The sequence below is a fragment of the Butyrivibrio sp. NC2007 genome, assembly GCF_000421405.1.
GTDB lineage: Bacteria > Bacillota > Clostridia > Lachnospirales > Lachnospiraceae > Butyrivibrio.
Genome location: NZ_ATWY01000018.1, coordinates 1 through 56,942, shown reverse-complemented (window position 1 = coordinate 56,942; position 56,942 = coordinate 1). Strand labels below are relative to the sequence as shown.

Sequence of the window (56,942 nt, the reverse complement as noted above, 5' to 3'; positions counted from 1 at the left end):
TGAGATCTCTGAGAAGATCAAAGACGCTCAGGCAGTCGTACTTGTAGATCACCGCGGACTTACTGTTGCGCAGGACACAGAACTTCGTAAGAAGCTTCGTGAAGAAGGCGTAACATACAAGGTGTACAAGAACACAATGATGAACTTCGCTTTCCAGGGAACTGATTTCGAGCAGCTCAAGGATCTTCTTAACGGACCTTCAGCAATGGCTGTATCTGAGTCAGATCCTGCAGCACCTGCTCGTGTACTCTATGAGTTTGCTAAGAAGGCAAAGGCTCTTGAGATTAAGGGTGGTGTAATCGAAGGAAGGTTCTACGATGCAGCAGCTATGTCTGAGATCGCAGCAATCCCTTCAAAGGAAGTTCTTCTTTCAAGATTGCTTGGTTCTATGCAGTCACCTATCGCAAACTTCGCTCGCGTTATCAATCAGATCGCAGAGAAAGGTGGCGAGGCAGCTCCTGCAGAGGAAGCAGCACCTGCTCCTGCAGAAGAGGCAGCTCCTGCTGAGACAGCAGAGGCACCTGCAGCAGAGGCTCCAGCAGCTGAAGCAGCAGAAGCACCTGCAGCAGAGTAATATACTCGTTGCAGTAAACTGAAATTATTTATTGAAAATTACAAATTATATGGAGGAAAATATAATGGCAAAGTTAACAACAGCAGAATTTATCGATGCTATCAAAGAGCTTACAGTTCTCGAGCTTAACGATCTTGTAAAGGCTTGCGAGGAAGAGTTTGGCGTATCTGCAGCAGCAGGCGTTGTAGTTGCAGCAGCAGGAGCTGGCGCAGCAGCAGCTGGTGAGGAGAAGACAGAGTTCAACGTAGAGCTTACAGAGGTTGGTCCTAACAAGGTTAAGGTTATCAAGGTTGTTCGTGAGCTTACAGGTCTTGGACTTAAGGAAGCAAAGGATCTCGTTGATGGAGCTCCTAAGATGGTTAAGGAGAACGCTTCTAAGGCAGAGGCTGATGACATCAAGGCTAAGCTTGAGGCTGAGGGTGCAAAGGTTACTCTTAAGTAATTTAAGCTATATTCTAAGATGTATCAGGGACGGATTTTTAATCCGTCCCTTTTTTGTTGCAAAAAGTTCTTGACATCATATTCTGCTAGACGTATAATGGACAATGCACTATTGTGGTGAAGTGGGTCTTTTTGCGCATTTTTTTAGTGCGCTTATTAAGGTGACTCATTTAATCACTTAAAATATTAAAGAACGGGGTGAATGTCAATGGAAAAAAACAGATTACATCCTACCGGCTCTGGTAAAAACTTACGAATGAGTTTCCAGCGCCAGAAGGAAGTCCTGGAGATGCCTAACCTGATCGAAGTTCAGAAGAACTCTTATCAGTGGTTCCTCGACGAAGGCTTAAAGGAAGTCTTCGACGATATTTCTCCTATTGAGGACTACAGTGGGAAGCTCAGTCTGGAATTTGTCGATTTTAAGCTTTGCGAGGATGAAATCGATAAGAACAAGAACACTATCGAGAAGTGTAAAGAGCGAGACGCTACATTCGCAGCTCCATTGAAGGTTAAAGTTCGTCTTCACAACAAGGAGAAGGACGAGATCACAGAGCATGAGATTTTCATGGGTGACCTGCCTCTCATGACAGCTACCGGAACTTTCGTTATCAACGGTGCTGAGCGTGTTATTGTCAGCCAGCTCGTACGTTCACCCGGTATCTATTACGATATTACATACGATAAGATCGGAAAAGAGCTCATGGCTTGCACAGTTATTCCTAACAGAGGTGCATGGCTTGAGTATGAGACCGATCCTAACGATGTCTTCTACGCAAGAGTAGACAGAACAAGAAAGGTTCCTGTAACCGTTCTTATCAGAGCACTTGGAATTGGTACAAACGAGGAGATTCTTGAACTCTTTGGCGATGAGCCCAAGATCCAGGGAAGTTTCTCCAAGGATTCTTCAACCGATTACCAGAGTGGTCTTCTTGAGCTGTACAGAAAAATCCGTCCCGGCGAGCCTCTTTCAGTAGAGAGCGCTGAGAGCCTTATCACAGCAATGTTCTTCGACCCTAGAAGATATGACCTTGCTAAGGTAGGAAGATATAAATTCAATAAGAAGCTTCACTTCAAGAACCGTATCAACGGACATGTTCTCGCTGAGGACGTTGTTGATGAGACAACAGGCGAGATGATCGCTGCTGCAGGCACAAAGGTTGACCGTGCCCTTGCAACTGAGATCCAGGATGCGGCTATTCCTTATGTAATCCTTCAGGAAGAGGAGAGAAACGTTAAGGTTCTTTCTAATATGATGGTAGACATCACACACTTTATCGAGTGTGATCCTGAGCAGCTCGGAATTACTGAGAACGTTTACTATCCTGTTCTTAAGGAAATCCTTGAGGAGTACACAGTTAAGAACGATCCTGAGGGCCTTGCTGAGACCATCAAGAAGCGTGTACACGAGCTTATTCCTAAGCACATCACTAAGGAAGATATCATTGCTTCCATTAACTATAATATTCATCTTGAGTACGGAATCGGTAACGATGATGACATCGACCACCTGGGCAACAGACGTATCCGCTGCGTAGGTGAGCTTTTACAGAATCAGTATCGTATCGGTCTTTCAAGACTTGAGAGAGTTGTTCGTGAGAGAATGACAACACATGACACTGAGGAGATCTCACCTCAGACTCTTATCAACATCAAGCCTGTACAGGCTGCTGTAAAAGAGTTCTTTGGTTCATCACAGCTGTCTCAGTTCATGGATCAGAACAACCCTCTTGGTGAGCTGACTCACAAGAGACGTCTTTCAGCTTTGGGACCTGGCGGTCTTTCAAGAGACAGAGCCGGATTCGAGGTTCGAGACGTTCACTATACACACTATGGACGTATGTGCCCTATCGAGACACCTGAAGGTCCTAACATCGGTCTTATCAACTCACTTGCAAGCTATGCAAGAGTTAATGACTACGGATTTGTTGAGGCACCTTATCGTAAGGTAGATATGTCAGATCCTGAGAATCCAAGAGTAACAGATGAGGTTGAGTACCTTACTGCTGACGAAGAGGATAACTACCATGTAGCTCAGGCGAACACTCCTCTTGATGAGGAAGGACACTTCAAGAAGAAGACTGTATCAGGAAGATATAAGGATGAGACTTCTGAGTATCCTAAGACAATGTTCGAGTACATGGACGTATCACCTCGTATGGTATTCTCAGTTGCTACAGCACTTATCCCGTTCCTTGAGAACGACGATGCTAACCGTGCGCTGATGGGATCAAACATGCAGCGTCAGGCAGTACCTCTTTTAACAACAGAGGCTCCTGCGGTTGGAACAGGTATGGAGAGAAAGGCAGCAGTTGACTCAGGCGTTTGCGTTGTTGCAAGAAAGGCCGGAACTGTTGATTTCGTAGACAGTAAGCTCATCCAGATGACCTACGATGACGGTGAGAAGGAAGAGTTCCACCTCATTAAGTTCCAGAGATCAAACCAGAGTAACTGCTACAACCAGAGACCTATCGTCTTCAAGGGCGACCATGTTGAGGCAGGTCAGGTTATCGCTGATGGTCCTTCAACATCACAGGGAGAACTTGGTCTTGGTAAGAACCCTCTCATCGGATTCATGACTTGGGAAGGTTACAACTACGAGGATGCTGTTCTTCTTTCAGAGAGACTTGTAAGAGACGATGTATTTACATCTGTACATATTGAAGAGTACGAGGCAGAGGCCCGTGAGACTAAGCTCGGACCTGAAGAGATCACACGTGACGTTCCCGGTGTAGGTGATGATGCCCTTAAGGATCTTGATGATCGTGGTATCATTCGTATCGGTGCTGAGGTTCGTGCCGGTGATATCCTTGTTGGTAAGGTTACTCCTAAGGGAGAGACAGAGCTTACAGCTGAGGAGAGACTCCTTCGTGCTATCTTCGGTGAGAAGGCAAGAGAAGTAAGGGATACATCCCTTAAGGTTCCTCACGGTGAGTACGGTATCGTAGTTGATGCCAAGGTATTCACAAGAGAGAACGGTGATGAGCTTTCACCCGGTGTAAACCAGGCAGTCAGAATTTATATCGCACAGAAGAGAAAGATCTCTGTAGGTGATAAGATGGCTGGTCGTCACGGTAACAAGGGTGTCGTTTCAAGAGTTCTTCCTATAGAGGATATGCCATATCTTCCTAACGGCAGACCACTTGATATCGTGCTTAATCCTCTGGGCGTTCCTTCCCGTATGAATATCGGACAGGTCCTGGAGATTCACCTTTCACTTGCTGCCAAGGCACTTGGATTTAACATCGCAACACCTATTTTCGACGGTGCAAACGAGATAGATATTCAGGATACTCTTGAGCTTGCTAACGATTACGTTAACAGCACATGGGAAGAGTTCGAAGCTAAATACAAAGATCTTGTAGATCCTGAGATCATGCAGTATCTGTCAGATAACAGAGATCACAGAGAGCTTTGGAAGGGCGTTCCGATCAGATCAGACGGAAAGGTACAGCTTCGCGACGGTAGAACCGGACAGAAGTTTGACAGCCCTACAACAATCGGACACATGCATTACCTTAAGCTCCACCACCTCGTTGACGATAAGATCCACGCTCGTTCAACAGGTCCTTACTCACTGGTAACACAGCAGCCTCTGGGTGGAAAAGCTCAGTTCGGTGGACAGCGTTTCGGAGAGATGGAAGTTTGGGCACTTGAGGCTTACGGTGCAGCTTATACACTTCAGGAAATCCTTACAGTTAAGTCTGACGATGTTATCGGTCGTGTTAAGACTTACGAAGCAATCATCAAGGGAGACAACATCCCTGAGCCAGGCGTGCCTGAGTCATTCAAGGTTCTTTTGAAAGAGCTCCAGTCACTTGGTCTGGATATCAAGGTTCTTCGCGAGGACAATACTGAGGTAGAGATCATGGAGAGCGTTGATTACACAGATTCTGATTACCGCTACGAGATTGAAGGCGATACATCAGGACGCGATTACAAGCAGGAGTCATTTGAAGCTAACGGCTTTACAAAACAGAGTTTCAACGATGAAGGCGAACTCGAAGATGAGCAGGTAGATGATTTTGATTCTGATGAGTCATTTGAGGACGCTGAAGAGTCTTTTGACGAGTAATTGATTAACCGATAATTAACGACTACTTACAGAAAAGAGGTTAACGAATGTCTGATTCAACTATGAATAAAGCAATAAATGAAGCTTCAAGTGGTAGACCATCACAGCAGCAGACTTATCAGCCTATGACCTTTGATTCAATCAAGATTGGCCTTGCATCTCCTGAGAAGATCAGGAGCTGGGCCCACAAGGTTGATGAGGAGAACAGAGGTGAGGTAACAAAGCCTGAGACCATCAACTACAGAACACTTAAGCCTGAGAAGGACGGTCTGTTCTGCGAAAGAATCTTTGGACCAACCAAGGATTGGGAGTGCCACTGCGGTAAGTATAAAAAGATTAGATATAAGGGCGTTGTCTGCGACAGATGTGGTGTTGAGATCACAAAGAGCAGCGTACGTCGTGAGAGAATGGGATACATCGAGCTCGCAGCTCCTGTATCACACATTTGGTACTTCAAGGGAATTCCCAGCAGAATGGGACTTATCCTTGACCTTTCACCCCGTGTACTTGAGAAGGTTCTTTACTTCGCTTCCTATATAGTACTTGATCCAGGTGATACAACACTGGAGTACAAGCAGGTTCTCTCAGAGAAAGAGTTCCAGGATGCAAGAGAAGAGTTCGGCAGCAAGTTCCGTGCAGGAATGGGTGCTGAGTCAATTAAGGAACTTCTTCAGGCTATCGACCTTGAGGCTGAGTACAAAGAGCTCAAGGAAGGCCTTGATACATCAAGCGGACAGAAGAGAGCAAGAATCATCAAGAGACTGGAAGTTGTAGAAGCTTTCAGAGAGTCAGGTAATGACCCTGCATGGATGATCATGGATTGCATTCCTGTAATCCCACCGGATCTTCGTCCTATGGTACAGCTTGACGGTGGACGTTTTGCTACATCAGATCTTAACGATCTTTACAGAAGAATTATCAACAGAAATAACCGACTTAAGAGACTTCTTGATCTCGGTGCTCCTGACATCATCGTTCGTAACGAGAAGAGAATGCTTCAGGAAGCTGTTGATGCACTTATCGATAACGGTAGAAGAGGAAGACCTGTTACCGGACCCGGAAACAGAGCTCTTAAGTCTCTTTCAGACATGCTCAAAGGTAAGAGCGGACGTTTCCGTCAGAACCTTCTTGGTAAGCGTGTTGACTATTCAGGACGTTCCGTTATCGTTGTAGGACCTGAACTTAAGATTTATCAGTGTGGTCTTCCTAAGGAAATGGCTATCGAGCTGTTCAAGCCTTTCGTTATGAAGGAGCTTGTATCCAGAGGAATTTCACAGAATATCAAGAATGCAAAGAAGCTTGTAGAGCGTCTTGATGAGCAGGTTTGGGATGTTCTTGAGGATGTTATCAAAGAGCACCCTGTAATGCTTAACCGTGCTCCCACACTTCACAGACTTGGTATTCAGGCCTTTGAGCCAATTCTTGTAGAAGGTAAGGCTATTAAGCTTCATCCTCTTGCATGTACACCTTTCAACGCCGACTTCGACGGTGACCAGATGGCTGTTCACCTTCCATTGTCAGTAGAGGCTCAGGCTGAGTGCAGATTCCTTATGCTCTCACCTAACAACTTACTTAAGCCTTCAGACGGTGGCCCAGTAAACGTACCTACACAGGATATGGTACTTGGTATTTACTACCTTACACAGGAGAGACCCGGAGCCCTTGGTGAGGGTAAGTGCTTCAAGAGTGTTGACGAAGCTATCCTTGCTTACGAAAACGGATATATCACACTTCAGACTAAGATCAAGATCAGAATGGAGAAGGTTAACGCCGAAGGCGAGACTGTATCCGGTCTTGTAGAGTCTACACTTGGAAGATTCCTGTTCAATGAGATCATTCCTCAGGATCTTGGATACGTAGACAGAAGTGTACCTGAGAACTACCTTAAGCTTGAAGTTGACTTCATGGTTGGTAAGAAACAGCTTAAGCAGATTGTTACCAAGATGATCAATACTCACGGAACATTTGCTACTGCTGAGGTTCTTGATAACATCAAGGCTACAGGTTACCACTACTCAACACGTGCTGCCATGACAGTTTCTATCGCTGATATGACAGTGCCTGAGCAGAAGCAGCAGCTTCTTGATGAAGCACAGGCTACAGTTGATGCTATCGCAGCTAACTACCGCAGAGGTCTTATTACAGACGAGGAGCGTTACAGCGAAGTTGTTAATACATGGATGGACACAGATAAGAAGCTCACAGAGGAGCTGCTTGCAGGTCTTGATAAGTACAACAACATCTACATGATGGCTGACTCCGGTGCCCGTGGTAGTAACCAGCAGATCAAGCAGCTGGCAGGTATGCGTGGACTTATGGCTGATACAACAGGACGTACAATCGAACTTCCTATCAAGTCAAACTTCCGTGAAGGACTTGACGTTCTGGAGTACTTCATGTCAGCTCACGGTGCTCGTAAGGGACTTTCTGATACAGCTCTTCGTACAGCCGATTCAGGATACCTTACACGTCGAATGGTTGACGTATCACAGGAACTTATCATTCGTGAGGTTGATTGCTGTGAAGGCAAGGAAGTAATTCCCGGCATGACAGTTAAGGCCTTCGTTGATGGAAAAGAAACAATCGAGCCACTTGAGGACAGAATCACAGGAAGATATGCATGTGAGACCATCAAGGACAAGGACGGAAACGTAATTGTTAAGAAGAATCACATGATCACTCCTTCTCGTGCAGCTAAGATCCTTTCAGTTGGCGTTAACAGTAAGGGCGGCCCGGTAGAGGCAGTTAAGATCAGAACAATCCTTACATGCCGTTCACACAACGGTATCTGTGCTAAGTGCTACGGCGCTAACATGGCAACAGGTGAGGCTGTTCAGGTCGGTGAGGCAGTAGGTATCATCGCTGCTCAGTCAATCGGTGAGCCCGGTACACAGCTTACAATGAGAACCTTCCACACCGGTGGTGTTGCCGGTGGTGATATCACACAGGGTCTTCCCCGTGTAGAGGAGCTTTTCGAGGCAAGAAAACCTAAGGGACTTGCTATTATCTCAGAGCTTGACGGACATGTTGAGATCAGAGATACAAAGAAGAAGCGTGAGGTTGTCGTAACTAACGACGAGACAGGTGAGTCAAAGGCTTACCTCATCCCTTACGGATCACGTATCAAGGTTCTTGATGATACAAACATCGAGGCCGGTGATGAACTCACAGAAGGTTCAGTAAATCCTCATGATCTTCTCAAGATCAAGGGAATCCGTGCAGTACAGGATTATCTCCTCAGAGAAGTTCAGAGAGTATATCGTCTTCAGGGTGTTGATATCTGCGACAAGCACATCGAGGTTATTGTTCGTCAGATGCTCAAGAAGGTAAGAATCGATGAGAGCGGAGATACAGATTTCCTTCCCGGAACTCTTGTAGATGTTCTTGATTTCGAGGACAGCAACGAGGCTCTTATCTCAGAAGGCAAAAAGCCTGCTGAAGGAAAACAGGTAATCCTCGGAATTACCAAGGCAGCTCTTGCTACCAACTCATTCCTCTCAGCTGCTTCCTTCCAGGAGACAACCAAGGTTCTTACAGATGCAGCTATCAAGGGTAAGGTTGATCCACTTATCGGACTTAAAGAGAACGTTATCATCGGTAAGCTGATTCCTGCCGGAACCGGAATGAAGAGATACAGAAGCACAGCACTTAATACTGATGCAAACTTCAAGGATCCCGAGAAGCTCATTCTCAAGAAGAGAAGAAGAGATTTCGATGATGACAGACTTGAAGGCGCTAAGGTTGTTGATGATGCTGATGATATGGATGATTCCGATATCGAGGAGTAATCCGAGGTTGTCATAAAAATTTTAGTTGACAACAAAAATAAAGAAATATATAATTCATAATTGCGTGTATTGACAAAGGGGTAATTATGCCCCTTTGTCTTATGCATATATCAAAATAGGAGGTAAAAAGAATGCCAACATTTAACCAGTTAGTTAGAAAGGGTCGTCAGACATCTGTTAAGAAGTCTACTGCTCCTGCTCTTCAGAAGGGCTTCAACTCTCTTCACAAGAAGGCAACAGCAACAGCTTCTCCTCAGAAGCGTGGTGTCTGCACAGCTGTTAAGACAGCTACACCTAAGAAGCCTAACTCTGCTCTGAGAAAAATCGCCAGAGTACGTCTTTCTAACGGTATCGAGGTTACAAGCTACATTCCTGGTGAGGGACACAACCTTCAGGAGCACAGCGTTGTTCTCATCCGTGGCGGAAGAGTAAAGGATCTGCCTGGTACAAGGTATCACATCATCAGAGGTACTCTTGATACAGCAGGCGTAGCCGACAGAAAACAGGCTCGTTCTAAGTATGGCGCTAAGAGACCTAAAGCAGCCAAGAAGTAATTTAACAACAGATCTAATTTTTTAAAGTGTTGGTGTTCTATTCTATATAAAGAAGTAAGATACCGCACGTACACTAAATTAGTGAGTACCGATGATTGTAGTAAGCAGTGATTTATTACTATCATTGCAATTCTAAAGGAGGGAAGAACCGTGCCGCGTAAAGGACATATTGTAAAACGTGACGTATTAGCGGATCCTTTATACGATAACAAGGTTGTAACCAAGCTTGTCAACACAGTTATGCTTGATGGCAAGAAGGGCGTTGCCCAGAAGATCGTATACGGAGCATTCGCACAGGTAGAGGAGAAGGCTGGAAAGCCTGCTCTTGAAGTATTCGAGGGAGCCATGAACAACATCATGCCTGCTCTCGAGGTAAAAGCTAGACGTATTGGTGGTGCTACATACCAGGTTCCTATCGAGGTTAGACCAGATAGACGTCAGGCTCTTGCTCTTCGTTGGCTTGTTAATTTCTCACGTGCTAGAGGCGAGAAGACAATGGTTGACAGACTCGCTTCAGAGATTATGGATGCATACAACAATACTGGTGCAGCTGTAAAGAGAAAAGAAGACATGCACAAGATGGCAGAAGCAAACAAGGCATTCTCACACTACAGATTCTAATCTTTATCTGAATGTGAGTTGACTATGGTTTAATTATTATAGGAGGAAATACCTTTGGCTGATAGACAATACCCATTGGAGAGAACTAGGAACATCGGTATCATGGCTCATATTGATGCTGGTAAGACTACTCTTACAGAGCGTATTCTTTACTATACCGGTGTTAACTACAAGATTGGTGAGACCTACGAAGGTACTGCTACCATGGACTGGATGGAACAGGAGCAGGAGCGTGGTATCACAATCACATCTGCAGCTACAACTTGCCACTGGACACTTCAGGAGAACGGTAAGGCTAAGCCAGGTGCTTTAGAGCATCGTATCAATATCATTGATACTCCTGGTCACGTAGACTTCACTGTTGAGGTTGAGCGTTCACTTCGTGTACTTGATGGTGCAGTTGGAGTATTTAGTGCTAAGGAAGGCGTTGAGCCTCAGTCTGAGAACGTATGGAGACAGGCTGATGGATTTAATGTTCCTCGTATGGCATTCATCAACAAGATGGATATCATCGGCGCTAACTATTACGGAGCTGTTGAGCAGATCCGTAACAGACTTAAGAAAAATGCTATTATGATTGAAATCCCTATCGGAGCTGAGGATCAGTTCCAGGGAATTATCGATCTTTTCGAGATGCAGGCTTACATTTACAACGATGATAAGGGCGAGGATGTTACTATTGGTGAGATCCCTGCTGAACTCAAGGATGACGCTGAGCTTTATCACGGCGAACTCGTTGAGAAGATCTGCGATCTTGATGAAGACCTTATGATGCAGTACCTTGAGGGTGAGGAGCCTTCAGTTGCTGATCTTAAGGCAGCACTTCGTAAGGCAACTTGCGAGTGTAAGGCTTTCCCTGTTTGCTGTGGTTCAGCTCACAGAAACAGAGGTATCCAGAAGCTTATTGATGCTGTTATCGAGTTCATGCCTTCACCTCTTGATATCCCTGCTTGTAAGGGTACAGATATGGAAGGTAATGAGATCGAGGTTGAGTCAACAGATGATGGCCCATTCGCAGCTCTTGCATTCAAGATTGTCAGCGATCCTTTCGTAGGAAAGCTTGCATTCTTCCGTGTATACCGTGGAACAGCTAATTCAGGTTCTTACGTACTTAACAGTACTAAGGACAGCAAGGAGCGTCTTGGACGTATCCTTCAGATGCATGCTAACAAGAGATCAGACCTTGATAAGGTATATTCAGGTGATATCGCTGCTGCTGTTGGTCTTAAGAACACAGTAACAGGTGATACTCTCTGTGATGAGAAGAACCCTGTTATCCTTGAGTCAATGGAGTTCCCTGATCCCGTTATCGAGCTTGCTATCGAGCCTAAGACTAAGGCTGGTCAGCAGAAGCTTGATGAGGCTCTTATGAAGCTTGCTGAAGAGGATCCTACATTCAGAGCTCATACAAATCCTGAGACAGGTCAGACAATCATCGCTGGTATGGGTGAGCTTCACCTTGATATCATCGTTGACAGACTTCTTAGAGAGTATAAGGTTGAGGCTAACGTTGGTGCACCTCAGGTTGCTTACAGAGAGGCCCTTACAAAGGCTGTAGACGTTGAGTCTAAGTATGCTAAGCAGTCCGGTGGACGTGGTCAGTACGGACACTGTAAGGTTCGTTTCGAGCCTATGGATGCTAACGGCGATAACCTTTACCAGTTTGATAGCGAAGTTGTTGGTGGTGCTATTCCTAAGGAATTCATCCAGCCAATCAGCGAAGGTATCGAAGAGGCTATGAAGGCCGGAACACTTGGTGGATATCCTGTTGTTGGTGTACATGCTACAGTTTACGACGGATCATACCACGAGGTAGACTCATCTGAGATGGCATTCCACATTGCCGGATCTATGGCATTCAAGGATGCTATGCAGAAGGGAGCACCTGTTCTTCTTGAGCCTATCATGAAGGTTGAGGTTACTATGCCTGAGGAGTACATGGGAGATGTTATCGGTGACGTTAACTCTCGTCGTGGACAGGTTGAAGGTATGGATGATCTTGGCGGCGGAAAGATCGTAAGAGCACATGTGCCTCTTGCTGAGATGTTCGGCTATGCTACAGACCTTCGTTCAAGAACTCAGGGACGTGGTAACTACTCAATGTTCTTCGAGAAGTATGCTCCGGTTCCTAAGAATGTTCAGGATAAAGTTCTTTCAAATAAGGGCAACTGATCATTAAATTAATAGAAAAGTCCCGTGAAATCATAGTTAACGCTTGATTTCACGGCAAACTTTTAATATAATCGATATAGTCGGTTAAATTATGTATGAAAATGTTTATTAACAACATTTCACCTTAAGGAGGATATTTAAAAATGGCAAAAGCTAAGTTTGACAGAAGTAAGCCACACGTAAACATTGGTACAATCGGACACGTTGACCATGGTAAGACAACTCTTACAGCAGCTATCACAACTGTTCTTGCTGACAGAGGATTTTCACCTGCTGTTGCATTTGATCAGATCGATAAGGCTCCAGAAGAGAAAGAGCGTGGAATCACAATTAACTCTGCTCACATCGAGTACGAGACAGCTAACAGACACTACGCTCACGTTGACTGCCCTGGCCACGCTGACTACGTTAAGAACATGATCACAGGTGCAGCTCAGATGGATGGTTCTATCCTCGTTGTTGCTGCTACTGACGGTGTTATGGCACAGACTAAGGAGCACGTTCTTCTTGCTCGTCAGGTTGGTGTTCCTTACATCATCGTATTCATGAACAAGTGCGATATGGTTGACGATCCTGAGCTTCTTGATCTCGTAGAGATGGAGATCAGAGACCTTCTTACAGAGTATGAGTTCCCTGGAGATGACACACCTATCATCCGTGGTTCAGCTCTTAAGGCTCTTGAGGATCCTAAGTCTGAGTGGGGCGACAAGGTTATGGAGCTTATGGATACAGTTGATTCATACATTCCTGAACCTACTCGTGAGACAGATAAGCCTTTCCTTATGCCTGTTGAGGACGTATTCACAATCACAGGACGTGGAACAGTTGCTACAGGTAGAGTAGAGAGAGGTCACCTTAACCTCAACGACGAAATCGAAATCGTTGGTATTAAGGAAGAGACATCTAAGTCTGTATGTACTGGTATCGAGATGTTCAGAAAGACTATGGACTACTGCGAGGCTGGTGACAACGTAGGACTTCTTCTCCGTGGTGTTGACCGTGATGGTATCCAGAGAGGTCAGGTTGTAACAAAGCCTGGCACAGTAACATGCCACACAAAGTTCACTGCTGAGGTTTACGTTCTTACTAAGGACGAGGGTGGCCGTCATACACCTTTCTTCACAAACTACAGACCTCAGTTCTACTTCAGAACAACTGACGTTACAGGTGTCTGCAACCTCCCTGATGGTGTTGAGATGTGCATGCCTGGTGACCACGTAACAATGTCTATCGAGCTTATTCACCCTATCGCTATGGAGCAGGGTCTTAAGTTCGCTATCCGTGAGGGTGGACGTACAGTTGGATCAGGTAAGGTTGCTACAATCGTTGAGTAATTCTTATCAGATTGCATGATCACTGAATTTATAAAGAGCTTCAAGCCTTGTGCTTGGAGCTCTTTTTTGTTTGCGTAAAGGTATCGAAATATTTAGTACCGTTGCCATGAAAGCTATATTTTGATCTAAAAGTGAAAAAGTGACTAAGGAATCTCTTTTTCATGTTCTTAGACACTATTTACCCCTCATTTATCCTAGTTCTTAGAGTTACAAGTGACTATGATGTGTTTATATCATTTTCTTAGTCACTTTTTCCATTGAGAATTGTAAGAAAAAGGACAAAAATGTTGACTAAATCACATCCAAATACCTATTTGAGTCATTTTCAAGAAAAATGCAGGGATAAGGGTGATAATGCAAACCACTTTCTGCATGGATATAATGATAGATGAGATTTTGTAAAACCGTATCTTAATTTCCGAGCTATAATCTTGTTCTAATTATGATATGATTTAAGCATGTGTCTGAGGGAGACATGAGTGAAATTTGTTGGGGGATAACCGTATGCTAAGAATTGAAAAGATAAATGGTAAAAATGTTTGGGATATATTAAAACTATCTGTTAATGATGAGCAGAGAGAATTTGTCGCTGCTAATGATGTCAGTATTATTGAGGCTTATACGACTATCACCAATAATGGTTACGCTTATCCTTTTGGTATTTATGATGACGATACTCCAGTGGGTTTCGTTATGATTGGATATGACAAAGATGACTATTGGGATGATGCACCAGCAATTGCAGACAACAACTATAATCTTTGGCGTCTTATGATAGACAAGAAATATCAGCAAAAGGGTTATGGCAGAAAAGCAATAGAACTTGCTCTTGAATTCATAAAGACATTTCCTTGTGGCAGGGCAGAATATTGCTGGTTATCATATGAACCGGACAATAAAGTGGCAAAAGCTCTTTATGAGTCTTTTGGATTTATAGAGACTGGGGATATGGATGGAGAAGAAATAATTGCTGCTTTGAAATTGTAGAATGCGGAGAGTTTTAGAAAAAACGGTGGTATCGACTAAATGAGAATTGTGCAATAGTCACACATGGTTTCTTCATGTATACCTTGATCAAGGTGATGAAAAAGCAGGGATTTAAGGCAGATAGCGAACATGTTAGTTACAAGAACGGAGAGAAAATTATATTAACACGAGAATAGTAGAAGATTTTGGGGGCAAATCATGACGATAAAATATAGACAAGCGGTCAAAGAAGACGCAGAGCTGTTGGTTAATATATATAATGCTTCATTTTATGATGATTATGTCTTTTATGGGGAGTGCCCTGCTTATGGACAGACAAAAGAACATATGGAACAATCTTTTGAGAATTTTACGAAATACCTCATTTTAGGTGATAATACTCCAATCGGGGCGCTTTCTTTCAAAAACGAAGGAGATGGACGATACTACCTTGGCTGCCTGTGTGTTATACCGGAATATCAAGGAATGGGAATAGGTACAGAGGCATTCAAGTACATGTTATCTGTCTGCTCTGATTGGAAAGAGATAACCTTAGTTACACCTGCTGACAAGCGTCGGAATGTTAAGTTCTACACTGAGAAATGTGGGTTCAGTTTAGGAGAAAAAAGGATGGATGGGAACGTAGAGATTGTAACCTTTTATATGAATCGATGAACCCGTTGGAAGATATGATAATAAGGCAGTAAATGAGCCACTGACTCCGTCCCCGGGGTTCAAAAAATGAGCCCTTGACTCCGCCCCCGGGGATCATTAATCTTGTATAGGGGGATTAATGGTTAAGGAGTGGAGTGTTATGAAAACAAGGATTGTTGGAATAGTTCTTTTGGGCATGCTTACACTATCTGCATGCTCTTCTCAAAATGAGGTAATATCGGAACAGAATATAGAGGATCAGGCAGCGGTAGATACAAGCGAAGAGACTGATGAAGAAACGCAGCAGAAGATGCATGAGAATCAGCTGCTTTATAAGTTTATTGGTCTGGCTGAGGATACATTTCCGGAGAAGATCCAGAGGGCGCTTTACTGGCAGGACAGAGAGTGTAGCGAGACGCTGATGGGAACTGTGATGGTTCCAATCCTGGATGAGAACGGAATGCAGGATATGAACTGGTTTTGCGATGATATATGCGAGTGGATGGAGATATGTCTGTCGGAGATTCCGTATGATGAAGCTCCGTGGCTGTATAAGGAGATTATCATAAGCATGTATCCTTCAAAAGAGTCTTTTGACCCGTCTCCGTATATCAGCGGAGGGTATGACAGAGAGGCTCTGTACGAAGGCTTGTACAGCTTTCTGGATGAGAAGCTGAATGCTACAGATTATCAGGTTATGATACCTGCAGATTATGAGAAGCTTGCATTTGAGGATGACGGCAGCGGAGAAGGGTACGAGGACTATGAAGCGGAGTGCTCCTATACAACCGCGGATGGAATCACATATGGAATGATACCTGTCGACAGGGCAGCAGGAAGCAGTTACTACGTGCTTACAGCCAAGAGAGACAGCGACGGAAAGGTTGTGCTGGTCAATGACGATCCCTACTGCGGAAGCGGCGGAGCAGCGAGCTGGATTGAGTTTATTGATGATACCAATCTTGGATTTTCATGCCTTACCTATAACGGAGGAGATGACGCTCTTCTCTACAGAACGGCGGACGGAGGAAGGTCTTTTACCCAGATAAATTACCCTTCAGCCAAGGTCAAACTGGCAGATGGAAGCATCTATAACCCATTCACAATTCCTGAAAAGGTCTGGAAAGATGGCGAGGATCTCTATATGCTGGTGGGGCAGAGCCAATATTCTGGGGATTATTATAACGAGGAGCTTGAAAAGCACCCATCGGGGCTTTACGTATCTCATGATGATGGGATTAGTTTTGAATATATTGGTGAGCAGTAAAATCAGAGAACACTAATCTACGGAAAATAGAGTATAATTATTCTATGGATGCAAACATAGAATATGCGATTCTATATCTTGAACTGAATCTGTTTTCTCTGATACTGATATGGATCATCCTTCACAAAACGCGGGGACTATCCAAGATGGTGGCTCAGAGAAATTTTGTCATGTCCATCATATCGGAGATGGTTTTCTTCATTTCGGACACCTGGTCTCAAATGGTGCTTAATCATGTTATTCCGGGCGATGGAAGGATTCTTGTTGCCTGTAAGACTGTCTATTTTTTCGCTACATCAAGCATGTGCTTCTTTTGGTTTCTATATTTTGAACTTATCCGTGATACAAGTTTTGCCAAGGATATGAGAAGGGTCAGGCAGTCAGCAATACTCATGTGGCTCATGGGTATTTTGCTCTTGGGCAATCTTTTTGGCAAATATCTGTTTTATTTTGGTGATGACGGAACATATCACAGAGGACCACTGTTTATTCTTACTTATGTATTGTCATATTCATACATTGCCCTGGCATGGATCAGGATCATTCTAAACATCATCAGAAAAGACACTAAGCAGGATAAAAAAGTACTGATCCGGCTACTTCTTTTTCCGGTTGCGCCGGGTGTGGCTGGAATCATACAGTTTATCTATCCCAGATTACCTGTAGCCTGCGTGGCTATGTCTCTGGCGACGCTTGTGCTGTATCTTATATGGGTTGATGAGCTGATTTCACTTGATCCGCTCACCGGTCTCAATAACAGGAAACAGCTTAATCTTTCCTTTGAGCAGCTAAAGAGGGGCAAGGGCGAGCAGGAAAAGATATATCTCCTTTTGGTAGATGCTAATCATTTCAAACACATCAACGACACCTATGGACATCTGCAGGGAGACAACGCTCTTAAACTGATTGCTAAGGCACTGCGCGAAGGCTGCAAGCACTCAGGGCGTCGGGCTATCATTGCAAGGTATGGCGGTGATGAATTTGTTGTTTTGGCCTCTTCAGAAGGTGGTGCGACAAACGAGGAGCTAAAGAACAACATAAATGCAAGGCTTGCGGAACTTGCAGAGGAGGAAAAGCTTCCATTTGACCTGACAATCAGCATAGGTATTGCTGACCTGGATGATGATGATTCGTTAAAAGACCTGATTGAGAAGGCCGACGCTGCTATGTATGATGAGAAAAAGAAAGGATTATGATCATGCGACTTACAGAAAAATTTCTGTAAGTCGTATTTTTTTGCAGACTTTTATGTGCGTGATTCGTTATATTATATGAGGAGAGCGAAATAAAGGAAAAAAAGATGGGGAAAACAGATTCTAAGGAAAAGTTAATAGAGCTGATGAGCACGTACAAGAATCTTGTTTTCTCTGTATGTCTTAAGCTGACCGGTGATTATTTTGCCGCGGAGGATATCACGCAGGAAACCTTTATTTCGGCCTATGAACATATAAATGAGTTCGATGGTTCTTCAGAAAAGGCCTGGCTGTGCAGGATTGCAAGCAACAAGTGCATCGACTACTTAAGGGCAGCTGAGAGACGGGCTGTGGCGACTCCAAATGATGAGCTGCCACAAACTCAAGGGTCAGGACGGGACGGACCATTGGAACAGTTCGTTGCAGCAGACATCATGGAGGCTTTCAGAAACAGCTGCGATGGACTTTCGGAACCATACAGGACGCCGGCTAAGCTCCATTTTGAAGAGGGCCTTACGGCAAAAGAAATCTCGATTCGAATCGGGGTACCACTTAAGACTGTACAGTCGCATATCTACAGAGCGCGAGAAATGCTAAAGAAAACTATAAGGAAGGAGGACCTACTTGCATGAGCGATAAAGATAAGATAATACCCTATCTAAGCGATGATGAGCTGAGCAAACTGATCATGGATGTAGAGGGAAAAGAGCTTGTTCAGGCACCGGCAGGTATCGAGAGAAAAGTTTTATCTTTCGTAGAGCACAAGAAGCGCAGGAAAACAGTAGAGTTCAGTACATACTGCTTGCGTGTCGCATTTGCGGTAGCTGCAGCAATTGCCATTGTCTGCATAGTTCCTTTCATTCCTGAAACAAAGGTGGGCATTCCGTCAAGAGAGGAAGCTGTCTTAACAAGAAATGTAGTATCAAGAGAAGAAGTCCTATCAAGCAGACCTGCCCCTACCAAAGAAGAGGTTTTACAGAAAAACTCTAATACAGGTCATTTGGAAGAAACAGAAGCTTTTATACAGTCGCATATTAAAAACTGGTTTGAGTAAAGTTGGAGGTATATACAATGAAACAGAAAAAGAAGAACAGATTTTTTACATTTTTATTTTCATTCCTGCCCGGAGCAGCAGAGATGTACATGGGATTCATGAAAAACGGCTTTAGCCTGATGCTGTTTTTCCTGTTGCCCTTCGCACTGGTCGTTATTTATGGAGGTCTTGATTTCCTGATGCCAATCTGCGCAGTAATGTGGTTCTATGGATTCTTCCATGCAAGAAATTATGCGGGTATGGATGATATGACCTTTGATGCAATGACAGACAAATATATCTGGGAAGAGTTCTCAGACCTTAACTTCAGTAAGGTTTCAGGTAAGACTGCTAAGAAATGGATCGCAGCAGCTCTCATCGTGATCGGCGCAGCCCTAATCTGGGATTATTTCTCCGGTATACTGTATCGTCTGATCCCTGAAGGATACTGGGATGATATCTATCCTGCACTTAGCAATATTCCTCAGGTGGTAATCTCTATCCTTATGGTTATTGTAGGTATCAGGATGGTAGTAGGTAAGAAAAAAGAGCTGGATACCACATCTGATGCAGATGTAAAGCCTATTGCAGATATTGCTCAGATAGAGGATAAGAGCCTTAATTCAAAGGAGGCGTGATATGGAGATTGTAAGAACCCATAGAGTGGGATCCATAACCACCGGATTTGCGTTTATTGCATTCGGAGTTATGTTTATACTTCACTTGTTCTTAAGCGTAATAAGCTATGATGTGATATTTAAGCTGTGGCCTTTGATTCTTATAGGGCTTGGCGTTGAAGTACTGGCATCAAATCTTAAACCCGAAAGTGTTGTCTATGATAAGGCAGCCATAGTTCTTATGTTTTTCCTGGCGTTCTTTGCAATGTGCATGGCCGGAGCGGATCTGATGTTTCAGCATTTTACATTCAGCCAGATGTTTTAAGTAAATTGGATATAGAGTCAGTGAGTCAGTGGGGACGTTTCTCACTGACTCTTTTTTATTTTTTGAAAATAGTGCTTGACACATAATACTATGTGACATATAGTATTGTGTAACAGGAGGTAATGCGATGGAAAATCAAATGAAGCGAGGACTTTTGGATGTATGTGTTCTGGCTGCCATCAAGAGTGAAGACTCCTACGGATATCAGATAGTCAAGGATATGAGTTCATACGTAGAGATATCGGAGTCAACTCTTTACCCTATACTTCGACGCCTGGAGAATCAGCAGCTCTTAACGGTCAGATCGGCTGAGCATAACGGAAGGCTAAGGAAGTATTACCACATAACGGATGCAGGACTTTCCAGACTTAAGGCATTTGAGGAAGAGTGGAAGGAACTGATGAAGATCTATGAATTTGTGACGAGGGAGGATGCGCATGAATAAGACAGAGTTTGTAAATCAGCTCTCCGCAGGGCTGATGGGGCTTTCACAGGAAGATATCAAGAGATCTGTGGACTTTTATACAGAGATGATCGATGACCGCATAGAAGACGGAATGCCTGAAGAGGAAGCGGTTGCGGCACTTGGAAGTATAGAAGAGATAAGAGGCAAGATCCTTGAAGAGATTCCGATAACAAGGATTGTAAAAGAGAAGATCACACCGAAGAGATCATTCAAAGCATGGGAGATCATTCTGCTGATCTTGGGATCGCCGGTTTGGCTTCCGCTGCTTCTATCATTTATTGTTGTTTGTCTGGTGCTGTATCTGTGCTTCTGGATAATAATTCTTTCTCTTTATGTGATAGATCTTTCGGTATTCGTAAGCGGAATTGCAGGAGTTATCGGAGCTATTATTCAGACAGGAGGCGTACCGGTAATGACATTCTTTATCGGATGCGGAATGGCGCTGATTGGACTTGGGATTTTGCTGTTCTTTGGATTTAATCAGGTGACAAGAGGAATGCTGTTTTTGAGCAAGAAAATGGCGGTTGGTATAAAGAAGATGTTTGTAGGAGGTAAATCTGATGAGAGTTGAGAAGAAGATGGCGATAATTGTAGCATCAATGCTGCTTATTACAGGACTTGTAATGGCTGCTGCATCATTCAGAGCAGCTGCTGGAGATATTAAGGAATCTGTTATACATAATCAGTACGAAGCAGTAACTAAAGACATTACAGAGAATTTTGAGAATATTGATATAGATTTAGGTGATCAGAATCTTGAGTTCAAAAAGTCCGATAACAACAAGTCTTATCTTATCTGTGGCGAGAACGACAATGTCAAGTTCAATGTTTCTGTAAGTGGCAAGACTTTGAAGATTGAAGAAAAATTTGATAGTCGTGTTATGAATCTCGATGGGCTCTTTTCAGTTAACGATTTCACCTCACAGCTTTATCTTCCTGAGGATGAATACCAGAACCTTAAGATCCACATCGGAAGCGGAGACATCAAGATGGAGGATGCATTTACTTTCCGGGATGTTAACGTAGCAATGGGAAGCGGAGATGGATATATCTTCAAGGTTAAGGCAGATGAGATAAATGCAAAGCTTGGCAGCGGACAGCTTTGGCTTGCGGAATCAAGATGTAAATCAGCTAATATCACTGTAGGAAGTGGAGATATTTCCGTAGAAAATCTTGAATGCTCCAGAGACTTTTTTGCAAAATCCAGCAGCGGCAAACTGTTCCTGACAGATGTGATCGCTTCAGCATCCATGGAAGCTTCTACAGGAAGCGGTGATATTTTCTTAAAGAGGTGTGACAGTCTTGGAATGAACTTCAAGACAGGAAGCGGAGATATTACAGGATCTGTTAAGACAGCCAAATCCTTTGATGCTAAGGCCGGCAGCGGTGATGTGAATGTACCGGGTGATGGAAACGGCGGAAATTGTGTGATCAGAACCGGGTCCGGAGATATTGATATAGTAGTTGAAAACTGAAAATGAACCCTGGGGACGGAGTCCCTAGGGTTCATTTATGCTTTCTCAGCCAGTTTGCCCTTAGCAAGTATTGCCAGGTGCTGAGTAGCTCTTGACATTGCAGTGTACAGGCAGTGGTCGCCTATCTCATCGCTTGGATAGTTTTCTTCATCGGCATCTGCCAGGATCACGTGGTCGAACTCCAGTCCCTTGGCAAGAGCAAGTTCAATAAGGAAAGCTCCGCTCTCCGGAAGAGCATCCTGAAGAGTTATTTCAGATGGCGCATCTTTTCCGAGAGCAGAAATGATCTTTTCGATGTTAAGAGGATTTCTGCAGATAACAGCAGTAAGCCCCTTCATCTCTGAATATTCTTTTATAAGCTTTTTAAGCTCTGCATAGTACTCTTTGTCAGTACCAAAGGCCTTGCTAAAGGTCTTTTCCCCGGGACGTTTTACTGAGGATACCAGCATTTTCTTGGCATCCGGGAGAATTGCTGCAAACTTGTCCGTGATCTCGGGCGAGCATCTGTAGCTGGTCATAAGAGGCAGCAGGGCAAAAGACTTATTCTCATTTTTCGCAAATTCTTCAATAGCGTCAAAGGTCAGTGTCCCCCTGCGGATTGACTGGAACTCATCTCCCAGCAGCATGAAGCGCGCATTCGGATAATATTTGAAAAGAACCTGAAGCTGAGCCATGGTGTAGTCCTGAATCTCATCAACCATTACATAGCGCATATTTTTATCGCAGATGCCGGTCAGGAGAATCTTGGTGTAAAGCCACTCGGCAGCAGTTATGTCATCTCTCTTAAGAATCCTCTGGGCTACATGCTTAACATTTACCCAGCTGCAATGCCTGATGTTGCTGAGTGCTCCGCCGAAGTCGTTCTCAATAAGGTTTTCCTCGGCCTTCTCGGATCCCGGAGCGCTCTCTGACTCTTCACCGCTATTATTATCCATGTTGCGAAGAGAGTTCTTGGCTCTCTGCTCAAGCTCATCCGATGCAATCTGAATAAGACGAACTCCCATAGGGAACTGGTTGAAGCGCCTTACAACGGAGAGAATATCGCTCTTTGACAGAACGAGCTTTTCTTTCTGCTTAACATCAAAGAAATCATCTTCCTCAGGCACAAGGCTCAGCAGCCCATCCTTTATCTTCTGGAGGCTGTCTGTATCGGTGTAATCCTGTGAGGTGTCGCCACAAGGCACATGGAGCCTCATCAGGAACTCCTGCCAGGTCACGGTTACGGGATTGCTCTCGCCAAGGTCCGGAAGTACGTTGTCGATATAATCCCTGAATACGGGATTGAGTGTCATGAGGCACACCTGGTCCGGGCGCAGGGTATTTCTCTTTTGGTAAAAGAGATATGCAATACGCTGGAGAAGTACGGAAGTCTTGCCACTTCCTGCGATGCCGTCAACAAGAAGAACCGGAACATCCGGGTATCTGATGATGGTGTTCTGCTCCTTCTGAATGGTAGCGGTTATAGCCTGCATCTTGTCGGATCTGGTCTCTGAAAGAGATGCAAGAAGCATCGGGTCTTCAATTGCAACCTGAGTATCAAAATAGGCATTCAGCTTGTTCTTGGTAAGGTCAAACTGCCTGCGGAGCTTAAGGTCCACAGGAATCTCCCTGTCATCCACGGTGTAGTGGGTGTGACCGTTTTCCTGATTGTAGTAAACTTCCGCGATTGGAGATCTCCAGTCGATTATCATTTGTTGATAGCGATTCTCGGAGATGGAAGCTCTGCCGATGTAGTAGCTCTCAGGTTCTTCTGACGGATCGAACTGAAGGGTGACCTTAGCAAAATAAGGTGACTCCAGAAGTTTGGTTATGGTACGCAGACGCTTTCCCAGAGAATTGACCTCTACATTGTAGGAGTCGATATATCTGTTCCAGACTTCAATCTCGCCCAAAGTCTCAAAGGCTGTCTCGTCATCTGCGTAGTCGAAACGGAGGTTGTCGCGGATATCGTTCTTTTCCTCCATAGCCTTCTCATCCAGGGATACGATCTTGTCTTCTAAGTCTTTTCTCATATCCAGGAGCTTGTTATATGTATTGGTTAAGTGCTCTTGTTCCAATTTGAGTTCTTCTTTATTCATAAATTACCTGCCTTGTAAATTCAAAACAAACCTTAGGTTGTCTTTTCAGTATAACATAGATTGGCAAGACATGGGGGAGTCAGTGGGGACGGTTCAGTGTGAGTCAGTGGGGACGTTTCAGTTTGACTCATTTTGTTTCACAAAATGAGTCAAACTGAAACGTCCCCACTGACTCACACTGAACCGTCCCCATTGACTCCCCCATGTCCAATTTTGGCATTGAACAAAAAACAAGCCAAAATGGGGCATTTAATTTTTGCCTGGATTTTCTAAACTATAGTCAGAAGTAGAAAGGGAGGAAATTATGAGATACGGACACTTTGATGAAGCAAACAATGAGTACGTCATTGAAAGAGTTGACCTTCCCACATCCTGGACTAACTACCTGGGAGTGGAGGATATGTGCGCTGTTGTCAACCATACAGCCGGCGGATATCTCTTTTACAAGTCACCTGAGTACCACAGGATCACAAGGTTTAGAGGCAATGCGATTCCCATGGACAGGCCCGGTGACTACATCTACATAAGAGATAATGAGGACGGCGATTACTTCAGCATCTCCTGGCAGCCGGTTGGTAAGCCACTTGATCAGGCAAAGTACACCACCCGTCACGGCATGAGCGTAACCACCTACGAGTGCGAGTACAAAGGCCTTAAGGCAAGCGAGAAACTCAGTATTCCCATAGGAGACAATGCTCTTATCTGGGATGTTGTAATTACTAATCAGAGCGATAAGGAAAGAGATCTCTCTGTCTTTTCCTATGCAGAATTTTCGTATCATCATGTTCCCATAGATAATCAGAATTTCCAGATGAGCCTTTACTGCGCAGGCAGCGAGTACAAGGAAGGTACCATCCTCTATGACCTCTTTTACGAGGAGGGGTATCAGTACTTTACTTCAAACTTTGAGCCCGACGGCTTTGAGTGCCTAAGGGATGAGTTCATCGGAATCTACAACACTGAGACCAACCCAAAAGCGGTCGAGAGGGGGAGTCTTACCGGTTCATTTGAGAAGGGAGGCAACCATTGTGCTTCTCTTCAAAAGAACTTAAGGCTAAAGCCAGATGAATCGGTAAGGCTGATCTATTTCCTCGGAGAGGGCGGATATGCTGAAGCAGACGCTATCAGGGAAAAGTACAAAGACCCTGCAAAACTCGACGCAGCTTACGAAGGCCTTAAGAACTTCTGGCTGGATAAGCAGAGACGCTTTGCGGTAAAGAGTCCTGAGAAGGGTGTGGATGTCATGATCAACACCTGGACCTTATATCAGGCAGAGATAAATGTAATGTTTTCAAGGTTTGCTTCCTTCATCGAGGTGGGCGGAAGAACAGGTCTTGGCTATCGTGATACAGCTCAGGATGCCATGACAGTAATCGCTTCAAACCCGGAAGGCTGCAAGAAGAGAATAATTGAACTTCTTCGCGCTCTTACAAGCAGCGGATACGGAATCCACCTCTTTGAGCCCCGCTGGTTCCTGCCTGAAGAAGAAAAAGAAAAGAAGAAAAAACCCTTCAAGTCTCCCACCGTTATACCCGAGCCAGAGGGTGCATCCAAGGTCCACGGACTTGCGGATGCATGCTCTGACGACGCACTCTGGCTGGTTCCTTCAATAGTTGAGTACGTCAAGGAGACGGGAGATTTTGAGTTCCTCAGTAAAGAGTACGGATACGCCGACGGCGGAACGGGCAGCGTATACGAGCACATGAAGAAGATAGTTCTTTTCTCCCTTAAGGAAGTTGGCGATAACGGAATCTGTAAAGGACTTCGCGCTGACTGGAACGACTGTCTTAACCTTGGCGGCGGAGAGAGTGCGCTGGTTTCATTCCTTCTCTTTAGGGCGCTCATCTGCCTTGAGGAGACGGCTATATATACAGGTGACCTTGCTTTTGCAAAAGAGCTCTCAGAGAAGATCGAAGGTCTCAAAAAAAGCCTCAATGACACCCTCTGGGATGGCGACTGGTACCTGCGCGGCTTTACGAAGTCCGGAAGAAAGATCGGAACCAAGGATAACAAGGAGGGTCAGATCCATCTTGAATCCAACGCCTGGGCAGTGCTCTCCGGCGCAGCAGATGATGATAAGGCAAAAAGAGCTCTCGACTCAATCCACTATAAGCTGGCAACACCTTACGGAATCATGCTCAACGCACCGGTTTACACGGAGCCCGACGATGAGGTAGGATTTGTCACCAGGGTTTACCCGGGACTTAAGGAGAACGGAAGTATCTTTTCCCATCCAAATCCATGGGTATGGTCAGCTGAGTGCAGAATGGGCAACGGCGAGAGAGCCTTTGAATATTACAAGAGCCTGTGCCCGTATTATCAGAACGACAGCATAGAGAAGAGATGGGCAGAGCCATATTCTTACTGTCAGTTCATTTCCGGCAAGGACCATACAACCTACGGAAGGGCACATCACCCGTTTATGACAGGCAGCGGCGGATGGGCATACTTCGCAATGACACACTATATGCTTGGCATAAGGCCGGGATTTGATGAGCTTGTCGTTGACCCGTGCATACCGAAGAGCTGGGATGGCTTTGAGGTTTCAAGAGTCTTCAGAGGTGCAACATACAACATCAGTGTCATCAATTCCGATCACGTAGAAAAAGGTGTAAAGAAGATCTATATCGATGGCAGAGAGGCGTCAAAGATTCCTGTATTTGGCATCGGCGAAGAGCACGCAGTGGATATAGTAATGGGACTAAAGGGGGAAGAGAGATGATCAAATTCGGAACAGGCGGATGGAGAGCTGTCATAGGTGACGGCTTTACCAAGGAGAATGTTCAGATCCTGGCAAGTGCCATGGCAGCCAAGATGAAAGATGAGAACGTGGCGGATAAGGGAATCGTACTTGGTTACGACAGAAGGTTTTTATCAAAAGAGGCTATGCAGTGGGCAGGAGTCGTGTTCGCAGCAGCAGGAATAAAGGCCAGCCTTATCAATAAGTCAAGCCCGACACCTCTTGTTATGTTCTATGTTATGAAGCATGATCTTCCCTATGGAATGATGATAACAGCCAGCCACAATCCGGCTATTTACAACGGCATCAAGCTCTTTACCGCAGGCGGAAGAGATGCAGATGAAGAGCAGACAAGGCAGGTCGAGGAGTATATCGATAAGGTGACTCTCCCTGTTCTTTCCATGGAATATGAGGATGCCAAGGCAGCAGGCCTTATTGAAGAGTTCTATCCTATCAACGAATACATCGACAACATCCTGGACAGGATCGATGTGGAAGCGGTTAAGAAGGCATCCCTCAGAGTTGCGCTTGACCCTATGTACGGCGTAAGTGAGACAGCAATCAAGACCATACTCCTTACAGCGAGATGCGAGATGGAGACCATTCACGGCCGTCACGATACGCTCTTTGGAGGCAAGCTCCCTGCGCCTAATGAGGCAGCCATGAGCCCTCTAAAGACCTGCGTTATCGACAACAGGTGCGACATAGGAATCGCAACAGACGGAGACGCCGACAGGATCGGTGTTGTTGACGACAAGGGAAGATATCTTTCTCCCAATGATATCCTGGTTCTTCTGTATTACTATCTGGTGAAGTACAGACACGAGAGCGGACCGGTTGTGAGGAACCTCTGCACAACTCACATGCTCGACAGGATCGCAGAGAAGTTCGGGGAAAAGAGCTATGAAGTCCCTGTAGGTTTTAAGCACATCTCGGCCAAGATCACCGAGACTGATGCCCTCATAGGAGGCGAGTCCTCAGGCGGACTTACAGTAAGAGGACATATCAACGGAAAAGACGGCGTATATGCAGCTGCACTTCTTGTTGAGATGCTTGCAGTTACAGGCAAGAAGATATCTGAAATGTACGACGATATTCAGGAAGAATTCGGGCGTTTTTACATGCTTGAAGAGAACTTCTCCTTCAGGGCTGAGAAAAAGCCTGAGTACCAGAAGCTCCTCATGGAGGACAAGGTGGTTCCGACCTTCGAGTGTGAGGTGGAGAGGACTTCCTATCTTGATGGCTGTAAGGTATACTTTAAGAATGGGGGATGGATCTGTGTAAGATTCTCAGGTACAGAACCGCTTCTTAGAATTTTCTGCGAGATGCCGGATAAGGCACTGGCAGAGAAGGCAAGTGACGCTTACAAAAATCTGTTGGGGCTTAGTGACTGATGAAAAGAAAGAATTCTCTTAAATGGCAGATGCTTAGAATGCTGGCACTGGGATGGTTTGTGCCTCTTACTGCCATTGTTGTGGCTTTTCTTGTTGTGGTTTCCGGAAGGATCGACAGGCAGAGCCAGAGACTTATAACAACATCTATGGAAAAGGCGGCGGATATCAGTATCCTCCGCCTTTTGGACTGCATTGATTCATCCAAGGATGCATCATATCTTTCCTATATAGGTGACTACTGGGCAGAGTATCAGGAGAGCGGAGATTCCGGAAAGCTCTACAACCAGGTCACCACTTTTTTGTCTGCGCATTATAAGTATGATCCGAGCTTTGACATAACGGTCCTGATGTTTACCGATGAGCCGGGAACTCTTTACTACACGGGTAATACCACGGGAAGAGGAAGTGTATCCAGGTTCAGGTTCTTTAAGGATGAGGTGCAGGAAAAAGCTCTTTCCATATCAGAAGACCTTGATACCAGGACAGAGTTTTTTGCTATGAACGGACACGTATATATGATCAGAAACCTCATCGGAAGAGGGTTTAAGAGATATGCTGTCCTTGTTATGGAGATCAATCCACAGGAGGTATTCGAGAGTTTAAAGAGCGTCTGGGAGTATCGGGGAATGGAAATCTCTTTTAAGGATGAAGTACTTTACAGCGAGGGAAACTACAGCGCATCATCTGACGTTGTAACCTGCACCAGAAAGAGCGTAGACGGCGAGTTTACCTTTTCCGTATCCTACGACGGAACTGCTGTGGGACTTGAGAAAAGACCTATCAACATAACCTTCATGATACTGATAGTATTTTTGGTTCCGCTGATCCTATTGCTTTTCTACTTCTTTAACAGAAGGATCAACAGGCCGATCATCACTCTTACCGAGGCTTCCAAGAAAATCGCCGAGGGCGAATACGGAGAAGTGGTGGCTCAGCCAAAGGGCCAGAGCGGCGAGATTGCAGACCTTACAAAGAACTTCAACAAGATGAGCATCAAGCTGGGAGAACAGTTCAACAAGATCTTCGTTGAGGAGATCGCACTTAGAGATGCCAACATCCACGCCCTTCAGTCCCAGATAAATCCGCACTTCCTTAATAACACTCTGGAGATCATCAACTGGGAAGCAAGGATGAACGGACAGGAGAAGGTATCAAGCATGATCGAAGCGCTCTCTGTAATGATGAGCGCAACCATGGACAGAAACAGGCAGTCACTGATCGCGCTGTCTGAGGAACTTGAGTATGTAAATGCCTATATCTACATAATTAAGTGCAGATATCAGGACAGGTTCATCTACGAAGAACACATTGATAAAGCTCTTTTACATGTAAAGGTTCCAAGGCTCATCATTCAGCCTGTCATTGAAAATGCAGTAGAGTACAGCTACTCGGAGGACGGCGTAAGGAGAGTCAGGATGGAGATAGAAGGCACCTGCGAGGGCGAGAAGGTGGATATGAAGATCCGCATAATAAACCCGGGTGTTCCAAGTGATGATGATTTCGCCAAGATAAAAGAGCTTTTGACGGACGATATGGACATCAAGCCCCTTGAAGAGCGTTCCACCAGGATCGGTATCCGCAATGTCCACAGGAGACTAAAGATGCTCTACGGCTCTGAAAGTAGGCTATCTATTGAAACAGACGGAAACGGAAACACTATCAGCACTATTTTTGTCAAAAATTGACAATTTCAGCAATCCGAATAAAGCTATAGCACTGCTATCCTATAATCAGAAAAAACGTAACACATGCGCATAAGGGTATGCGCAGAAGGGAGAGAAAGTATGAAACTTAAAAATCTGACAGCAGTGCTCATGACAGCAGTTATGACTATTGGTATGGTCGGCTGCGGAAGCACAGCACCCGAGGCACCGGCAGCAGAGGCTCCTGCAGCAGAAGCTCCTGCAGCAGAAGCACCAGCAGCAGAGGCAGAGGCACCGGCTGAGACTACTGAGCCTTCAGGCCCGGTTGAGATCACTGTAACTACTACCTTTGCAGGTGAGGATTCCAATGCACAGAATTACAAGAATGCTGTTGCAGACTGGGAAGCGGCTACAGGAAACACAGTAAGTGATACTTCAGCAACTTCAGATGAGACCTTCAAGACAAGGATCATCACAGACTTTGAGACAGGTTCAGAGCCTGACGTTCTGTTCTTCTTCAACGGAGCAGATGCAAATGATTTCGTTAATGCAGGCAAGGTTGTTTCAATCGATGACATCAGAGCAGAGTTCCCTGAGTATGCATCAAACATGAACGACGACCTCATCGCAGCATCTCCTGCAGATGGCAAAAAGTACGCAGTTCCTGTAAACGGATACTGGGAAGCAATGTTCGTAAACACAGAAGTTCTTGACGCTGCAGGCGTAGCAATGCCCGGCGCAGACTATACATGGGATCAGTTCCTTGAGGACTGCCAGAAGATCAAGGATGCAGGATATGCTCCTATCGCAGCAGCTCTTGGAAACATTCCTCATTACTGGTGGGAGTTTGCAATCTTCAATCAGCAGACACCTGACAACCATCTTGACATCCCCGGCGCAGCAGATGATACAACAGGCGCTCAGTGGGTAGCAGGACTTGAGGATATCAAGGACCTTTATGAGAAAGGCTTCTTCCCTGATAACACTCTTTCAGCAACAGATGATGAGACTTTCGCTATGTTCACAGACGGCAAGGCAGCATTCCTTCTCGACGGTTCATGGAAGGTTGGCGGTATTGTTGGTTCATGCCAGTCAGATCCTGAGGATCCAAGCACAATCGACGCTGACAAGCTCAGCCACTTTGATGTAACTTACTTCCCCGGAAAGGGCAACAGAAAGACCACAGATATGATCGGCGGACTTTCAATGGGTTACTACATCACAACCAAGGCTTGGGAAGATCCCGACAAGAAGGCAGCAGCAGTCAGCTTTGTTGAGCACATGACAAGTGATGAGGTAGTTCCTTTATTCGCACAGCACACAGCTTCAGCTCTTAAGAATGCTCCAGCTGTTGACGAGACACAGTTCAATGCACTTCAGGTTAAGGCTATGGCTATGATGAGTGGTGTTACATCTCTTACAGGCGCTGTACAGGATCTGTTCAACGGTGACTGCAGAGTATCAACATTCGATGGAATGCCTGACATCGTAGTAGGCAACGTTTCTGCAGCAGATGCAGTTCAGGAAGGTATTGATGTCTACAAAGACACATTAGAGTAATTTAGAACTTTATTTCCTTTGAATCCTGTTTCGGCCGGCAATACAATAAGTATTCGCCGGTCGAAATTATAAGAGGGGTTACTTATGTCTAACATATACAAGAGCAAAAAGTATGTCTTTTTATTTCTTGCGCCTGCGTTTCTGTTCATGATCATCTATCTTTACTATCCGTTTTTTGTAAACATATACGGCAGCTTTCGCGGCATCAAGAATCTCGGAACATTCGGAACAAAATGGAATACACCGTGGTATGAAAACTATGTGAAGCTGGTGACAGATCCGGTTGTCAGAACTTCACTGAAAAATACATTTATCATGATCATCGCCACAATCGTGGGACAGGTGGGAATAGCTCTTTTACTGGCTATTCTTGTTGATAATATCGAGAGAGGAACTCAGTTCTTCAGAACTGTTTATTTCTTCCCCATCGTCATTTCCGCTACCGCACTGGGACTTCTCTTTAACCTTATCTTCCTCTATGACAAAGGTATGCTTAACCAGTTCCTTGAGCTCTTTGGACGGACTGAGCTGATAGACTGGAAGGGCGAGAAGCTGGCCATCATGACCATGATGATCCCTGTTGTCTGGCAATATGTTGGCTTTTATTTTGTAATACTTCAGACCGGACTTAACAACATCTCTCAGGAACTCTATGAGTCGGCTGCCATTGACGGCGCCACAAGATTCCAGAGAGTGTGGTATATATCGCTTCCGCTTCTTAGAAATGTTCTGTGTACATGTCTTACCCTGGGAGTTACCGGAGCCCTGAAGGTATTCGATCTTCCATGGACCATGTTCCCCAAGGGAATGCCACTTAAGGAGACCTTCCTTACCGGTACCTACATGTACTATCAGACCATGGAGGCCAAGAACGTTGACTATGGTGCAACCCTTGCGGTTCTTATCGTTGTGCTGGGAGTAGTGCTCTCAAGACTGACAAGGCTGGTATTTAAAGAAAGCGAGGACTTCTGATATGAAAAGAAATAAAGTCGGGCTCGCATGTCTTTATATCCTTCTTAGCGCGTGGGCTCTAACAACCATATATCCTCTGTTCTGGGTTTTGGAAAACTCCTTTAAGGCCAAGGACAAGATCCTTGCAAAGAGCTTTGCTCTGCCGGTAGGTGACCTGTTTACACTTGCTAACTACAAAAGAGCTTTTGACAGACTTGATATCGGACACGCCTATATGAACAGCATATTCATTTCCGGCTGTGTAACAGTTGGAGTTATGATCCTTGCAGGTCTTGCATCTTTTGCTCTTGTAAGATTTGATTTCAAGTTAAAAAAGCTTATGCATACCCTGGTAATTGCAGCAATGATGTTCCCGGTATTCTCCACCATCATTCCTGTTTACACCATGGAATCAAGCTGGCACATAACCAATACATCAAGCTGGATACTCAACATGGTATCCGTTATACTGCCACAGATTGCAGGTAATATGAGCTTTGCTATAATAGTACTCATGGGATATGTACAGTCTCTGCCTCTGGAACTTGAGGAAGCAGCACACCTTGAAGGCTGCTCTATTCCTCAGATCTTCTTCAGGATCGTGGTTCCTCTTGGCAAGCCGTCATTCGTGACCGTAGCAATATTCTCATTCCTCTGGAGTTACAACGATCTGTTTACTCAGATGTTCTTCCTTAGAAGACCCGAGATGCAGGCCATCACAAGGCTTCTTAATGAGCTGACCTCCAAAGAGGGAACCAACTACGGACTGATGGCGTCAGCTGTTACGCTGGTTATCATTCCCGTTATTGTAGTGTATATCTTCCTGCAAAAGTATATAATTAAAGGGATGACAGCAGGTGCCGTAAAGGGTTGAGTATGTATAAAGTACTTATTGTTGATGATGAGCCCGTTATCGCAGAGGGCCTTAAGAAAATAGTTGACTGGGAGAAATACAACTGTGTCGTAGCAGGTACTGCCTCCTCAGGTAAAGAGGGGCTTGCCATGGTAGAAAAGTGCCAGCCGGATATTCTTTTTACTGATATAAGAATGCCGGGTATGGACGGACTTACCATGCTGGCAGCTCTGCGCTCTGAGCACAAGAATCTCCAGGTGATAATCCTTACCGGGTATCGCGACTTTGACTACGCAAGAGAAGCTCTAAATCTTGGCGTGTTCAGATATCTGGTCAAGCCCTCCAAGATGAAAGAGCTTGATGAAGCCATGGAGAGCCTTTCTGAGAGACTTGCCGGTGCTTCTTCATCGGACCAGGAGCCCACTGCGGACGACAACACAACAGCCAACAATTTTATCGTCAAGCAGGCCATCAGCTACATTGAGCAGCACTACAAAGAAAAGCTAACCCTGACTGATGTTGCCGAGAAGGTTTACGTCAGCCACTGGCATTTGAGCAAACTCCTTAACAGTACCGGCAAGAGCTTTTCCGATGTCCTCAACGAGATCAGAATCGAGAATGCAAAAGAGCTCATGGAGGATTCATCACTTCATATAGCCGATATTTCCGACAGAGTGGGCTTTGCCGATACAGCTCATTTCTCAAGGGTATTCAAGAAATACACCGGAATGAGTGCCAATGAATACAGAAACAAATTTTTGAGGTGAAAAGCAGGAATGAAGATTACAGGTGCAAGTGTTTTTGGAGAAGACAGAAATTTTCATGAAAAAGACCTCTATGTAAAAGACGGGCTTATTGCAGATGGCCCTACTGATGGCGAGGAAGTGATTGATGCCACCGGGTGCGCAGCTATTCCCGGACTCATAGACATCCATTTTCACGGAGCAATGGGAGAGGATGTATGCGACGGAAACGCAGAGGCTTTCGAAAAGATTGCTGAATATGAGGTATCACGCGGCGTTACAGCCATATGCCCCGCAACGTTGACACTCCCTGTCGAAGACCTAAAGCACGTGCTATCTCTGGGAGCAGAGTTTGCTGCTAAGGGAAACGATAAGCTATCTGATCTTGTGGGCTTTAACATGGAAGGACCTTTTATAAGCCCTGTTAAAAAAGGCGCACAGAATGCAGAGTTTATAAAGAAGTGCGATCCTGCCATCGTGGATGAGTTTTACGAGGCGTCGAAAGGTCTTTTGAAAATAATAGGACTTGCGCCTGAGGAAAATCCTGACTTTGAGAAATACATTGAAGCCGTAAAAGACAAGGTTATTGTATCTCTTGCACACACGGCTTCGGATTATGAGACAGCCATGAAGGCTTTCGGAGCCGGGGCGTGTCATGCAGTTCATCTCTACAATGCCATGACGGGAATGAGCCACAGAGAGCCCGGAGTTGTTGGAGCTGTGTTTGATTCAAAGCATGTTACGGCAGAGCTTATCTGCGACGGCATTCATATTCATCCGGCAGCTGTGAGGGCAACCTTTGAGATGATGGGACCGGAGAGAATGATTCTTATAAGTGACAGCATGAGATCCACCGGAATGCCTGACGGTGAGTATGATCTCGGCGGACTTCCTGCCATAAAGAAGGGCAGAGAAGTAAGGCTTAAGGACGGAGGAGCCATCGCAGGATCGGGAACAGATCTTATGGACTGCCTGAGGACTGTGGTGCTGGATATGGGGCTTCCACTGGAAGTGGCCGTGGCAGCAGCTACCGTTAATCCTGCAAAGCGCATCGGAATCTATGATAAATATGGAAGTTTGGAGCCCGGTAAGTTGGCGGATATAGTTCTTTTGAATAAAAAAGATCTCTCAATTAATACAATTTTTAGAAAAGGATCACCCATCGGGTGATCTTTTTTATGCTAAAATATCATTTGGCGACAAAAAAAGTACAATTCTCGACAAGTTTATGATTTGAAATTTATTTTCATGATATGCTTAGAATGAAAAAAAGGAATTTCATTTATGAAGCCAAGGGGGCATTTTCATGGAAAAGAGAATATATGATGAGAACGGTCTTTTGGTCGTAAAGGAAAACTATTGCTGTGAACACTTTGAACCGGATGACGGGGCGCTGGTTCCTATGAAAGAGTGTTGGTGTTGTAAGTGGTCAAACTTTAGAACAGAGAATAGAAACGGTACTAGTGAAACCTTAAGCGTCTGCAATTATGTAGGAAATACCAACGTAGCAGTGAACAAGTAGGGGAATCCTTTATGGAACGAGGGGATAAGAGTATTTTACAAGTAAATATGTTTGGTGGGCTTGCGATTAATTATGAGGGTAAGAACATATCAATCGGCAAGAACAAGACAGCGAAGTATGTTCAGTTATTGGAGATCGTGTGGCTTAGCGGAGATGCCGGCATTCAGAAGGAACAGCTGACCAGCATCCTTTATGATAGAGAAGAGCAGTCAAACCTTAGCAACAGCTTCAATAACCTCATATATCAGCTTCACAAGCAGATCAAGAAGTCAGGTCTTCCGGATTACGATTATGTGGTCAACAGAGACGGCATCTTCTTTGCAGATGACGAGATCGAGATTGATTCCGACGTCCTTAGATTTGTTCATAACATCGAGGCAGCAAGAGCTGCAGAAGATGAAGCTGAGATGATCTCTTTATACAGGGCAGCCTTTGATGAGTACAAGTCAGAGGTGCTTCCTGAGCTTGCAACACAGGAGTGGCTCATAATCAAGAGCGTTCAGTATCAGAAGATGTACGCCGAGGCAGTAGTTGCCCTGGGCTCATACTATGAGAAGAAAAAAGATTATGAGACCATGCTTCGCATTTACAAGAAAGCTGCTGAGCTCTATCCTGATGATGAGTGGCAGATCGGTGAGATCAATGCCCTTATAGGAATGGATGCTTTCAAGGAAGCATATGCAGTATATGATGAGACTGTAAGGTATTATACTGACGAGCTGGGAGTTACTCCAAGTAATGACCTTCTTGAATGTTATGACAAGATGAGCCGTCAGATTACCAATACACCCGGCAAGATCCTTCAGATCAGAGATGGAATTCTGGAGCACCGCGGTGCTGTTGCCGGCGATGATGACGGAGCTTACGATTGCTCATACCCGAGCTTTATCGATGCTTATCATATTCTTAGTCGTAACATGGAGAGAAGCGGACAGTCAGTTTATATGATGCTTCTTAATATAGTAGACTACGAAGGCAAGAGGATTACCAACGCAGCCAAGCTTGAGACAAGGGCTAAGCTTTTGCAGGAAGCAATAGCGCTTACCCTTAGACAGGGCGATACCTTCTGCAAGTACTCGGCATCACAGTACTTACTTCTTCTGGTTGGAACCAACAAGGAGAGTTGCAAGACTGTATACAGAAGGCTGCTTAACAAGTTTAAGCTTATAGCAGGTCCAAGGACAGAGCTTGAGTATAGCGTTGTATCTTTGGCAGATCTGCCGGACAGACTGGCAGAGGCCAAGTAAACAATAGAAATATTGTGGTTTTTTATGAGGAGAAAATTCCGCGTGGCTTTTAGTCATGCGGTTTTTTCTTGAATTCTTAATAGTTCGTTCACATATAACCCGGCGGATTATTGTATAATTCATATTAGTGAAATACCAGAAAGGAAGTGGATGAAGTGACGGTAGATCACCAGAATAGCGGAGATTTAAAATATAAACCAATACCGGGAAGTGCAGATCCTTTAGACGATGAAGTCACACAGGTCGATATAGAGAAACTGCTCAGGAAAAGAGATCTTACAGATGATTTCAAGATCCTTATGATGAAGTACGACTGTGCGCTTACAGAAGTAAGGACAAGGCTTGGCATACTCAACAAAGAGCTCTCCCTGAGAAATAAAAGAAACCCCTTTGAGTCCATCAAGATGAGACTCAAGACTCCGGTAAGTATCTTTTACAAGCTGGAGAATAAGGGTGCTGATTTCAACATCGAGAATATCAATAAGTACCTGTCGGATATTGCAGGAATCAGGGTTATCTGTTCCTTTGTAGATGACATCTATATGCTGGCCGACTGCCTTGAGAGACAGGATGATATCAGGATCCTTCAGCGCAAGGATTATATTGAGACTCCCAAGGATACAGGATACAGAAGTCTTCACCTTATCATTGAAGTTCCTATTTACCTCACAGAAGAGAAGGAATACATGAAGGTAGAGGTTCAGTTCAGAACAATAGCAATGGACTTCTGGGCAAGCCTTGAACATGAGATGAAGTATAAAAAAGACATCGAGAACGCCGAGGTCATAACCGAGGATCTTAAGTTCAGTGCAGACCTGATCAATCAGATCGATATGCGAATGCAGCAGATCAGAGATAAGATTGATGAGTCAAAGTAGTATAGAGTTTGTTCTATATAATAATGAAGGATGCGTGAGAAGTTCACGCATCCTTTTGTTATGGATCAGTTTATCTTGCTGTCCATCTTCCGCTGGCTCCGCAGGGGAGGATAAGACCATTGCTCTTTACAGGAAGGCCGATTTCTTCTGCCTCAACTTCACCCTTATGGATTGGATCAAGGACAGTGTGAAGCATATAGGAAAGAACTGCCGGCTGAAGCCCTGTTGTATATGAATTAATAAGGAAGAAGAGCGGATTGTCGGAAAGAAGCTGGGATGAGAGTTTGATAAAAGGGAATACGCTGCTCTCAATCTTCCATATCTCACCCTTTGGCCCTCTTCCATAGGAAGGAGGATCCATGATGATGGCATCGTACTTATTGCCTCTTCTTATTTCTCTTTCCACAAACTTGGTGCAGTCGTCCACCAGATATCTGATGGGTGCTTCTGCCAAACCTGATGAAGCTGCGTTCTCTTTTGCCCAGGCAACCATACCCTTGGAGGCATCGACGTGTGTAACGCTGGCGCCGGCCTTGGCAGCTGATACTGTGGCTCCTCCGGTGTAAGCAAAGAGGTTGAGAACCTTGATTGGACGATCTGCCTTCTTTATTAATGAAGAGAACCAATCCCAGTTGGCTGCCTGTTCAGGGAAAAGACCTGTGTGCTTGAAACTGAAGGGCTTTAAATTAAAAGTAAGATTTCTGTAGGTTATTGACCACTCCTCGGGGAGATTATGGAATTCCCATTCACCGCCGCCCTTGTTGCTGCGGTGATAATGGCCGTTGGGTTTCTTCCAGCCGATATGTCTTTTGTCCGTATTCCAGATTACCTGGGGGTCGGGACGAACCAGAAAATAATCACCCCAGCGCTCAAGCTTCTCACCTGTTGAGGTATCTATGACTTCATAGTCTTTCCAATTGTCTGCTATCCACATATTTTTTCTCCATAGAATAGTTCTTTTCTTTATTAAATATGATATACTAAATCGATTTTTGTGACAAATGCACGAAACATAATACATCTATATATGGTCAGAGGCTATACGGATAGGGTAATAGGTTAAAATACATCAAGAAAAACCGTTATAAAAGGCTGATTTTATATTAAAAGTGATTAATTTTCAAAAACTTGTTGCATATGCACAAAAAATGTTTTATACTAACAAACGCTGTGACATGATAGCTATGAAGCGTGAGGTTGCTGCTTATCCAGTTGAGCAGGTTTTCCGTGGAGCGAATGTCTAGAGGCCGGAATAATGGCCAAACAAACTGACGACAAGTCACTGTACAGACAATTGTAAGTCTGCCTACTAACCCAAAGGCAGAAACGACGTGTAGATAGTTCCAAGGCCTTACTTTGTGATAAGGGTCAGGACACACACGGGAGAGTGTACAGTCACCGCTTGTCGTACTTAGATCAAAAAGTGCGAAAAGGAGGCGACTTTTTTTATGGCAAATCAGGTAATGAGAATTACTCTTAAGGCTTATGATCATCAGCTTGTTGATGCATCAGCCAAGAAGATCATCGAGACAGTCAAGAAGAACGGATCTCAGGTTAGTGGACCAGTGCCTCTTCCTACTAAGAAGGAAGTTGTTACAATCCTCAGAGCGGTTCACAAGTATAAGGATTCCAGAGAGCAGTTCGAGCAGAGAACTCACAAGAGACTTATCGATATCATCACACCTACATCAAAGACAGTTGAGGCTCTTCAGAGACTCGAGATGCCTGCAGGTGTAAACATCAACATCAAGATGAAATAATTCATCTTTGATAATAGAAACAATCAATTCACCTCTACTAGTATGATGCGAGACGCATGATGCCGTGAAAAACTGGAGAATTGTCAATCGTTGCAGACAATTAAAGCGACATTGCGAATGAAGTAAGCATCCGCTGTAGACGTAATAAGGAGGTAAAAAACATGAAGAAGGCTATTTTAGCTACTAAGGTCGGAATGACCCAGATCTTCAAAGAAGATGGTTCACTGGTTCCTGTAACTGTTCTTCAGGCAGGACCATGCGTAGTAACACAGATCAAGACAGTTGAGAACGATGGTTACAGCGCTGTTCAGGTTGGATTTGTTGACAAGAAAGAAAAGGTTGTTAACAAGGACAAGAACGGAAGCAAGACAATCTACCACCGTCACGGAGCAACAAAGGCTGAGCAGGGACATTTCAAGAAGGCTGGAGTTTCTTGCAAGAGATATGTAAGAGAGTTCAAGTTCGAGAATGCTGCTGATTATGCACTTGGTGCTGAGATCAAGGCTGATATCTTCGCAGAAGGCGACAAGATTGATGCAACAGCTGTTTCAAAGGGAAAAGGATTCCAGGGTGCTATTAAGAAGAACGGTCAGCACAGAGGACCTATGGCACACGGTTCCAAGTTCCACCGTCATCAGGGTTCTAATGGTTCCAGTTCAGATCCCAGCCGCGTATTTAAGGGCAAGGGAATGCCTGGTCACATGGGCAGCGTAAAGGTAACAGTTCAGAATCTTGAGGTTGTAAGAGTAGATGCAGACAAGAATCTTATTCTTGTAAAGGGCGCTATTCCTGGACCTAAGAAGGGACTTGTTGCTATCAAGGAAACCGTAAAGGCTGAAAATTAATTAAGCGCGAAAGGAGGACCATACAGATGGCTAATGTATCTGTTTACAATATGGAAGGCAAAGAAGTTGGCAAGATCGATTTAAACGATGCTATCTTCGGAGTTGAAGTAAATGAACATCTCGTACACATGGCAGTTCTTCAGCAGCTCGCTGACAAGCGCCAGGGTACACAGAAAGCAAAGACACGTTCTGAAGTTTCCGGAGGCGGAAGAAAGCCTTGGAGACAGAAGGGAACAGGTCACGCAAGACAGGGATCTATCAGAGCTCCTCAGTGGAAGGGCGGCGGAGTTGTATTCGCTCCGGTTCCAAGAGATTACTCTTTCAAGATGAACAAGAAGGAGAAGAGAGCTGCACTTAAGTCTGCACTTACAGACAAGGCTCAGAACAACAACCTTATCGTAGTTGACGAGCTTAAGTTCGATGAGATCAAGACTAAGAAGTTTGCAGAGGTTATGAACAACCTCAAGGCTACACGTAAGGCACTTGTAGTACTTGCTGACAACGATCAGAACGTAGTACTTTCAGCAAGAAACCTTGCAGAGGCAAACACAACACTTACAAACACACTTAATGTTTATGATATCGTAAACGCAAGAACACTCGTCCTTACAAAGGATGCAGTAGCAAAGATAGAGGAGGTGTATTGCTAATGGCAGCATTACAGTATTATGACGTAATCCTTAAGCCTGTTCTTACAGAGAAGAGTATGAACGCAATGGCAGATAAGAAGTACACTTTCCTTGTTAATCCTGAAGCTAACAAGACACAGATCAAGGAAGCTGTAGAGAAGATGTTCGAGGGAACAAAGGTTAAGAAGGTTAACACCCTCAACGCTGACGGCAAGATGAAGAGACGTGGCATGACAATTGGTTTCACAGCTAAGACTAAGAAAGCAATCGTTCAGCTCACAGAGGACAGCAAGGACATCGAGATCTTCCAGGGACTCTAATTTAAGAACTGATGAATATACGTGCGAATCCAATTTGAGTCCGGGATTCAGCGCACAGCGCCGGGCACGTGATAAAAACAAAAGGAGAAATAATCATGGGAATTAAGAAATACGGCCCATATACCCCATCCAGAAGAAACATGACTGGATCTGATTTTTCAGAGATCACAAAGAGCACTCCTGAGAAGTCACTCATTGTTTCAAAGAACAGCAAAGCTGGTCGTAACAATCAGGGTAAGATCACAGTAAGACATCGTGGATGCGGCGGCAGAGTTAAGTACAGAATCGTTGATTTCAAGAGAAACAAGGACGATATGCCTGCAAAGGTTATCGGAATTGAGTATGATCCTAACAGATCAGCAAATATCGCACTTATCCAGTACGAGGATGGCACAAAGGCTTATATCCTTGCACCTAACGGATTAACAGATGGCATGACAGTTATGAACGGTGCTAACGCAGAGATCCGTGTTGGTAACTGCCTCCCACTTTCACAGATTCCTGTCGGTGAAAACGTACACAACATCGAGCTTTATCCTGGAAAGGGCGGCCAGATGGTTCGTTCAGCAGGAAACGCTGCACAGCTCATGGCTAAAGAAGGTAAGTACGCAACACTTCGTCTTCCTTCAGGCGAGATGAGAATGGTTCCTATCGAGTGCAGAGCAACAATCGGTGTTGTAGGAAATGGTGATCACAACCTTATCAACTATGGTAAAGCCGGACGTATTCGTCACATGGGCATCCGTCCTACAGTTCGTGGTTCTGTTATGAACCCTAACGACCATCCACACGGTGGTGGAGAAGGAAGAGCTCCTATCGGACGTTCTGGCCCTAGCACACCTTGGGGTAAGCCAGCTCTTGGTTATAAGACACGTAAGGCTAAGAAGGCTTCCAACAAGCTCATCGTAAGAAGAAGAAACGGTAAAGCCATCAAATAAGGAGGAATAAAATGTCTAGATCACTTAAAAAGGGACCTTTTGCAGACGCAAGCCTGCTTAAGAAGATAGATGCTATGAACGCAGAGGGCCAGAAGCAGATTATCAAGACTTGGTCACGTCGTTCTACAATTTTCCCGTCTTTTGTTGGACACACTATCGCTGTTCATGACGGAAGAAAGCATATTCCTGTATATGTTACTGAAGATATGGTTGGACACAAGCTCGGTGAGTTCGTTCCTACCAGAACCTTCAAAGGACATGCTGGAAATTCTCCCGTTGAGAGAAAGAGCAGCATAAACTAATTAGTTATTCAATGAAAGGAGGTCTACTAACGTGGAAAAGGAAATTAAGCATAGATCACAAATTAAAAGAGCAAGAAATCGTGACAATAGAGAGACAAGACCTTTTGCTAAGTTATCTTACGCAAGAATACCAGTTCAGAAGGCATGCTTCGTAATGGACGCTATCAGAGGAAAGGATGTTGAGACTGCACTTGCAATCCTTGCATACAATCCAAGATATGCATCAAGCGTTATCTACAAGCTCCTTAACAGCGCTGTAGCAAACGCTGAGAACAACAAGGGTATGAACAGAGCTAATCTCTATGTTGCTGAGTGTACAGCAAGCAACGGCCCTATCATGAAGAGAATTCAGCCTAGAGCACAGGGCAGAGCTTACAGAATCAACAAGAGAATGAGTCATCTGACTGTTGTATTGGACGAGAGATAATTGAAAGGAGAACCAAGTAATGGGACAGAAAGTTAATCCTCATGGCCTCAGAGTTGGTGTTATCGCTGACTGGGATTCAAAGTGGTATGCTGAGTCATCAGATTTCGCTAACAATCTGGTTGAAGATTACAATATCAGAAAATTTCTGAAGAAGAAGTTATATGCTGCCGGTGTTTCTAAGATTGAGATCGAGAGAGCATCAGACAGAGTAAAGGTTATCGTATACACAGCTAAGCCCGGTGTTGTAATCGGTAAGGGCGGTGCTGAGATCGAAGTAACAAAGAAGGAGCTTTCAAAGCTCACAGACAAGAAAGTTCTTGTTGACATCAAAGAGATCAAGAAGCCTGATAAGGATGCACAGCTTGTTGCAGAGAACATTGCACAGCAGCTTGAGAACCGTGTATCTTTCAGAAGAGCTATGAAGTCTTGCATGAGCAGAACAATGAAGACAGATGCCCTTGGTATCAAGGCTTGCTGCTCAGGACGTCTTGGTGGCGCAGATATCGCTCGTTCAGAGTTCTACAGCGAGGGAACAATTCCTCTTCAGACACTCAGAGCAGATATCGACTATGGTTTTGCTGAGGCTGACACAACTTACGGAAAAGTTGGTGTTAAGGTATGGATCTACAAGGGTGAAGTACTTAAGTCAAAGGCAGTTGAGAATTCAGATAAGGAAGGGAGCGATAAATAATGTTAATGCCAAAGAGAGTTAAGCACCGCAAGCAGTTCCGCGGTTCAATGGCTCATAAAATCACTCGTGGTAACACAATCACTTATGGTGAGTACGGAATTGTTGCGCTTGAGCCTTGCTGGATCAATTCAAACCAGATCGAGGCAGCCCGTGTAGCTATGACACGTTTCATCAAGCGTGGTGGTCAGGTATGGATCAAGATTTTCCCTGACAAGCCAATCACTTTAAAGCCTCTTGGAACACGTATGGGTTCCGGTAAGGGTGCAACTGATAGATGGGTAGCTGTTGTTAAGCCTGGTCGTGTAATGTTCGAAATCGGTGGAGTTGCCGAGGCCGATGCGAGAGAAGCTCTTCGTCTTGCGACACACAAGCTTCCTTGCAAATGCAAGATCGTTTCAAAGGCTGATTTGGAAGGCGGTGTATCTAAATGAAGACAAATAAGTATGTAGAAGAGCTTCTGGCTAAGTCATCAGAAGAGCTCCAGACAGAGCTTGTAACAGCTAAGAAGGAACTTTTCAATCTGAAATTCCAGAACGCTACAAACCAGCTGGATAATACAGCAAGAATTAAAGAAGTAAGAAGAAATATTGCAAGAATCCAGACTGTAATCACACAGAATGCTAAGGCTGCTAACTAAGCCGGTGTTAGCCTAAATCTAAAAGGAGAAATTGATCGTGGAAAGAAATTTAAGAAAAACGCGTGTTGGTAAAGTAACAAGCGATAAGATGGACAAGACCATCACAGTTTCCATTGAGGACCATGTTAAGCACCCTCTTTACAAGAAGATCGTAAAGAGAACCTATAAGCTTAAGGCTCATGACGAGAACAACGAGTGCCGTATCGGTGACACAGTTAAGGTCATGGAGACAAAGCCAATCTCCAAGGATAAGAGATGGAGACTTGTATCCATTATTGAACGTGCAAAGTAATTCGAAAAAAGGAGAAATATCATGATTCAGCAGGAAAGTAGACTTAGAGTCGCTGATAACACAGGTGCTAAAGAGCTTCTTACAATCCGTGTTATGGGTGGATCTACAAGAAGATATGCGAGAATCGGCGACACAATCGTAGCTTCTGTTAAAGAAGCAACACCCGGCGGAGTTGTAAAGAAGGGTGATGTTGTAAAGGCTGTTGTCGTTCGTACTGTTAAAGAGACACGTCGTAAGGACGGTTCCTACATCAGATTTGATGAGAACGCTGCTGTTGTTATCAATGAAGATGGTACGCCTAAGGGAACACGTATTTTTGGACCAGTAGCTAGAGAGCTTCGTGAGAAGAAGTTCATGAAGATTCTTTCTCTTGCTCCTGAAGTATTATAAGGAGGCGCCTAGATGTCAACAAGTAAGATCAAGAAGGGCGATACTGTAAGAGTAATCGCTGGAAAAGAGCTCGGCAAGGAAGGCAAGGTTCTTTCTGTTGATGCTAAGAACGGAAGGGTAGTCGTTGAGGGTCTTAACAAGGCTACAATACACGAGAAGCCTTCAGCAAAGAATCCTAATGGCGGAGTGGTAGAAAGAGAAGCTGCTCTTGATATCTCAAACGTTGTTTATCTTCATAAGGGACAGCCTACCAAGATCGGATTCAAGGTTGAGAAGGACGAGAATGGTAAGGTTGTAAAGAAGAACCGTGTTGCTAAGAAGACCGGCGACATAATCGACTGATAAGGAAAGGAGGTAAATTACGTTGAGTAGATATAAGGATTTATACAAGAATGAGATCGTTGATGCTATGACAAAGAAGTTCGGTTACAAGAATGTAATGGAAGTTCCAAAGCTCGACAAGATCGTTATCAATATGGGTGTTGGAGAAGCAAAGGAGAATGCTAAGCTTCTTGAGAACGCTGCAAATGATATGACCATTATTTCCGGTCAGAAGCCTGTTATCACAAAGGCTAAGAAGTCAATCGCTAACTTCAAGTTAAGAGAGGGTATGCCTATCGGATGCAAGGTAACTCTTCGTGGTGATAAGATGTACGATTTCCTTGATCGTCTCGTAAACCTTGCACTTCCTCGTGTACGTGACTTCAGAGGAATCAATCCTAACTCTTTCGACGGAAGAGGTAACTATGCTCTTGGTATCAAGGAGCAGCTCATCTTCCCTGAGATCGAGTATGACAAGATTGATAAGACAAGAGGTATGGATATCATTTTCACAACAACTGCTAAGACAGACGAAGAGGCTAGAGAGCTTCTTACACTGTTCAATATGCCTTTTGCAAAGTAATTAAGGAGGAAATAAGACACAATGGCTAAATTATCCATGAAGTTGAAACAGCAGATGAAACCAAAGTTCTCTACACGTGCTTATAACCGTTGTAAGATCTGCGGTCGTCCTCATGCTTATCTTAGAAAGTACGGAATCTGCAGAATTTGCTTCCGTGAGCTTGCATATAAGGGCGAGATTCCTGGTGTAAGAAAAGCATCTTGGTAAGCTGCGTTCCGCAGCACTTATTGTGACTCTGGGATGGGAGTCACGTATATTAAAAATAGTATTACTCTTTGTGAAATGAGAAACACATAAGCGCGCATTGCGGCTTCGTGTCTCTGCTCAATTCGGGGAGTAGTAAGGCGAAGCAAAAATAATTAAGGAGGCAAATTTAAAATGGCAATGAACGATCCTATTGCAGATATGCTTACAAGAATTCGTAACGCAAATACTGCAAAGCATGACACAGTTGATGTTCCTTCTTCAAAGATGAAGCTTGCAATTGCAAACATTCTTCTTGAGGAGGGTTATATTAAGAAGCTTGATGTTGTTGAAGATGGCGCTTTCAAGAATCTTCACATCACTCTTAAGTACGGTGCTGACAGAAACGATAAGGTTATCACAGGTCTTAAGAGAATCTCAAAGCCTGGTCTTCGTGTATACGCAGGCAAGGATGAGCTTCCCAGAGTATTAGGTGGTCTTGGTATTGCAATCATTTCTACAAACCAGGGCGTTGTAACTGATAAAAAGGCAAGAGAGCTCCAGGTTGGCGGCGAAGTTCTTGCATTCATTTGGTAAATTGGAGGTACGGGCATGTCACGAATTGGAAAAATGCCAATCGCAGTTCCTGCTGGTGTAACAGTAGAAGTTGCAGAAAATAATAAGGTGACTGTAAAGGGACCTAAGGGAACCCTTACAAGAGTATTCCCTGCAGAGATTTCTTTCGAGCAGGAGAATGGACAGATCGAGGTTAAGAGACCAGACGATCAGAAGAAGACTAGAGCATTACATGGTCTTTCAAGAAGCCTTCTCAACAACATGGTTGTTGGTGTAACAGATGGTTTCGAGAAGAAGCTTGAGGTTAACGGTGTAGGTTACAGAGCTGCTAAAAACGGCAAGACACTCTCTCTGACACTTGGTTATTCACACCCTGTAGAGCTTGTTGATCCTGAAGGAGTTGAGACAGTTGTAGAGGGACAGACAATCACAGTTAAGGGAATTGACAAAGAGGCGGTTGGCCAGCACGCTGCTATCATCAGAGAAAAGAGAGCTCCAGAGCCTTATAAGGGCAAGGGAATCAAGTATGCTGATGAAGTTATCAGACGTAAAGTTGGTAAGACCGGTAAGAAATAATTAAGAAGGAGAGTGCACAATGGTTAGTAAGGAATCAAGATCAAAAGTACGTGCTAAAAAGCACATGAGAATCCGTAATCGTTTCAGCGGCAGTGCTGAGAGACCTAGACTCGCAGTATTCAGAAGCAATAACCACGTATATGCTCAGGTTATTGATGACGTAAATGGCACAACACTTGTATCTGCTTCAACTCTTGAAAAGGATATCAAGGCTGAGCTCAAGAATACAGACGACATCGAAGCAGCAACAAAGATCGGAGATGTTGTAGCAAAGAGAGCATTAGAGAAGGGTATCAAGGCCGTAGTTTTTGATAGAGGCGGTTATATCTATCATGGTAAGGTTAAGGCTCTTGCTGATGCAGCCAGAGAAGCTGGCCTGGAATTCTAAGAAGGGAGAAGTTTACAAATGAAGCGTAATATCGTTGATGCAAGTCAGCTGGAATTAACAGATAAAGTTGTAACCATCAAGCGTGTTACAAAGGTTGTTAAAGGTGGACGTAACATGAAGTTCACAGCCCTTGTAGTTGTTGGTGACAACAACGGACACGTTGGTGTTGGTCTGGGTAAGTCAACAGAAATCCCGGATGCTATCCGTAAGGGTAAGGAAGATGCTACTAAGAACCTTATTACTGTTCCTCTTGATGAGAACAACAGTATCACACATGATTTCATCGGTAAGTTCGGCTCAGCTGAAGTTTTACTGAAGAGATCACCTGAAGGTACCGGTATCATCGCTGGTGGTCCTGCTCGTTCTGTATGTGAGCTTGCAGGTATCAGAAACATCAGAACAAAGTCACTTGGTTCAAACAACAAGCAGAATGTTGTTTATGCTACAATCAATGGTCTTGCTCAGTTAAAGACACCTGAAGAGGTAGCAGCAAAGCGCGGTAAGTCTGTAGCAGAAGTTACTGCATAATAGGAGGAAAAATCAATGGCAAGCGAGAAGAAACTTAAGATCACATTGGTTAAGTCCACAATTGGCGCTGTACCTAAGCAGGTAGCAACAGTAAAATCAATGGGATTCAAGAAGCTTAACAGCAGTGTTGAGCTGCCTGACAACTCTGCAACAAGAGGTCAGATCCAGCAGATCAGACACCTTGTTAAGGTTGAAGAGATCTAATTAACATTACAATCATCCGAAACTGTATTACGATAGCGCGAGTGGCCTATGGCTGCGTATAGCGCTTGGGGTTTCGGCATTAATAAGGAGGAATATCATGGAATTATCCAACTTAAGACCCGCTGAGGGTTCTGTACAGAGCGATAATTTTAGAAGAGGCCGTGGTCATGGATCAGGAAACGGCAAGACTGCCGGTAAGGGACACAAGGGTCAGAAGGCTCGTTCCGGTGCACCAAGACCTGGTTTCGAAGGTGGTCAGATGCCTCTGTTCAGAAGACTTCCCAAGAGAGGCTTCAAGAACATCAATCACAAGAATATCGTAGGAATCAACGTATGTGCTCTTGACGTATTTGAGGATGGTGCAGTTGTTGATGTACAGGCACTCAAGGATCAGGGTATAATCAAGAAAGAACTTGATGGCGTTAAGATTCTTGGAAACGGCGAGATTACTAAGAAGCTCACGGTTAAGGCTAATGCTTTCAGTGCAGTAGCTAAGCAGAAGATCGAGGCACTTGGTGGAACAACAGAGGTGATCTAATGTTTAAATCCCTAATGAATGCATTAAAGGTCAAAGAAATAAGAATGAAGATTCTTTTTACTTTCTTAATGCTCTGCGTAATCAGACTCGGATCAGCTATTCCCGTACCGGGAATGAACACAGCTGTTTTCCGTAACTGGTTTTCCGGACTTACAGAGAGTGACGCTTTTGGCTTTATGGATCGATTCACCGGTGGATCATTTGAGAACATGTCAATCCTGGCACTCAATATCACACCGTACATCACATCTTCCATTATCATTCAGCTTCTCACAATTGCTATTCCTAAGTTTGAGGAGTGGCAGAGAGACGGAGAGGACGGAAGAAAGAAACTTACAGCGCTTACAAGATACATCACTATCGCATTAGCGCTTATCGAGTCCATCGCAATGGCAATTGGTTTCTACAGGAACACAGGATTCCTCACACAGCAGAATCCATTCCTCGTAGTTCAGATTGTAGCAGCTCTTACAGCTGGTAGTGCATTCCTGATGTGGGTTGGTGAGAGAATCACCGAGAATGGGGTTGGAAACGGAATTTCTATTGTCCTGACTATTAACATTCTTTCAAGAATGCCGTCAGACATCAGCTCATTATTTGAGCAGTTCGTAAGTGGAAAGCCTATTGCTAGGGGAGTAGTTTCAGCAATTATTATTTTAGCTGTTATTGTTGCAATGGTAGTATTGGTTGTTCTTCTTAACGGCGCTGAGCGCAGGATTCCTGTACAGTATGCCAAGAAGATCCAGGGTAGAAAGACCTATGGCGGACAACGTTCAGAGATTCCTCTGAAAGTTAACACTGCAGGTGTTATGCCTATCATCTTTGCAATGTCACTCTTCCAGTTCCCAATCATTATCAGCCAGCTGGCTGGTTATCAGGGATCAGGTACCTGGGGTAAGATTCTTGCTTACCTTAACCAGAGTAACTGGTGCAATCCAAACCATTGGAATTATTCAATCGGACTTTTGGTTTATATTTTATTACTTATCTTCTTCGCGTATTTCTATACATCAATTACCTTCAATCCTATTGAGATTGCAGATAATATGAAGAAGCAGGGCGGATTTATACCCGGAATCAGACCCGGTAAGCCTACAAGTGATTACCTTACAGGTATTCTCAATTACATCATTTTCATTGGAGCATGCGGACTGACAATAATCGGTGTACTTCCAATCTTCTTTAATGGTGTATTTGGTGCAAGTGTTTCATTCGGAGGAACATCACTTATCATCGTAGTAAGTGTTATCCTTGAGACAATCAAGCAGATTGAATCACAGATGCTTGTTCGTAATTACAAAGGTTTCCTGGAAGATTAAGCTATGGTACAATAATAAGAGGCGTCAAGGTCTGCATAGTGCAGGTCTTGAAACCTCTTATCTTAATTTTTGAGAAGGGTGAATGAATATGAAAATTATTATGTTAGGTGCACCTGGTGCAGGAAAAGGAACACAGGCTAAGATGATCGCGGAGAAGTTTAACATTCCGCATATCTCAACAGGAGATATCTTCAGAGCCAACATCAAAAACGGTACTGAGCTTGGCAAAAAGGCCAAGGAGTACATGGACAAAGGACAGCTTGTTCCGGATGAGCTCACAGTTGAGATCCTTCTGGACAGAGTAGCTGCAGACGATTGCAAGAACGGATATGTTCTTGACGGATTCCCACGTACAATCCCACAGGCAGATGTTCTTGACAAAGAGCTTACAAAGCTCGGCGATAAGGTTGATTTCGCAATCAACGTTGATGTTCCTGATGAGAACATCGTTCGCAGAATGTCAGGCAGAAGAGCATGCCTTAAGTGTGGTGCAACCTATCATATTGAGCACATTCCTCCGAAGCAGGAAGGAATCTGCGATAAATGTGGAAGCGAGCTTGTTCAGAGAGACGATGATAAGCCTGAGACAGTTCAGAACAGATTATCAGTTTATCATGAGCAGACTCAGCCTCTTATCGACTACTACAACAAGAAGAATATCTTGAAGTCAGTAGACGGAACAAAAGACATGCAGGAAGTATTCAGTGATATTGTAAATATCTTAAACGCATAAGAATATGGCTATTACGATCAAAACTGATGAAGAAATAGAACTTATGCGACAGTCAGGGCATCTTTTAGCAAAGGTTCATGATGAACTGCATGCTGCTCTAAGACCCGGAATCTCTACCTTTGAGCTGGATGAAATCGGCGAGAAGGCTATCCGTGCACTTGGTGGAATACCAAACTGCAAAGACTATGAGGGATTTCCTGCCTCTGTTTGCATATCTGTGAATGACGAGGTTGTTCACGGAATACCAAGTAAAGATAGGATCCTTAAGGAGGGCGACATAGTCACCTTCGATACAGGACTTATATATAAAGGCTTTCATTCTGACGCAGCAAGAACATGGGGTGTCGGCAAGATCAGTGACGAAGCTCAGGATCTTATTGATGTGGCCAGGGACAGCTTTTTTGAAGGAATCAAAAAGGCCAGAGCAGGACACAGACTACATGAGATATCAAGAACGGTTGACAATTACGTTACAAGTCACGGATATGGTGTTGTCAGAGAGCTCACAGGTCATGGAATAGGCAAAAGCCTCCATGAAGACCCGATAGTGCCGAACTATAAGAAGTTCTGGCCTGGGCCTAAGCTTAAAAAGGGCATGACAATATGCGTAGAACCCATGATAACTCTCGGTGAGAGATATGTAGGCTGGTTGGATGACGAATGGACGGTGGTTACCGTTGACGGTAAGCTCTCAGCCCATTATGAAAATACTATAGCCATCACGGATGGTGAACCAGAGATACTGACTATCATTTGACAGTAAGGATTTAAGGAGGATAAAGATGTCAAAGGCTGATGTAATTGAAATTGAAGGAAAGGTTATTGAGAAGTTGCCCAACACAATGTTCCAGGTTGAGCTTGAGAACGGACACGTTGTTCTTGCTCATATCAGCGGCAAACTCAGGCAGAACTTCATCAGAATTTTGCCCGGTGACAAGGTAACACTTGAGCTGTCACCATACGATCTTACAAAGGGCAGAATTATTTGGAGAGATAAATAATCAGATTGTTTAAACCGGAGTGTATAGCACTCCGGTTTTGTGTTATACTGATGAATTGAAAGGTTTACACAATTTCAGATTGGAGGAGAATATGGGAGAAAAAAGACAGGCTATTTATGATGCCACAACATTGGGGAAGCCGAAAATGGCGGTTTTAGGTTTGCAGCACATGTTTGCTATGTTTGGAGCAACCATTCTGGTTCCTATTTTGGTCAACGGCTATTTTAACGGTGAGGGACTTTCAGTCCAGGTAACACTATTCTTTGCAGGACTTGGTACACTTCTGTTTCATCTTTGTTCTAAATTCAAGGTTCCGGCTTTTCTGGGATCATCATTCGCATTTCTCGGCGGCTTTGCCACAATAGCAAATCTTAATACAGGAAAATATGCAAACATGACATATGGAGAGAAGCTTCCTTATGCATGTGGCGGTATTGTTGTCGCAGGTCTTCTTTATCTTATCCTTGCGCTTATTTTCAGACTGGTTGGTGTAAAAAAGGTTATGCACTACCTTCCACCTGTTGTTACAGGACCGATCATCATCTGCATCGGACTTTCACTTGCGCCTTCTGCAATCGGAAATGCTTCAGCTAACTGGATTCTTGCAATCATCGCATTTTTGGTTGTAATCATCTTTAATATCTGGGGTAAGGGAATGTGGAAGATCATTCCTATCCTTATGGGTGTAGTAATCTCTTATCTGGTTGCGGTTATTTTCCAGGCTTTTGGAATGACCAATGCTGACGGATCAGCAATCATTGATTATGCACCTATTGCTACAGCTGCATGGGTTGGACTTCCTAAGTTTGTAATCGCTAAATTTGATATTACAGCAATACTTGTTATGGCACCTATTGCAATTGCAACCATGATGGAACATGTTGGTGACATCTCAGCAATTTCTGCTACAACATCCAAGAATTTCATAGAAGATCCCGGTCTTAACAGAACACTCCTTGGTGACGGACTTGCAACTGCACTTGCAGGAATGTTTGGCGGACCTGCAAATACAACTTACGGTGAGAACACAGGAGTACTTGAACTTTCTAAAGTATATGATCCTAAGGTAGTAAGAATTGCTGCTGTTTATGCAATCATCGTCAGCTTCATTCCTAAGATTGCCGATATCATCGGAACAATGCCAACAGCTATCATCGGCGGAATAAGCTTTGTATTATACGGAATGATATCAGCTATCGGTGTAAGAAACGTAGTTGAGAACAAGGTAGACTTCACTAAGTCAAGAAACCTTATCGTTGCTGCAGTAATCCTTGTATCAGGTCTTGGATTCACAGATGGTATTACATTTACAATCGGAAGCACATCAATAACACTTACTTCACTGGCTATCGCAGCTCTTCTCGGAATCATTCTTAATGCTATTCTTCCGGGTAATGATTACAATTTCGGTGATAATCATAAGGGCGATATCAACAGAGGTGTTAGCTTTAACAATATAGAAGAGGAAAATAACGAAAAATAATCGATTTTTTGTAAAAAACCTGTTGCGTATTGAATTTGTTTGTGTTATATTATAAGTCGGTCTTTTTGTGAGAAGGGCATATTATGCCCTTTTCAAGGCATTTTATCCATGCGTAAGAAAGGAGTAACAATGAAAGTTAGGTCTTCTGTTAAGCCTATGTGCGAGAAGTGCAAGGTTATCAAGAGAAAGGGCGTTATCAGAGTTATCTGTGACAACCCTAAGCACAAACAGAGACAGGGTTAATTCGAGCCAATTCGGATTACTTTTTGATACCAATATAGAACATGCTGATCTATAGCGTATTGGAAAGATCGGACCCGTTTCTGTCCGATTGGGCGTAGCTTAAAAGCCCCAATCAAACAAGTAACTATTTTTATCATTATTATTTATTTTTATGGAGGATTTTTAAATGGCTCGTATTGCAGGTGTTGATTTACCTAGAGATAAGCGAGTAGAGATCGGTTTGACATACATCTACGGTATCGGTAGAACAAGCTCAAACAAGATTCTTGAAGCAGCAAAAGTAAATCCGGACACACGTGTTCGTGATCTTACAGACGATGAAGTTAAGAGAATTGCCGAGGTTATCGGTAATGACTACGAAGTAGAAGGTGACCTTAGAAGAGAAGTTGCCATGAACATCAAGAGACTCACTGAGATCGGATGTTACAGAGGCGTACGTCACAGAAGAGGACTTCCTTGCCGTGGTCAGAGAACTAAGACAAATGCAAGAACAAGAAAAGGACCAAAGAGAACAATCGCTAACAAGAAGAAATAATCTTCATTAGCCTTTGAATATGAACCCGGGCATGGCGAGTTCAGAACAGTAACAAAAAACAAAGATTTATAGGAAGAAAGTAGGTTAGTTTAAAATGGCAAATCAGAAATCATCAGCAGCAAAGAAATCAGCTGCTAAGAAACGTGTCAAGAAAAACGTTGAACACGGACAGGCACACATTCAGTCATCTTTCAATAACACAATCGTTACATTGACAGATGCTGCAGGAAACGCTCTTAGCTGGGCAAGTGCCGGTGGTCTGGGATTTAAGGGTTCAAGGAAATCTACTCCTTATGCTGCACAGGTAGCTGCAGAGACAGCAACTAAGGCTGCACTTATTCACGGCCTTAAGACTGTTGATGTATTCGTTAAGGGACCAGGATCAGGAAGAGAAGCTGCAATCAGAGCTCTTGCTGCAAGCGGCCTTACAGTTACATCTATCACAGACGTAACACCTGTACCACATAACGGATGCAGACCACCTAAGCGTCGTAGAGTATAATCATACTCATTGTTTGCGGGTTACATGTGCAAATATAGATTATATTTTTGACAATTAACTCGTTGGACGAAGGTGCGAATTAAGTTTTAAAGCATTGTAAACAACATCAGATGAAGACATCATCTGAGAAAAAGAAAGGAGCCAAAAATGGCAGTAAACAGAGTTCCCGTTTTAAAGAGATGCAGATCTCTTGATCTTGATCCAACATTCCTTGGATATGACAAGAAGTCAAAGAGAACATCAGCTAGAGCTGGTAAGAAGATGAGTGAGTACGGACTTCAGCTTCGTGAGAAGCAGAAGGCTAAGTTCATTTATGGAGTACTTGAGAAGCCTTTCAGAAACTACTATGACAGGGCTGATAGAATGAAGGGTCAGACAGGTTCAAACCTTATGACAATTCTTGAGACAAGACTTGATAACGTAGTTTTCAGAATGGGATTTGCAAGAACAAGAAGAGAAGCAAGACAGGTTGTTCTTCACAAGTTCATCACTGTAAATGGCAAGGTTATCAACATCCCTTCATACCTCATCAAGGCTGGTGATGTTATCGAAGTAAAAGAGGCTGCAAAGAATATCCAGAGATTTAAGGATATCTCAGAGATCACAGCAGGCAGACTTGTTCCTGAGTGGATCGATGTTAACAAAGAGAGCCTTCAGGGCACAATCAAGGAGCTTCCTTCAAGAGAAGCTATTGACGTTCCTGTAGATGAAATGCTTATCGTCGAGTTGTACTCTAAATAATAATTGCTTAGCAATTCATTATTATTATAAAATGTTAACAAACCACATAAGGAGGGTATATCAGTGTTTGATTTTGAAAGACCAAATATTGAAGTTGCTGAAATCTCAGATGATAAGAAGTATGGTAAATTCGTAGTCGAGCCTCTTGAGAGAGGTTACGGTATTACACTGGGCAATTCCCTTCGTAGGATTATGCTCTCTTCATTACCAGGAGCAGCAGTAAGTCAGGTCAAAATCGAAGGCGTATTACATGAGTTCAGTTCTATTCCCGGAGTTAAGGAAGATGTAACTGAGATCATCATGAACATCAAGAACCTTTCAATCAAGAACAGTTCTGATACAAACGAGCCAAAGACTGCATACATTGAGTTCAATGGTGAGGGCGTTGTAAAGGCTTCTGATATTCAGGTTGACCAGGATATCGAGATCATGAATCCTGATCAGGTTATCGCCACACTTTCCGGTAAGGATGCTAAGCTCTACATGGAGCTCACCATCACAAAGGGAAGAGGATATGTAAGCTCTGACAAGAATAAGACCGGTGATCTTCCTATCGGTGTGATCGCTATCGATTCTATCTATACTCCTGTTGAGAGAGTAAATGTAACTGTAGAGAACACTCGTGTAGGTCAGGTTACAGACTTTGACAAACTTACACTTGATGTTCACACGGATGGAACACTTGGTCCCGACGAGGCTGTAAGCCTTGCAGCTAAGGTTCTCAGTGAGCACTTAAGCCTGTTCATTGATCTTTCCGAGAATGCTAAGACCGCTGAGGTTATGGTAGAGAAGGAAGATGATGAGAAGGGCAAAGTTCTCGAAATGTCAATTGATGAACTTGAGCTTTCAGTTCGTTCATTCAACTGCCTTAAGAGAGCAGGCATCAATACCGTTCAGGAGCTTGCTAACAAGACTTCAGACGATATGATGAAGGTTCGTAATCTTGGACGTAAGTCACTTGAGGAGGTTCTTGCTAAGCTTGATGAGCTCGGACTTTCACTCAGACAGGACGGCGAATAATTTTGTTATATGATTTCCGCTGAAGGTAAATCCGATGCGTACTGAGGTGGATTCTCATAATGGATCATTAACAGCATCTAAGGAGTAAGACCGATGTGCATCCTTTGATGTACCACAGCAGGGGGAACCCTGCAAATGAGAAAGGAAGTAATTTAAAATGGCAATGTACAGAAAGCTTGGAAAAGCAACAAAACCTAGGAGAGCACTTCTTCGTAACCAGGTAACAGCACTTCTTTACAATGGTAAGATCATTACCACAGAGGCAAGAGCTAAGGAAATCAAGAAGATCGTAGAGCCTATGATCACTCTTGCAGCTAAGGAGAAGGACAACTTCGAGACAGTTACTGTTGAAGCTAAGGTTCCTGAGAAGGACAAAGATGGCAAGAGAGTAAAAGAAGTTGTAGATGGCAAGAAGGTTACAAAGTATACAACTGTTAAGAAGGAAATCAAGAAGGATCTTCCTTCACGTATGCATGCAAGACGTCAGCTCCTTAAGACTCTTTACCCTGTAACTGAGGTTCCTACTGAGAAGGCAGGAAGAAAGAAAAACACTAAGGAAGTTGATCTCGTAGCTAAGCTTTTCGATGAGTATGGCCCTAAGTACGCTGGACGTAAGGGTGGTTATACAAGAATCGTTAAGATCGGCCAGAGAAAAGGCGATGCAGCTATGATGGTTGTTCTTGAGCTCGTTTGATAACAAGCCACTTAAAAGGGATACGGCAATAGCCCAATGTCATTAAGATAAGATGACAACAAAAAGAAATAGAGAACTGAGAACCTGAATAAGGTAATCAGTTCTCTTTTTTTGATGGTTTTTAAACCTTCAGGGCATAGAAAATAGGCAGATGTCCATCTGCCGAAATGATAGTATAATTAGTTTGTTAAGCTACTCTGTACAGAAAGCTTATAGCGGTTTGGACTTTGACTTTGCGAGGGTCTTTGCGTCCAGGTCGGATTGGAAGAAGCTCTTTACTGATGAGGAATTCCACGTCAGGAGGAGCTTCCTTCTTTATTGATAGAAAATGGCGACATATGTGGATAGCCCTCGTGTAGTTTAATTGATAAGCATGCTTTCG

Annotated in this window: 64 protein-coding genes (1 of these 64 running past the window's edge); 62 read left to right on the top strand and 2 right to left on the bottom strand. The window is 44.1% G+C overall.

What is annotated here, in order from left to right; translation table 11 throughout:
• From rplJ to G632_RS0114060, 19 genes are all read left to right on the top strand, one after another.
• Positions 1-574: the 3' portion of a 50S ribosomal protein L10 gene (gene rplJ, locus G632_RS0114150; protein WP_022770018.1), read on the top strand. 35 nt of this gene lie to the left of the window's left edge; only the last 574 of its 609 coding nucleotides appear in the window; its start codon lies beyond the left edge, outside the window; the stop codon is at positions 572-574.
• A 64-nt stretch (positions 575-638) separates the two neighbouring features.
• Positions 639-1,016 (top strand): 50S ribosomal protein L7/L12, encoded by a 378-nt coding sequence (gene rplL, locus G632_RS0114145; protein WP_013281756.1) that lies wholly within the window; start codon positions 639-641, stop codon positions 1,014-1,016.
• 207 nt (positions 1,017-1,223) lie between these two features.
• The gene (rpoB, locus tag G632_RS0114140) at positions 1,224-5,087 is read left to right on the top strand and encodes a DNA-directed RNA polymerase subunit beta (protein WP_026512601.1); all 3,864 of its coding nucleotides are present in this window, start codon (positions 1,224-1,226) and stop codon (positions 5,085-5,087) included.
• 62 nt (positions 5,088-5,149) lie between these two features.
• The gene (gene rpoC / locus G632_RS0114135; RefSeq protein WP_051154954.1) at positions 5,150-8,875 is read left to right on the top strand and encodes a DNA-directed RNA polymerase subunit beta'; all 3,726 of its coding nucleotides are present in this window, start codon (positions 5,150-5,152) and stop codon (positions 8,873-8,875) included.
• Between the two features lie 131 nt (positions 8,876-9,006).
• Entirely contained in the window at positions 9,007-9,429 is a 423-nt protein-coding gene (rpsL, locus tag G632_RS0114130; protein ID WP_022770014.1) for a 30S ribosomal protein S12, read from the top strand.
• Between the two features lie 150 nt (positions 9,430-9,579).
• Positions 9,580-10,050 carry a 30S ribosomal protein S7 gene (gene rpsG, locus G632_RS0114125; RefSeq protein WP_013281752.1) on the top strand — a complete coding sequence of 157 codons (471 nt, stop codon included), beginning with the start codon at positions 9,580-9,582 and terminating at the stop codon, positions 10,048-10,050.
• A gap of 54 nt (positions 10,051-10,104) precedes the next feature.
• Positions 10,105-12,222, top strand: coding sequence for an elongation factor G (fusA, locus tag G632_RS0114120; protein WP_022770013.1), 2,118 nt, complete (start codon positions 10,105-10,107; stop codon positions 12,220-12,222).
• A 143-nt stretch (positions 12,223-12,365) separates the two neighbouring features.
• A complete protein-coding gene (gene tuf / locus G632_RS0114115) occupies positions 12,366-13,556 on the top strand; it encodes an elongation factor Tu (RefSeq protein WP_022765122.1) in 1,191 nt (396 codons plus the stop codon).
• A gap of 504 nt (positions 13,557-14,060) precedes the next feature.
• Entirely contained in the window at positions 14,061-14,543 is a 483-nt protein-coding gene (locus G632_RS0114110) for a GNAT family N-acetyltransferase (RefSeq protein WP_022770011.1), read from the top strand.
• A gap of 198 nt (positions 14,544-14,741) precedes the next feature.
• Complete coding sequence (locus tag G632_RS0114105; RefSeq protein ID WP_022770010.1) at positions 14,742-15,197, top strand: GNAT family N-acetyltransferase; 456 nt, start codon at positions 14,742-14,744, stop codon at positions 15,195-15,197.
• 139 nt (positions 15,198-15,336) lie between these two features.
• Positions 15,337-16,443, top strand: a complete 1,107-nt coding sequence (locus G632_RS0114100; RefSeq protein WP_155828896.1) for a hypothetical protein — start codon at positions 15,337-15,339, stop codon at positions 16,441-16,443.
• Between the two features lie 44 nt (positions 16,444-16,487).
• Positions 16,488-17,639 (top strand): GGDEF domain-containing protein, encoded by a 1,152-nt coding sequence (locus tag G632_RS0114095; RefSeq protein WP_022770007.1) that lies wholly within the window; start codon positions 16,488-16,490, stop codon positions 17,637-17,639.
• A gap of 104 nt (positions 17,640-17,743) precedes the next feature.
• On the top strand, positions 17,744-18,268 hold the full coding sequence (locus G632_RS0114090; RefSeq protein WP_022770006.1) for an RNA polymerase sigma factor: 525 nt from the start codon (positions 17,744-17,746) through the stop codon (positions 18,266-18,268).
• Positions 18,265-18,690: a hypothetical protein gene (locus tag G632_RS0114085; RefSeq protein WP_022770005.1), complete on the top strand. Its 426-nt coding sequence runs from the start codon at positions 18,265-18,267 to the stop codon at positions 18,688-18,690. Before G632_RS0114090 ends, G632_RS0114085 begins: the two co-directional genes overlap by 4 nt.
• A 17-nt stretch (positions 18,691-18,707) precedes the next feature.
• On the top strand, positions 18,708-19,307 hold the full coding sequence (locus G632_RS0114080; protein WP_022770003.1) for a hypothetical protein: 600 nt from the start codon (positions 18,708-18,710) through the stop codon (positions 19,305-19,307).
• Between the two features lies 1 nt (position 19,308).
• Positions 19,309-19,611, top strand: coding sequence for a LiaI-LiaF-like domain-containing protein (locus G632_RS0114075; protein WP_022770002.1), 303 nt, complete (start codon positions 19,309-19,311; stop codon positions 19,609-19,611).
• Positions 19,612-19,738: 127 nt separating this feature from the next.
• Positions 19,739-20,056 carry a PadR family transcriptional regulator gene (locus G632_RS0114070; protein ID WP_022765129.1) on the top strand — a complete coding sequence of 106 codons (318 nt, stop codon included), beginning with the start codon at positions 19,739-19,741 and terminating at the stop codon, positions 20,054-20,056.
• Complete coding sequence (locus tag G632_RS0114065; protein ID WP_022770001.1) at positions 20,049-20,648, top strand: DUF1700 domain-containing protein; 600 nt, start codon at positions 20,049-20,051, stop codon at positions 20,646-20,648. Before G632_RS0114070 ends, G632_RS0114065 begins: the two co-directional genes overlap by 8 nt.
• Positions 20,638-21,552 carry a DUF4097 family beta strand repeat-containing protein gene (locus G632_RS0114060; RefSeq protein WP_022769999.1) on the top strand — a complete coding sequence of 305 codons (915 nt, stop codon included), beginning with the start codon at positions 20,638-20,640 and terminating at the stop codon, positions 21,550-21,552. Before G632_RS0114065 ends, G632_RS0114060 begins: the two co-directional genes overlap by 11 nt.
• Positions 21,553-21,587: 35 nt before the next feature.
• Here the strand turns inward: G632_RS0114060 and G632_RS0114055 are convergent, their stop codons facing one another.
• The gene (locus G632_RS0114055; RefSeq protein ID WP_022769998.1) at positions 21,588-23,630 is read right to left on the bottom strand and encodes a HelD family protein; all 2,043 of its coding nucleotides are present in this window, start codon (positions 23,628-23,630) and stop codon (positions 21,588-21,590) included.
• Positions 23,631-23,934: 304 nt separating this feature from the next.
• On the opposite strand from G632_RS0114055, the gene G632_RS0114050 reads away from it, so the two are divergent.
• The 11 genes from G632_RS0114050 to G632_RS0114000 all read left to right on the top strand — a co-directional run bounded on the left by G632_RS0114050 (position 23,935) and on the right by G632_RS0114000 (position 37,161).
• Entirely contained in the window at positions 23,935-26,352 is a 2,418-nt protein-coding gene (locus G632_RS0114050) for a GH36-type glycosyl hydrolase domain-containing protein (RefSeq protein WP_022769996.1), read from the top strand.
• Entirely contained in the window at positions 26,349-27,764 is a 1,416-nt protein-coding gene (locus G632_RS0114045) for a phosphoglucomutase/phosphomannomutase family protein (RefSeq protein ID WP_022769995.1), read from the top strand. The genes G632_RS0114050 and G632_RS0114045 overlap by 4 nt, the downstream gene beginning before the upstream one ends.
• Positions 27,764-29,449, top strand: coding sequence for a sensor histidine kinase (locus G632_RS0114040; protein ID WP_022769994.1), 1,686 nt, complete (start codon positions 27,764-27,766; stop codon positions 29,447-29,449). The genes G632_RS0114045 and G632_RS0114040 overlap by 1 nt, the downstream gene beginning before the upstream one ends.
• Before the next feature lie 99 nt (positions 29,450-29,548).
• Positions 29,549-30,967 (top strand): ABC transporter substrate-binding protein, encoded by a 1,419-nt coding sequence (locus G632_RS0114035; RefSeq protein WP_022769992.1) that lies wholly within the window; start codon positions 29,549-29,551, stop codon positions 30,965-30,967.
• Between the two features lie 84 nt (positions 30,968-31,051).
• A complete protein-coding gene (locus tag G632_RS0114030; protein ID WP_022769991.1) occupies positions 31,052-31,939 on the top strand; it encodes a carbohydrate ABC transporter permease in 888 nt (295 codons plus the stop codon).
• Position 31,940: 1 nt separating this feature from the next.
• Positions 31,941-32,792, top strand: coding sequence for a carbohydrate ABC transporter permease (locus G632_RS0114025; RefSeq protein WP_022769990.1), 852 nt, complete (start codon positions 31,941-31,943; stop codon positions 32,790-32,792).
• A 2-nt stretch (positions 32,793-32,794) separates the two neighbouring features.
• Positions 32,795-33,538 carry a response regulator transcription factor gene (locus G632_RS0114020; protein WP_022769988.1) on the top strand — a complete coding sequence of 248 codons (744 nt, stop codon included), beginning with the start codon at positions 32,795-32,797 and terminating at the stop codon, positions 33,536-33,538.
• A 9-nt stretch (positions 33,539-33,547) separates the two neighbouring features.
• Positions 33,548-34,684, top strand: coding sequence for an N-acetylglucosamine-6-phosphate deacetylase (gene nagA / locus G632_RS0114015; RefSeq protein ID WP_022769987.1), 1,137 nt, complete (start codon positions 33,548-33,550; stop codon positions 34,682-34,684).
• A gap of 136 nt (positions 34,685-34,820) precedes the next feature.
• A complete protein-coding gene (locus G632_RS0114010; protein ID WP_022769985.1) occupies positions 34,821-35,036 on the top strand; it encodes a hypothetical protein in 216 nt (71 codons plus the stop codon).
• A gap of 11 nt (positions 35,037-35,047) precedes the next feature.
• On the top strand, positions 35,048-36,283 hold the full coding sequence (locus G632_RS0114005; protein ID WP_022769984.1) for a bacterial transcriptional activator domain-containing protein: 1,236 nt from the start codon (positions 35,048-35,050) through the stop codon (positions 36,281-36,283).
• Positions 36,284-36,438: 155 nt separating this feature from the next.
• Positions 36,439-37,161 carry a GTP pyrophosphokinase gene (locus tag G632_RS0114000; protein ID WP_022769983.1) on the top strand — a complete coding sequence of 241 codons (723 nt, stop codon included), beginning with the start codon at positions 36,439-36,441 and terminating at the stop codon, positions 37,159-37,161.
• A 70-nt stretch (positions 37,162-37,231) separates the two neighbouring features.
• Here G632_RS0114000 and G632_RS0113995 read toward each other — a convergent pair whose 3' ends face one another.
• A complete protein-coding gene (locus tag G632_RS0113995; protein ID WP_022769981.1) occupies positions 37,232-38,095 on the bottom strand; it encodes a class I SAM-dependent methyltransferase in 864 nt (287 codons plus the stop codon).
• Between the two features lie 514 nt (positions 38,096-38,609).
• Here G632_RS0113995 and rpsJ point away from each other — a divergent pair.
• The 32 genes from rpsJ (at position 38,610) to rplQ (ending at position 56,560) form a co-directional block, all read left to right on the top strand.
• Positions 38,610-38,921 carry a 30S ribosomal protein S10 gene (gene rpsJ / locus G632_RS0113990; protein ID WP_013279995.1) on the top strand — a complete coding sequence of 104 codons (312 nt, stop codon included), beginning with the start codon at positions 38,610-38,612 and terminating at the stop codon, positions 38,919-38,921.
• A gap of 161 nt (positions 38,922-39,082) precedes the next feature.
• Positions 39,083-39,766, top strand: a complete 684-nt coding sequence (gene rplC / locus G632_RS0113985; protein WP_022769980.1) for a 50S ribosomal protein L3 — start codon at positions 39,083-39,085, stop codon at positions 39,764-39,766.
• A gap of 26 nt (positions 39,767-39,792) precedes the next feature.
• On the top strand, positions 39,793-40,416 hold the full coding sequence (gene rplD / locus G632_RS0113980; protein ID WP_022764353.1) for a 50S ribosomal protein L4: 624 nt from the start codon (positions 39,793-39,795) through the stop codon (positions 40,414-40,416).
• Entirely contained in the window at positions 40,416-40,715 is a 300-nt protein-coding gene (gene rplW, locus G632_RS0113975) for a 50S ribosomal protein L23 (protein WP_022764354.1), read from the top strand. The genes rplD and rplW overlap by 1 nt, the downstream gene beginning before the upstream one ends.
• Positions 40,716-40,810: 95 nt before the next feature.
• Entirely contained in the window at positions 40,811-41,653 is an 843-nt protein-coding gene (gene rplB / locus G632_RS0113970) for a 50S ribosomal protein L2 (RefSeq protein WP_022764355.1), read from the top strand.
• Between the two features lie 11 nt (positions 41,654-41,664).
• Positions 41,665-41,955 carry a 30S ribosomal protein S19 gene (gene rpsS / locus G632_RS0113965; RefSeq protein WP_022764356.1) on the top strand — a complete coding sequence of 97 codons (291 nt, stop codon included), beginning with the start codon at positions 41,665-41,667 and terminating at the stop codon, positions 41,953-41,955.
• A 31-nt stretch (positions 41,956-41,986) separates the two neighbouring features.
• On the top strand, positions 41,987-42,382 hold the full coding sequence (gene rplV / locus G632_RS0113960) for a 50S ribosomal protein L22 (RefSeq protein ID WP_022764357.1): 396 nt from the start codon (positions 41,987-41,989) through the stop codon (positions 42,380-42,382).
• Positions 42,383-42,401: 19 nt separating this feature from the next.
• Complete coding sequence (gene rpsC, locus G632_RS0113955) at positions 42,402-43,073, top strand: 30S ribosomal protein S3 (protein WP_022764358.1); 672 nt, start codon at positions 42,402-42,404, stop codon at positions 43,071-43,073.
• Entirely contained in the window at positions 43,073-43,504 is a 432-nt protein-coding gene (gene rplP, locus G632_RS0113950) for a 50S ribosomal protein L16 (RefSeq protein WP_022769978.1), read from the top strand. Before rpsC ends, rplP begins: the two co-directional genes overlap by 1 nt.
• A complete protein-coding gene (gene rpmC / locus G632_RS0113945) occupies positions 43,501-43,710 on the top strand; it encodes a 50S ribosomal protein L29 (RefSeq protein WP_022764360.1) in 210 nt (69 codons plus the stop codon). Before rplP ends, rpmC begins: the two co-directional genes overlap by 4 nt.
• 37 nt (positions 43,711-43,747) lie before the next feature.
• Positions 43,748-44,002 (top strand): 30S ribosomal protein S17, encoded by a 255-nt coding sequence (gene rpsQ / locus G632_RS0113940; protein WP_013280005.1) that lies wholly within the window; start codon positions 43,748-43,750, stop codon positions 44,000-44,002.
• 21 nt (positions 44,003-44,023) lie between these two features.
• Positions 44,024-44,392: a 50S ribosomal protein L14 gene (gene rplN, locus G632_RS0113935; protein WP_022764361.1), complete on the top strand. Its 369-nt coding sequence runs from the start codon at positions 44,024-44,026 to the stop codon at positions 44,390-44,392.
• Between the two features lie 12 nt (positions 44,393-44,404).
• Positions 44,405-44,734 carry a 50S ribosomal protein L24 gene (gene rplX, locus G632_RS0113930; RefSeq protein WP_022764362.1) on the top strand — a complete coding sequence of 110 codons (330 nt, stop codon included), beginning with the start codon at positions 44,405-44,407 and terminating at the stop codon, positions 44,732-44,734.
• Positions 44,735-44,756: 22 nt separating this feature from the next.
• Positions 44,757-45,296 (top strand): 50S ribosomal protein L5, encoded by a 540-nt coding sequence (rplE, locus tag G632_RS0113925; protein ID WP_022764363.1) that lies wholly within the window; start codon positions 44,757-44,759, stop codon positions 45,294-45,296.
• 21 nt (positions 45,297-45,317) lie between these two features.
• The gene (locus tag G632_RS0113920) at positions 45,318-45,503 is read left to right on the top strand and encodes a type Z 30S ribosomal protein S14 (protein WP_022764364.1); all 186 of its coding nucleotides are present in this window, start codon (positions 45,318-45,320) and stop codon (positions 45,501-45,503) included.
• Positions 45,504-45,674: 171 nt separating this feature from the next.
• Complete coding sequence (rpsH, locus tag G632_RS0113915; RefSeq protein WP_013280010.1) at positions 45,675-46,076, top strand: 30S ribosomal protein S8; 402 nt, start codon at positions 45,675-45,677, stop codon at positions 46,074-46,076.
• 15 nt (positions 46,077-46,091) lie between these two features.
• On the top strand, positions 46,092-46,631 hold the full coding sequence (gene rplF / locus G632_RS0113910) for a 50S ribosomal protein L6 (RefSeq protein WP_022764365.1): 540 nt from the start codon (positions 46,092-46,094) through the stop codon (positions 46,629-46,631).
• A gap of 19 nt (positions 46,632-46,650) precedes the next feature.
• Entirely contained in the window at positions 46,651-47,019 is a 369-nt protein-coding gene (gene rplR / locus G632_RS0113905; RefSeq protein ID WP_022769976.1) for a 50S ribosomal protein L18, read from the top strand.
• 18 nt (positions 47,020-47,037) lie between these two features.
• Positions 47,038-47,547, top strand: a complete 510-nt coding sequence (rpsE, locus tag G632_RS0113900) for a 30S ribosomal protein S5 (protein ID WP_022764367.1) — start codon at positions 47,038-47,040, stop codon at positions 47,545-47,547.
• 15 nt (positions 47,548-47,562) lie between these two features.
• A complete protein-coding gene (gene rpmD / locus G632_RS0113895) occupies positions 47,563-47,751 on the top strand; it encodes a 50S ribosomal protein L30 (protein WP_022764368.1) in 189 nt (62 codons plus the stop codon).
• A 97-nt stretch (positions 47,752-47,848) separates the two neighbouring features.
• Positions 47,849-48,289 (top strand): 50S ribosomal protein L15, encoded by a 441-nt coding sequence (gene rplO, locus G632_RS0113890; RefSeq protein ID WP_022769975.1) that lies wholly within the window; start codon positions 47,849-47,851, stop codon positions 48,287-48,289.
• Complete coding sequence (gene secY, locus G632_RS0113885) at positions 48,289-49,608, top strand: preprotein translocase subunit SecY (protein WP_022769974.1); 1,320 nt, start codon at positions 48,289-48,291, stop codon at positions 49,606-49,608. The genes rplO and secY overlap by 1 nt, the downstream gene beginning before the upstream one ends.
• Positions 49,609-49,696: 88 nt before the next feature.
• Positions 49,697-50,341, top strand: a complete 645-nt coding sequence (locus G632_RS0113880) for an adenylate kinase (RefSeq protein ID WP_026512595.1) — start codon at positions 49,697-49,699, stop codon at positions 50,339-50,341.
• A 4-nt stretch (positions 50,342-50,345) separates the two neighbouring features.
• Entirely contained in the window at positions 50,346-51,098 is a 753-nt protein-coding gene (gene map, locus G632_RS0113875) for a type I methionyl aminopeptidase (protein ID WP_022769971.1), read from the top strand.
• A gap of 25 nt (positions 51,099-51,123) precedes the next feature.
• The gene (gene infA / locus G632_RS0113870) at positions 51,124-51,342 is read left to right on the top strand and encodes a translation initiation factor IF-1 (RefSeq protein WP_013280019.1); all 219 of its coding nucleotides are present in this window, start codon (positions 51,124-51,126) and stop codon (positions 51,340-51,342) included.
• A 91-nt stretch (positions 51,343-51,433) separates the two neighbouring features.
• Entirely contained in the window at positions 51,434-52,825 is a 1,392-nt protein-coding gene (locus tag G632_RS0113865) for a uracil-xanthine permease family protein (RefSeq protein WP_022769970.1), read from the top strand.
• Positions 52,826-52,954: 129 nt separating this feature from the next.
• Positions 52,955-53,068, top strand: coding sequence for a 50S ribosomal protein L36 (gene rpmJ / locus G632_RS0113860; protein WP_013280022.1), 114 nt, complete (start codon positions 52,955-52,957; stop codon positions 53,066-53,068).
• Between the two features lie 166 nt (positions 53,069-53,234).
• Positions 53,235-53,603 (top strand): 30S ribosomal protein S13, encoded by a 369-nt coding sequence (gene rpsM, locus G632_RS0113855; RefSeq protein WP_022769967.1) that lies wholly within the window; start codon positions 53,235-53,237, stop codon positions 53,601-53,603.
• A gap of 94 nt (positions 53,604-53,697) precedes the next feature.
• Positions 53,698-54,105, top strand: a complete 408-nt coding sequence (gene rpsK / locus G632_RS0113850) for a 30S ribosomal protein S11 (protein WP_022764376.1) — start codon at positions 53,698-53,700, stop codon at positions 54,103-54,105.
• A gap of 147 nt (positions 54,106-54,252) precedes the next feature.
• Positions 54,253-54,846 carry a 30S ribosomal protein S4 gene (gene rpsD / locus G632_RS0113845; RefSeq protein ID WP_022769966.1) on the top strand — a complete coding sequence of 198 codons (594 nt, stop codon included), beginning with the start codon at positions 54,253-54,255 and terminating at the stop codon, positions 54,844-54,846.
• A 63-nt stretch (positions 54,847-54,909) separates the two neighbouring features.
• Complete coding sequence (locus G632_RS0113840) at positions 54,910-55,866, top strand: DNA-directed RNA polymerase subunit alpha (RefSeq protein WP_022764378.1); 957 nt, start codon at positions 54,910-54,912, stop codon at positions 55,864-55,866.
• Positions 55,867-56,023: 157 nt separating this feature from the next.
• Positions 56,024-56,560: a 50S ribosomal protein L17 gene (gene rplQ, locus G632_RS0113835; protein ID WP_022769964.1), complete on the top strand. Its 537-nt coding sequence runs from the start codon at positions 56,024-56,026 to the stop codon at positions 56,558-56,560.
• The last annotated feature ends 382 nt before the right edge of the window (positions 56,561-56,942 follow it).

Excerpts from the sequence above, each read along its gene's own strand:
- rplL (WP_013281756.1), top strand. The coding sequence starts at position 639 with ATGGCAAAGTTAACAACAGCAGAATTTATCGATGCTATCAAAGAGCTT.
- rpoB (WP_026512601.1), top strand. The coding sequence starts at position 1,224 with ATGGAAAAAAACAGATTACATCCTACCGGCTCTGGTAAAAACTTACGA.
- rpoC (WP_051154954.1), top strand. The coding sequence starts at position 5,150 with ATGAATAAAGCAATAAATGAAGCTTCAAGTGGTAGACCATCACAGCAG.
- rpsL (WP_022770014.1), top strand. The coding sequence starts at position 9,007 with ATGCCAACATTTAACCAGTTAGTTAGAAAGGGTCGTCAGACATCTGTT.
- tuf (WP_022765122.1), top strand. The coding sequence starts at position 12,366 with ATGGCAAAAGCTAAGTTTGACAGAAGTAAGCCACACGTAAACATTGGT.
- G632_RS0114110 (WP_022770011.1), top strand. The coding sequence starts at position 14,061 with ATGCTAAGAATTGAAAAGATAAATGGTAAAAATGTTTGGGATATATTA.
- G632_RS0114105 (WP_022770010.1), top strand. The coding sequence starts at position 14,742 with ATGACGATAAAATATAGACAAGCGGTCAAAGAAGACGCAGAGCTGTTG.
- G632_RS0114100 (WP_155828896.1), top strand. The coding sequence starts at position 15,337 with ATGAAAACAAGGATTGTTGGAATAGTTCTTTTGGGCATGCTTACACTA.
- G632_RS0114095 (WP_022770007.1), top strand. The coding sequence starts at position 16,488 with ATGGATGCAAACATAGAATATGCGATTCTATATCTTGAACTGAATCTG.
- G632_RS0114090 (WP_022770006.1), top strand. The coding sequence starts at position 17,744 with ATGGGGAAAACAGATTCTAAGGAAAAGTTAATAGAGCTGATGAGCACG.
- G632_RS0114085 (WP_022770005.1), top strand. The coding sequence starts at position 18,265 with ATGAGCGATAAAGATAAGATAATACCCTATCTAAGCGATGATGAGCTG.
- G632_RS0114080 (WP_022770003.1), top strand. The coding sequence starts at position 18,708 with ATGAAACAGAAAAAGAAGAACAGATTTTTTACATTTTTATTTTCATTC.
- G632_RS0114075 (WP_022770002.1), top strand. The coding sequence starts at position 19,309 with ATGGAGATTGTAAGAACCCATAGAGTGGGATCCATAACCACCGGATTT.
- G632_RS0114070 (WP_022765129.1), top strand. The coding sequence starts at position 19,739 with ATGGAAAATCAAATGAAGCGAGGACTTTTGGATGTATGTGTTCTGGCT.
- G632_RS0114065 (WP_022770001.1), top strand. The coding sequence starts at position 20,049 with ATGAATAAGACAGAGTTTGTAAATCAGCTCTCCGCAGGGCTGATGGGG.
- G632_RS0114060 (WP_022769999.1), top strand. The coding sequence starts at position 20,638 with ATGAGAGTTGAGAAGAAGATGGCGATAATTGTAGCATCAATGCTGCTT.
- G632_RS0114055 (WP_022769998.1), bottom strand. The coding sequence starts at position 23,630 with ATGAATAAAGAAGAACTCAAATTGGAACAAGAGCACTTAACCAATACA.
- G632_RS0114050 (WP_022769996.1), top strand. The coding sequence starts at position 23,935 with ATGAGATACGGACACTTTGATGAAGCAAACAATGAGTACGTCATTGAA.
- G632_RS0114045 (WP_022769995.1), top strand. The coding sequence starts at position 26,349 with ATGATCAAATTCGGAACAGGCGGATGGAGAGCTGTCATAGGTGACGGC.
- G632_RS0114040 (WP_022769994.1), top strand. The coding sequence starts at position 27,764 with ATGAAAAGAAAGAATTCTCTTAAATGGCAGATGCTTAGAATGCTGGCA.
- G632_RS0114035 (WP_022769992.1), top strand. The coding sequence starts at position 29,549 with ATGAAACTTAAAAATCTGACAGCAGTGCTCATGACAGCAGTTATGACT.
- G632_RS0114030 (WP_022769991.1), top strand. The coding sequence starts at position 31,052 with ATGTCTAACATATACAAGAGCAAAAAGTATGTCTTTTTATTTCTTGCG.
- G632_RS0114025 (WP_022769990.1), top strand. The coding sequence starts at position 31,941 with ATGAAAAGAAATAAAGTCGGGCTCGCATGTCTTTATATCCTTCTTAGC.
- G632_RS0114020 (WP_022769988.1), top strand. The coding sequence starts at position 32,795 with ATGTATAAAGTACTTATTGTTGATGATGAGCCCGTTATCGCAGAGGGC.
- nagA (WP_022769987.1), top strand. The coding sequence starts at position 33,548 with ATGAAGATTACAGGTGCAAGTGTTTTTGGAGAAGACAGAAATTTTCAT.
- G632_RS0114010 (WP_022769985.1), top strand. The coding sequence starts at position 34,821 with ATGGAAAAGAGAATATATGATGAGAACGGTCTTTTGGTCGTAAAGGAA.
- G632_RS0114005 (WP_022769984.1), top strand. The coding sequence starts at position 35,048 with ATGGAACGAGGGGATAAGAGTATTTTACAAGTAAATATGTTTGGTGGG.
- G632_RS0113995 (WP_022769981.1), bottom strand. The coding sequence starts at position 38,095 with ATGTGGATAGCAGACAATTGGAAAGACTATGAAGTCATAGATACCTCA.
- rpsJ (WP_013279995.1), top strand. The coding sequence starts at position 38,610 with ATGGCAAATCAGGTAATGAGAATTACTCTTAAGGCTTATGATCATCAG.
- rplC (WP_022769980.1), top strand. The coding sequence starts at position 39,083 with ATGAAGAAGGCTATTTTAGCTACTAAGGTCGGAATGACCCAGATCTTC.
- rplD (WP_022764353.1), top strand. The coding sequence starts at position 39,793 with ATGGCTAATGTATCTGTTTACAATATGGAAGGCAAAGAAGTTGGCAAG.
- rplW (WP_022764354.1), top strand. The coding sequence starts at position 40,416 with ATGGCAGCATTACAGTATTATGACGTAATCCTTAAGCCTGTTCTTACA.
- rplB (WP_022764355.1), top strand. The coding sequence starts at position 40,811 with ATGGGAATTAAGAAATACGGCCCATATACCCCATCCAGAAGAAACATG.
- rpsS (WP_022764356.1), top strand. The coding sequence starts at position 41,665 with ATGTCTAGATCACTTAAAAAGGGACCTTTTGCAGACGCAAGCCTGCTT.
- rpsC (WP_022764358.1), top strand. The coding sequence starts at position 42,402 with ATGGGACAGAAAGTTAATCCTCATGGCCTCAGAGTTGGTGTTATCGCT.
- rplP (WP_022769978.1), top strand. The coding sequence starts at position 43,073 with ATGTTAATGCCAAAGAGAGTTAAGCACCGCAAGCAGTTCCGCGGTTCA.
- rpmC (WP_022764360.1), top strand. The coding sequence starts at position 43,501 with ATGAAGACAAATAAGTATGTAGAAGAGCTTCTGGCTAAGTCATCAGAA.
- rplN (WP_022764361.1), top strand. The coding sequence starts at position 44,024 with ATGATTCAGCAGGAAAGTAGACTTAGAGTCGCTGATAACACAGGTGCT.
- rplX (WP_022764362.1), top strand. The coding sequence starts at position 44,405 with ATGTCAACAAGTAAGATCAAGAAGGGCGATACTGTAAGAGTAATCGCT.
- G632_RS0113920 (WP_022764364.1), top strand. The coding sequence starts at position 45,318 with ATGGCTAAATTATCCATGAAGTTGAAACAGCAGATGAAACCAAAGTTC.
- rpsH (WP_013280010.1), top strand. The coding sequence starts at position 45,675 with ATGGCAATGAACGATCCTATTGCAGATATGCTTACAAGAATTCGTAAC.
- rplF (WP_022764365.1), top strand. The coding sequence starts at position 46,092 with ATGTCACGAATTGGAAAAATGCCAATCGCAGTTCCTGCTGGTGTAACA.
- rplR (WP_022769976.1), top strand. The coding sequence starts at position 46,651 with ATGGTTAGTAAGGAATCAAGATCAAAAGTACGTGCTAAAAAGCACATG.
- rpsE (WP_022764367.1), top strand. The coding sequence starts at position 47,038 with ATGAAGCGTAATATCGTTGATGCAAGTCAGCTGGAATTAACAGATAAA.
- rpmD (WP_022764368.1), top strand. The coding sequence starts at position 47,563 with ATGGCAAGCGAGAAGAAACTTAAGATCACATTGGTTAAGTCCACAATT.
- rplO (WP_022769975.1), top strand. The coding sequence starts at position 47,849 with ATGGAATTATCCAACTTAAGACCCGCTGAGGGTTCTGTACAGAGCGAT.
- secY (WP_022769974.1), top strand. The coding sequence starts at position 48,289 with ATGTTTAAATCCCTAATGAATGCATTAAAGGTCAAAGAAATAAGAATG.
- G632_RS0113880 (WP_026512595.1), top strand. The coding sequence starts at position 49,697 with ATGAAAATTATTATGTTAGGTGCACCTGGTGCAGGAAAAGGAACACAG.
- map (WP_022769971.1), top strand. The coding sequence starts at position 50,346 with ATGGCTATTACGATCAAAACTGATGAAGAAATAGAACTTATGCGACAG.
- infA (WP_013280019.1), top strand. The coding sequence starts at position 51,124 with ATGTCAAAGGCTGATGTAATTGAAATTGAAGGAAAGGTTATTGAGAAG.
- G632_RS0113865 (WP_022769970.1), top strand. The coding sequence starts at position 51,434 with ATGGGAGAAAAAAGACAGGCTATTTATGATGCCACAACATTGGGGAAG.
- rpmJ (WP_013280022.1), top strand. The coding sequence starts at position 52,955 with ATGAAAGTTAGGTCTTCTGTTAAGCCTATGTGCGAGAAGTGCAAGGTT.
- rpsM (WP_022769967.1), top strand. The coding sequence starts at position 53,235 with ATGGCTCGTATTGCAGGTGTTGATTTACCTAGAGATAAGCGAGTAGAG.
- rpsK (WP_022764376.1), top strand. The coding sequence starts at position 53,698 with ATGGCAAATCAGAAATCATCAGCAGCAAAGAAATCAGCTGCTAAGAAA.
- rpsD (WP_022769966.1), top strand. The coding sequence starts at position 54,253 with ATGGCAGTAAACAGAGTTCCCGTTTTAAAGAGATGCAGATCTCTTGAT.
- rplQ (WP_022769964.1), top strand. The coding sequence starts at position 56,024 with ATGGCAATGTACAGAAAGCTTGGAAAAGCAACAAAACCTAGGAGAGCA.